The organism is Mammaliicoccus sp. RAM2, assembly GCF_045897195.1.
In the GTDB taxonomy this organism is placed as follows: domain Bacteria; phylum Bacillota; class Bacilli; order Staphylococcales; family Staphylococcaceae; genus Mammaliicoccus; species Mammaliicoccus sciuri.
Genome location: NZ_JBJNWI010000007.1, coordinates 1 through 57,671 on the forward strand (window position 1 = coordinate 1; position 57,671 = coordinate 57,671).

Sequence of the window (57,671 nt, forward strand, 5' to 3'; positions counted from 1 at the left end):
CCCTCTTTTGTTACTTCTTCTTGAACCTCTTCATCATTAGTTTCTACTGGTTTTTCTACTGATGCGTTGCCTGTTCCCTCTTTTGTTACTTCTTCTTGAACCTCTTCATCATTAGTTTCTACTGGTTTTTCTACTGATGTGTTATCTGTTCCATGAATATTACCAATTTCACTAGCTTTAACTTCTTGACTAGTTAGTGTAGTAAAAATTGTAATACCCAATAATATTGAACCAGTTCCCATTGTAAGTTTTCTTATTGAAAATGTCTGCTTTCTATCCCTTTTCATTCAATACCTCTTTCTATTTTCGTCATTTTATTGCACAAAATATTATATAATCTTTTTAAGTGTATGTATACACTTTTTTCGAATTATTAAAATAAAAATTTTATTTAATAATAGTTTATAAGAATCATTTCTGCACTGAATTTATCATGTAATTCACGATTTTTTTCGAAAATAATTTTATTACTTAATTGCTTCCTAAGCTTCTACTTAATCATTTTCTCTAATAACTTTATATTTTGAATAATCTTTTCTGGATTACTCAAGTGTATTTTATGGGTTGTATTAGGGATATATTTCACTGTGTTGATTCTACTTATTAATCTTTGATTCTCAATCAATTTATGCCATGTAGACTCAAATAAGTATGCTTCTTTATACTGTATATTTTCCTTTACTAACTCTTGGATACTATAATTTTTATCCCTTCCTAAAACTATTAGCGGTACATTCACCTGTTTAAATTCTTTTTTTATGAGTTTTGTATCTTTTCTCCAATTTGACACTTCATAGAACATTGCTCTATATAAGTTAGGAGACGTATAAAAATTAATTAATTCATCATTATATTGAGATATATCGATTTCTTTTTTTATAGCTTCTTTATCCAGTTCTTTCATTTTGTCACAAAACTTTATAAAGTCTTCTTCTGTCGTTCCCTTATTTAACTCAGGTGCATCTAATTCATCTAATATTTGTTCATCAACAGATGTTGAATCAATCAATAATATAGATTTAACACGTTATTGATACATTTGTATAAAACGCTGTACGCATAATCCACCGTGTGAGTGTCCTACTAAAATCACTTTATCTTTTATTAATTTTTCATCTAACATCTTAGATACTATTTTAGACGTATGCGTTACGTTTAAATCATTTGTATTTATAGTACTTTCACCCAAACCGGGTCTATTAAATAATATACATTGATAGTTATCTTTTAATCTCATAGCAATTTCTCTAAACTCACTTAAATGACTATATAATCCCGTAAAAAATATAATTGGTTGCCCTGTCCCATAAATTTCTATCTCTAATAACCCTTTATCTAATTCAACTAGTTGTTTCATAAGACATCCCCTTCAACATTTTTTATTTGACTACCGTTATGATAAATACAGATATAAATACAATGATACATACACTCAATATATTATTTGCCTCTCTAGAAGAGTTATAATCCACTTCCATTTATTCCAAGAACACTATTTGAGATATTTTCAATCGATCCATGTTCTTATAATATCATCTACTTGATACGTTTCATCTATCATATAGATTAAAAGCAATGCCCTTTTAAACCTTGCATAATATAAAGCTTTTAGTGGGTATATACCTAGTGAGTAGTAAACTAAAGTGTTTACATAAATTTAACTATTTATCTTCATTTCATTATACCAAGTTTAATAATTACATTTATAATCAAATTAATAAAACAGAAAAATAAATTCAATAAAAATTTCTAAAAAACACTTCTATACATTTAAAAAATAAAATTATTATTATAATTTTAAGAAACACTACCAATTCTTTACTTCTTAATATACACTTAAATTGAATAAAATAATATTTGGGAGTGTTTATATATAAAAAAGCAATTTATTTTAGCATCTGCTTTAACTTTAGGAATATCAAGTTTAGGCATTGTAGGCATAGCAAAAGCTGATGTTATAAGTGTTAATGGTGGCTCTGAGAACGTAGATAATTACAATGGTTTAATACAGTCGGAAACTCATGATAATAATTCTGATATTACAACAAGAGCAATAACAACAGGCAAGAAAAGTGGTGGTTTTTGGATTAGAGGTATACGAAATAAAACAGTAGTATCAGAATATAAACACTATAAAAAATCAGCTAGAGGAATAGCAATTAATGGAAAAGGGATTGTTGGAGATGGTGGTTGGAAAAAAGCAGGTACATATTCTAAAGGACATGTTAAAAAAACTGGTTCCGGTAACAAATCTTACTATGATCATAAATAGTTGAAATATTACCCATTAAGATAATAGTTCTTAGTGGGCTCTTTTTATAGAATCGAGGTAAACATGAAAAAAATCATATTAATACTAGCAATAGTTCTATCTCTTATCGTAAATTTTATTTTAATTGACTCTTATAAATCATTATCATTTTACAATACTATAGAAAAACAAAGCGAAAAAATTCAATTTGCTTTCGATACAAAAAAACAATACAGCAAAGATTCTACACATTATTTTAAAAAATTATCGAGAGAGTATAATGTACCAATTACTAAGGTGACCTATTTAAGTAATGATAAGATTACAATCAATACAACAGATATACAATTAAAACAAAAGGTAGATAAAAATAAAAATCTCAATTTATTCGATAGCAAACTGAAAGTTAAAGTATACGATTTAAGCAATACTAATCTATCTGAAGAAGGTACATATTTCCTTTCAGGTGATAAGCAAAACATAGAAAAAATAATTGGTTTAATAAATAAGAATGTTGGTTCAGCACAAAAAGTTGACAACACAGTAAATCAGCATATTCAAATTGATCAATTTACTATAATTCTCTCAAGTTTATTCTTATTTATACTTTTATCGGTATTTATACATTATTTACAAAGTAAAAAGAATGATAATAAATTATTATATGATTTAGGATACAGTAAATTCAATCACATTATTTTTTTGTTCAACGATTTAAAATACTATTTTTTAAGTTACACACTTATCAATGTAGTTTTAAGTATACTTATGTATCTATTTATTTTTAAAGACAATCATCTCATATATGTAATAGTTCTTACTTTATGTACGACATTCTTCTTAACTATTTTATGTGTTGGTATTATAATTATCACGTTTAATATTTTTATAAAGCAATATTCTAAAAATATTAAACAAAGTAATCCGTTTTTAATGATGTATACATATATGGCACTATCTATAATTGCAGTTATATTTTTATCCTTATCAACTGATAACTTGGTGAAAAATTATAAAGAATATAAAAATCAACAAAGTAGCATTAAGCACTGGAATGTTTCAAAAGATACTTATAAAACAGAAATTTTAGATTTAGGTCAAATAAAAAATGAAGAACTAGCTAAAAAATTTAATAGTAATTTGAAAAACTATTATAATAGTTCATATAATAAAGGATTTATTATTGATACAGGGAACTTTTATAATTCTGATGGAAGACCACTATATAAATTAAATGAAAAAGAAAATACAAATATAGAACCTGATGGTAAAACAATTACAGTAGACAAAAATTATTTAAAAGAACATCGAATCAAAACAAATAATAACAAAGATGTCTTAAATTGTATTGTCCATAGTGATAATACACAAAACATTATTGTTCCCATAAAATATAAAAAATATGGTGAAATAATTGAAGATAATTTTAAAGATAATTTTACATTTAGAAAAGATATAGAGCATTATAAAAATAAAACAAATAAAAACTTAAAAATTAATATTATATGGACAAATAACCAAGTTAGTTACCATACATATGATAATGAAATTGGTGGGAAAAAAAATATAATAGTTGCACCAATTGCTATAATCGAAAGTGGTAATACAGATCCTCTTAATTTTGGAACATATTTTTCTACAAGCTATTTCTTTAAGAGCCAGTTGGATAATCCTTATATGACTATAAGAAAAGGTTTAGAGAAATATAATATAGATGGCTATATACCAAGTGTCATGTCTGTTTACGATACAAAAGTAGACGAAGTTAATAATCTAAAAGTAAATACAGTTAAATATACGCTATTAGCTTTTATGACAGGAATAACATTTATAATGATGACATTCACTTTTATTAGATTATATTTCACATCTTATCAATACCTAATATTTATCAAACGTAATTTAGGGTATAGTTATTTTCAAATTCACAAGTCAATTTTAGCGTTCCTTTTATTTATTAATTTATTAATGGCAATCCTAATTTTAATCCAACAAAACATCATATCTTATTTTATCTTTATTAGCATCATTTTAATTGAAATAATTATATTTTATTATTCGTTTATAAAATTGAATAAAGAAAATACAAATGAAGTATTGAAAGGAAAAAAAGATGATTAAACTTAAAAATATTCATAAATCATATGACAATAAAAATATTATAAAAAATTTTAATTATAGTATAAACAAAGGTGATTTTGTTATTATAAAAGGGGCAAGTGGAACAGGAAAATCAAGCTTATTAAATATTTTTGGATTATTAGAATCTCCAGATATTGGTGAAGTAACATTCAATGAAACACCTATTCATAATGAAAAAAACAAAAGATTATTTAGACGAAAAGACATTGCCTATATTTATCAAAATTATGGACTATTAGAGAATGAAAGTATTCTTAAAAATTTAACCTTACCTTTAAATATTTCTAAAAAAGATATAAATAAAATTGAACGAGTTACTAATCAATTAGGAATATCTCATATACCTTTAAAGACCAAAGTATATACTTGTAGCGGCGGAGAACAGCAAAGAATCTCTATTGCAAGAGCAATTTTAAAAGAACCTTCTTTAATTATTGCTGACGAACCGACCGGCAATTTAGATAAAGCAAATGCTTTTAATATTATGGATATCTTCGAAGAATTAAATAAAAAAGGTATAACAATAATAATGGCAACACATGACCATAAGTTTTTTGATATTGGCAATAAGCAAATAGATTTAAACTTTAAAAGTACTGACTGAGTCATTCATTCCTTTCTTTCTTATCCAAAAAACACTCATTATTCTTAAGCTTTATGACATCGCCTTTTCTGTTGTAAAGTCATAAAAATAAATAGCACATCGTAGTTTGATCAGTTTCAAAGGAAGTGATCTTTTTGGTAACATTAGCAGAAATTATAATTTTCATAGCCTGTATTTTCATTGTATCTATTACTGTTAATAGACTTTAAAAGTAGTAATATGAGAAACATATCTGTAAATACAAAAATGTATTGATACCATTTCTTTTTAAAAAATCGATTTTCTAAAAATGTTCTGTAAGTCCAAATAGCAAAAAATACAAGGAATAACATAAATGTCTTTACTAAGCTTTCCAACGATACTAGATTAGAAGATATATGTTCAACAGTATGATTAATAGTAGATAGAACATATACAAAGACTAAATCAAAAAACAATTCGGACATACTAACTTCTTTCTTGATCATTTAACAATCACCCTCTTTTTCTAATAATTTGAACTTATCATCCAAAGTTTTTAAAGCTTGGTCGATAAGTTCCTTTTGTTTAATTAGATTTTCTTGGTGTTCGATAAATATTTTTTTCCTTTCTAAAACTGTAGAGCGTCCTTGATCATAAAGTTCAGCTATTTCTTTTAATTTGGAAACAGGCATGTGTGTTTGACGCATACATTTTATGAATTCTAACCAATACAAATCTTCAACCTTAAAATCACGGTAACCATTGTTATCTCTTTCAATAAATGGAAATAGGCCTGATTTATCATAATATCTAATGGTATGCTCACTTATACCGACACTTTCAGCTGCTTTTTTTACGTTCACTATTTTACCTCCTTAGTACAAGAAGAGGCAGCTCTGTATGGCTACCTCTCATTTATAAACTTTTTTTGATTAATTATTTAAAAATTTTAAGCAGTTAAATTTAGAATTAATGTCTCATAGTTTGATTCAATAATTGCTTTAAATCCAAAAGTAGATTCTAAATCATTTTTTAGTCTATTAATATCTTTATAGTATATTTCACCAATATTTGAAATTAATAAACCAATACCGTTTATATCATTATGAAATAAGCTATTTCGATGAGATAGCTCTATAATTGCTTTTGCTAAATATTCAACATAGTTATCTACATTTATATATGTTTCTTTTTCATCTATGACTTTTTCTTTGGTAATAATACTTATAGTTGTAGTATCCCCATTATAAGAGGCTAAAAAATAATACATAAAATTCTCCTCCTTATTTAGCGTGTTGTATAACCACCATTTGCAAATAAAGTTTGTCCATTAATCCACCAACCATCTGTTGTTAAAAACTTAATAATTGGTGCAATATCATTGATATCTGTTAATTGATTGTGTAATGCTTGTGATTTATGAAACTCTACGGCTTCGTCGCTTTCTTGAGGGTAGAAGAAAGGTGTGTCCATTGGACCAGGTGCAACTGCATTAACAGAAATACCTCTATCCATAAATTCTTTTGACGCAGCACGAGTATAGTGTTCAATAGGTGCTTTCTCACCAGCATAAGTAGAATAATAACCCGTATATGCAGCAAGTAAAGATGTTGCAAGTGTTATAATTTTCCCATTATCATTCATATGTTTTTCTGCATATTGTATAAAGAAATAAGCCGATTTAGCATTAATAGCTGACATAGTGTCAAACTCATCTTCAGTTATTTCAGAAATAGGTTTTTTGAGTACTTTACCAACAGTGTTAATTGCAATATCAACTTTTCCTAAAGTAGATTCAGCGTGCTTAAATAAATCTTCCACATTTTTTACTTCTGTGAGATCTCCGGAAAATAAAGTTCCTTCTGAACCCAATGATTTAATTTCATCTAATGTTGCCTCAGCTTGTTGCTTACTATTATCATTATGATGATGTACAACAATTTTTGCGCCTTCTTTTGCGTAAGACTTACTTAACAAAGCACCTAAATTTTTGGCACCACCAGCAATTACAACGACTTTACCATTTAATGATTCATATTTACTCATCTTATTACCTCCTTTAAGTATAATTAAACAATACACCTTAGAGTGCAATATCAAACAAGTGGAAATTTGAATTTTTAAACAAAAAAGAAGGAAATTATGTTATTAGGAATATCAAGACTAATACCTTTAATTAGAGTAATGATTGGTATTATAAAAAGAGTGAATAAAATACATTAAAAAATAATCAACTCGTGTTTTTAGCTTAGTATAAAATTGAAATGGTAGCACGTTTATGTTAATGCAAAAGAGTAAATAAGAGCAAGAAAAAAAGAGGCAACATGTTAGCGCATGTTACCCCTCAAGGGCCCGTTATATAGACGGTGGCTTTTAGTAAAATTGTAAAAATAACCATTCTACCTACTCGCGCAAAAGTTGGGAATGGTTATTTTTTTGATCTATATCTCTAATTAATACTAAGCCAATGATTGCAAAAACAACCATAAGCATTTCATAATCAGACATGTTGCTCCTTACCAGGAGTAAAAACTAAAATCATAGGCATCACCCCATTGTTAATAACTATACTAAAAACTACTTGTTTGACTATTGGGAAGCAATATATTAAAATTAAGTTAAGATAAAGTCAAAGGAATATATTGACTATAAATAAAAATTCCTCAGTTGAGAAAAGTCGTAAGAGAGGCGACTTCAAAAAGAAACTCTCTTTTTTTATATATAAAGTGGGATGAAAGAAATGTTTGCAAAAAATAGTTTATATTTCATGCTTATGAATGATTCTTATTATAAGGAAATGGGAAATTTAGATGAATTTCAGGAAGATTCTAATAGAGGTCATGGCGTTATGATAGTTGATATTAACGATCATTTAATTGCTGTTCCCTTACGTTCTAAATTAAAGCCACATTTTATTAAAGCTCCCCATATTTTTGCTTATAAAACATATTTATCAGAAGGAAATACATATTTAAAAGGTTTAGATTTTAGTAAAACTACTATTATCGAAAAAAAGCATGTTAATACAAAGGTTCAATACATATTTAATGATGAAGAAGAGAAGATTTTTTACTTAAATAATTTTAGTAGGCTACAATTACGTATCACTAATTATATTAAAGGATACATCACATTATGTAGTAAAATAAATAACAACGAGGACGTATCATCACAAATAAAAAAATACAGATTTACAACACTAAAAAATTTCCATAAAGAATTAAATATAGAAATTAGTAAAGAAGATTTTAATGAAATTTTGAGACAAATTTTCCCCTAAAGTTGAAGCCGTTTGTATAAATCATAGGAATGATCTCACATCAATGAGATTAGCCACCCTCTATCCAACTTGCCCTACTCAATATTATAACAATTATAGACCCTTATGTTTTACAAAATATTATTATCCGCTTCAAAACTTTAATGAAATCTAGTACTCTATAATTTTAGGTATAAGGTATACAACAGGAATTAGATAAATCGCGGACCATCTACACATAATTGGTATTATATAAAGTGTAAAAAATATTTGCCCCAAAATAAACACATTAAAAATAGAGTGAGTTCGTATCAAACGCGTAACCTTTCTTCTTTTTTGCTTAGTGTAAAATTGAATCTCAAAATCTTAAAAGCCAAAGGAGAATTCAAGTATGATTTGGTCCTATTTGTTAATCTTAACTCCTTTTATAATATCACCTGGAGCAAGTTTTAATTTCACAATAATTAATGTGAAAAATCAAGGATTTAAAGGTGTTTATAAAGTTATTATTGGCACCATTTTAGGTATAATAACACATATTCTTTTAGTAACATTCGGTATTTCAACAATACTAATTAAATTTCCTTTTTTAATAAACACAATACGTATTTTAGGTTCAGTTTTTCTTATTTTTATAGCAATATCTATGATAAAAAACCTCTTTAAGAAAACCCAAAATACAGTTTACATAAATAAGATAAAAACCATTTATATTGCTAATATTCTCAATATAAAACCTGTCTTATTATATCTAACAATCGCTCCAACTATTTTCACCACCTATGACAGTATTACAATTCAATATCTGAATTTAGGAATTACTCATATTGTTTATCAAATTCTTTGGCTAATATTCTTAGCTCTTATAATTCAAATTGCTAATATTTATAAACTTAATATTTTTATTAAAATGATTAGTTTATTAGGAAGTTTATTCCTAATCTATTTGGGAGCTAAAGAAATCGTAATTACTTTATTTTAATTGTATTATTTACGGCATTCTTTGAAACTTTAACAATCCCTATACAATTAAAAATTATAAAACATTCTCATCTTATAACACTTTTTTGAACTCAAAAATTGTCTACAACGTAGACAATGTGTTATTATATAAGTGTAATTAAGAGCAATAAAAAAGAGGTAACATGCGTGAACATGTTACCCCTTTAAGGCCCGTTATATAGACGGTGACTTTTTCAATAGTTATAAAAATAACCATTAACCGGTCAAAGTTGGATGGTTATTTTTGTGATCTATATTGCTAATCAATACTAAGCCAATGATTGTTAAAACAACCATAAGCATTTCATAATCAGTCATGCTTCTCCTTTCTTGAAAAGAAGTTGAAGCCATTTATATAAATCCTAGGCATCACCCCATTTCCATGAGATTAGCCACCATCTATCCAACTCGCCCTACTCAATATTATAACATCCATAAATACTTACGGTTTAACAAAATATTGTTATCCGCTTCAATTAATTAATGAAATTTAGTCGTCAGCGCCTTTATGCTGATGGCTTTTTTTGTTATTTACATCATGATGAAAAATCACTATCATTTAATATATATTGTTAACAAAATAAATATCTGTATTGTATAAACCGAATAAGGAGGGATTCAAGTGAATAATTACGAGTATATCAATGTAAAAGAGATGGAAGTTATTTTCGAGTATATTGCTAAAGAGTTACAATTTCAAAGAAAAAATATGGGGATTAAACAGAAAGATGTGTCCAAAGACTTGGGTATGAGTTCTGGTAATATTTCAAAAATTGAAGGCGGTAAAGCAAATAAAACTTCTTTTTACTTGTTTTTAAGATTAGCTAATTATTATGGTATAGGATTAAACAATTTAATTACTATTGCTCTTGAGAGATATAATAAAGATAAAAATAAATTAGAAAACTCATCTGGTCCTAACGATTAATCTACAACGCAGACTTATTTATTCTATTATTGTTTATTTTATCGCAAAAAACTTATAAGTATAATATGACAGATGATCAAATATTATACTTATGTGAATATATTGCAAAAGAGTTAAAAACCATTTAGGAGTTGATTCAACATGAAAAATTTAGGAACTTTATATTTTTTCACAGGTAAAATGGGTGCTGGAAAAACAACGATGTCAAAACAATTAATGAAAGAAAAAGATGCAGTTTTATTATCAGAAGACGAATGGCTTGAAAGTCTGTATCCAAATAATGTTAAGACATTGGAAGATTATCAAAATTTGTCAAAACAAATAAAACCTTTGCTAAAAAAACATATACAAAATATATTGTGTGTTGAAACAGATGTAGTTATGGATTTTCCAGGAAACACTAAGGAACAAAGAAAATGGTTATTAAATATAGCCAATGAAATAAATGCCTATCATAAACTTATATATATAAATGTTGATAATCAAAAGTGTTTAGAACACCTAAAGATAAGACAACTAGAGGAACCAGAAAGGAATAATTTTGATACTGAATCTACTTTCAATTACCTAACTACATTCTTCGAGGAACCAAAGGAATCGGAAGGATTAAATATTCTAGAAATAAGTAGTAATAATTAATAAACAAGTTATAACATATAAGAGGTGATTAAATGTTTAAACACAAAATGTATTATACATTAATGATTCCATTCTTAATTGTAGGTCTACTTTTAATATATGTACTTCCAGCAGAATATCTTGTACTTATACCAGTAATCGGTATAATATTCCAACTACTTTACCAATTTTTATTTAATAATGATAAAAAAAGTAAAAATAAAAAGACCACCCAGTAATATGGGTGGTTATATATTCTTAACCTCTTCCGTCTAACTTAAATATGGCGAAAAAAGAACCCTCCAATTAAGATGAATTTAACTTTTTAAATATGGATTGTATTCTAGAGATAGAGTGAAAATGGTGTACAATTTTTATACATTCTCTTTAATTAAGTATATAATCAATATGTATTTAATGTGATTGGAGTGTTTTATATTGAAATATAATATTTCTTTTCAAAAGCCTTTAGTAAAAGATTACATTCACCTAATAGTAGAATGTGATTTAATTATTAAGGATGAAAAAGCTGTAAGAATCGGCCTAGAAAATGCATTATTTAACATTACATTTTATGATGAAGAAAAACTTATTGCAATGGGAAGAGTGGTTGGAGATGGTGCTACGGTATTTCACATAGTGGATATTGCTGTTCATCCAAACTATCAAAAACAAGGACTTGGAAAATTAGTTATGGATCATATCATGTCATATATAGAAGAAAATAGTTTCAAGGGTAGCTATGTTAACTTAATTTCTGAAACACCTGCAAACTTTTTATACGAAAAGTATGGTTTTAAATATGTTGAAGAAGATACACCTGCAATGTATATCGAATACTAATATTTATAATATAATTAATAATCCAAATTAATCTAGTCAATTTAGTGTATAATGAATTATCACACTAAGGAGAATACATCATGAAAATTAGTAAACCACTTAAAGAAACAGGTTGGACTGAAGATGAGATTCATAAAAGATTAGGTTCAATTATTGAAGATGAAATTGTTGATGTTACAGAGATTGAAGATATAGACGAAATAATTGAGGAATAAAAAGAACCCATCAATTAAGGTGGGCTTATTTATTGTCTTCTAAAAAGCGAGCAAGGAATTAATCCTTCAACTCGCTTTCACTTATTATGACAAGAGCTCTAGTCTCTTAATCCTATATTACCTTTTAATAACAACTTTAAACATAGTATTAGCTTAATTTTTTTTATATTTGATCAAAACGTAAGATACTATTCCGCATATAGTCCAATAAATTTTTAAAAATTGTTTTATAAAAAACCTTAAAATTTTTAAGAATGTAATATAGATTTTCATGTATATACCCCCTTGAATATTCACTATGATTCAAAGATATTAAATCTTATCTAAATTCAATTTATTAACTTTATATTCTATTGACTTTAGATGTATATTGTATAAAGTCATAACGTATAAGTGTATTCTTGCTTGCGTTAGTTTATAAATAATCCATGGAAGTGTAGGTTCATATTCATGAATAGCTACTATACATTCATTTTTATTTAGTACTCTACGAAACTCCATTCTCGCTCTACCTTTATTTTTATTTTTTGAAAATCCTCCCCCAGTTATATAGAGAAGTTGCCTATTTACATCTGAACGGGAGTCCGACTTTTCTAATATTAATATAGGATTCTTTATAGGAAAAAGTGAAATCATGTATCTACCGTTAATGTATTTAGTAGAGATTATTTTATTATTAAGATTATTTAACCATTCCATATAATCATTTGCTATATCTTCTATAGTCATATGAGTAGGTATTCGAAACCTTTGAACAGATTTCACATTTTTTATCGTTTTACTTTTGTTTTTCTTTTTCTTACTCGATGATTCATTTTTTAATGCTAATTTAACACTTTCTTTAAATGTAGTTTTCCCATCGGATATTCCTTCTATATAATTTTTATTATCCATTCTCATATTATGAACTAAACTGTCCATAAGAGGATACACAATTTCTTTCTTTTCACCGCTAATAAGTCTTATCCAGTATTTAGAGAGAATCAAAGGTATAATCGGCAAATTAAACATTGGCATTTTTTTATTTAAAACACTAGCCGTTTGCTTAAATAAATCCTTATATGTCAACTCATCTGGACCACCAACATCAATTGATTCATTTAGTTTAGGCCTTCTTGATACGACTTTAGTAATTGAATTTATGACATCATCAATATAGATAGGATGTGTAATATTATTTGCCCATTTAGGTAACAACAATAATGGTAATCGTTGTGTCAATTTTTTTAAAATTGGATATGAAGAGCCGTTCGATCCAACTATTAAACCTGCTCTAAGTGTACTGACTGGCACTCCATATGAACCAAGTACTTTTTCACATTCTAATCGACTCTCTAAATGTCGAGAAAGATTATCCTCTTTTGGTATTAGACCACTCATATAAATAATGTGCTTAACACCTTCTTTTTTAGCAGCTCTTCCAAAATTATCAGCTAATAAAAAATCCATATCTTCAAATTTAGCTTGTGTAAGCTTAGAATTCGGCATCATTGAATGGACTAAGTAAATAGCAATATCAATATCTTTCATAACATTTTCAACATCAATTAATGAAAATATATCTGCTTTCTTCCAAGTTACATTTTTCTCATCTACTTTATTTTCTATATTTCTTGAAATAGCAATTATTTCATTTTCAACTTTTAATTTTTTCATCAAATTACTTCCAATGTATCCAGAAGCACCTGTTAATAATATACGCGCCATAACATTCCTTCCTTTCAACTTTTAAATGATAGTTCTTACTTTAAATAGTTTGGGTTATTCTTATTAAATCATTGATTTTCTACATATTTATTTTTTTTCTCTTTTTCATACTATAGAGTAAATACCCTTTTTAAATATTCGCTAACAAATATTTAGGTAATAGCATTTAAGCTTATAAATTAATTAAAACGATTCCATTTTTTAACTTAATGTCAGTTTCAGCCTTACTCAAACAAATAAAATTTATAATGATTCGTTAGAGCTAAAAGATTTTCACTATTACTGCACATAGTGATTGGAATAGTATCTAATTTAATCATTATTTTTTAAATTAACTTTATAATACCTGAGATATGTTATGCTTATCATTAAATAACTTTATGCGTTTTTTCTAATTTTAAATAATTATATTATTTTATTTTTTTATAATAAATTTATTGTGTATCTATTTGTGTTCAGCCATATCTTCGGATACAAGATTTTCTTGAATATATTATGGAACTCTTTTTATATTTCTTTAGTTATCTCATTTTTCTAATAGATATATACAATGGTTTTGTTAATCAAGTTGTGGTGCGGCATATTATCTGATTTTCAAACTCTATTTAGCCACTAGAATATATTACATAGACAAAAGTCAATATAGATGATAATCTATGTAATGTCTAGGAGGTATATTTATGTCTTATAAAGAACTATCATCAATATTCAAAATTTTCTCTGATCCAAGTAGATTGGAAATACTAGATTTATTATCTTGTGGTGAGTTATGTGCTTGTGAGTTGTTAGAACACTTTCATTTCTCACAACCTACCCTCAGTCATCACATGAAGTCATTAATAGATAACAATTTAGTTACTACTCGAAAAAATGGTAATAAACACTTGTATCAACTTAATCACGCTATTTTAGATGATATTACTCAAAATTTAAAAGTTATTAATACATCTAATCAACGTTGCCTGTGTAAAAGTATGAAATCAGGTGAATGTTAATGACAATTTTTGCTATTGCTATTTTTCTTTTAACTTTAACCTTTGTAATTTGGCAACCAAAAGGTTTAGATATTGGTATTACAGCTTTAATTGGAGCTGTCGTTGCGATTATTACAGGGGTCGTAAGTTTTTCAGATGTAATAGAAGTAACAGGCATTGTTTGGAATGCTACTTTAACCTTTGTAGCTGTTATTCTTATTTCATTAATATTAGATGAAATTGGATTTTTTGAATGGTCCGCGATACATATGGTCAAAGCGTCAAATGGTAACGGATTAAAAATGTTTGTTTTTATTATGTTATTAGGGTCAGTTGTAGCAGCATTTTTCGCAAATGATGGTGCAGCTTTAATCTTAACACCCATTGTATTGGCGATGGTGAGGACTTTAGGGTTTAATAAAAAAGTGATTTTCCCCTTTATTATTGCCAGTGGTTTTATTGCAGATACGACATCACTTCCCTTAATTGTTAGTAACTTAGTGAATATTGTTTCTGCAGATTACTTTGATATTGGATTTATTGAGTATTTTAGTCGAATGTTTATTCCTAATATATTCTCTCTGATTGCTAGTATCCTCGTTTTATGGTTATATTTCAGAAAATCTATACCTAAAAGGTTCGATACAGAAAATCTTTCAGATCCTAAAAATGTAATCAAAGATCCTAAATTATTTAAGATTTCATGGATTGTATTAGCCGTACTACTCGTTGGATATCTTGTTAGTGAGTTTATACCAATACCTGTATCAATCATTGCTGGTATCATTGCTCTTATTTTTGTAATATTAGCTCGTAAATCTAAAGCAGTTCATACAAAACAAGTAATTAAAGGAGCACCATGGAATATTGTTGTATTCTCTATTGGTATGTACCTTGTTGTATTTGGGCTAAAAAATGTAGGTATTACAACCATTCTTGGGGATGTCCTAACAAACATTTCAGGTTATGGGTTATTAAGCAGTATCATGGGTATGGGTTTTATAGCTGCATTTCTATCCTCTGTTATGAATAACATGCCAACTGTTTTAATAGACGCTATTGCTATTGGACAATCTAATGTAGTGGGTACTATTAAAGAGGGAATGGTATATGCGAATGTCATAGGTTCTGATTTAGGACCTAAAATTACACCAATTGGTTCTTTAGCAACATTATTGTGGCTACATGTCTTAACACAAAAAGGTGTGAAGATTTCGTGGGGAACATACTTTAAAACTGGAATTATCATTACTATTCCAGTCCTTTTTGTAACCCTATTAGGTTTATACCTTACACTAATTATATTTTAAGAAATGAGGTTTTAATTATGGATAAGAAAACAATTTATTTTATATGTACAGGAAACTCTTGTCGTAGCCAAATGGCTGAAGGTTGGGGAAAGGAAGTATTGGGCAAAGATTGGAATGTCTATTCTGCTGGTATTGAAACACATGGTGTTAATCCTAAAGCAATAGAAGCTATGAAAGAAGTAGATATTGATATATCAAACCATACGTCAGACTTGATTGATAATGATATTTTAAAACAATCAGATCTGGTCGTGACGTTATGTAGCGATGCAGACGATAATTGTCCTATTTTACCACCTAACGTTAAAAAAGAGCATTGGGGTTTTGATGATCCAGCAGGTAAAGAGTGGTCAGAATTTCAACGCGTTAGAGATGAAATTGGCAAAAAAATTAAAGAATTTGATAGTTAAGTAAAAAATTAATCAACGAAATACAAGGAGCTTTTTATGTATAAATATATAAATATATTTATAGTTGCATTAAAACTTGGATTACTATCATTTGGAGGACCAACTGCCCACTTAGGTTATTTTTATGATGAGTATGTTAAGAAAAGAAAATGGCTTGATGAAAAAGAATACTCAGATTTAGTAGCCCTATGCCAGTTTTTACCTGGACCTGCAAGCAGCCAAGTTGGTATTGGTATCGGAACTATTAGAGGAGGAATTCTGGGAGGAATTATTTCTTTTATTGGTTTCACACTTCCTTCTGTGATTATACTTATGGTTTTTTCAGCATTATTTATTAACAATGATTCTAGTTTAACTTGGATGCAAGGATTAAAACTAGTAGCTGTTGCCATTGTTGCCCAAGCCGTGATAGGTATGGGTAAAAAATTAACAAATACTAAAAGTACCATTACATTGGCATTATTTGTTCTTATATTATCTCTAACAATCAATAATCTTTACATTCAAGTAATCGCATTATCTATTACTGGTATATATGGTCTTATCTTTTTAAAAGAAACCTCTAAAGATATAAATAATTTAAGAGTGAAGACATTTAAATTACCTAAAATGTTAGGATTTATTTCAATTTCATTATTTTTTTTACTATTAATTGTATTACCTATAGTTAGTTCTATGACGAATAATTTATGGCTTAGAATGTTCGATAGTTTTTATAGATCTGGTTCTTTAGTGTTTGGCGGTGGTCATGTCGTATTACCTTTATTAGAAAATGAATTTGTACCACAAGGTTTAATATCACCTGATAGCTTCATAACGGGTTATGCTGCAGCTCAAGCTGTACCTGGACCATTATTTACGTTCGCTTCATATATTGGCATGTCTATAGAAGGTATTGGAGGAGGAGTTTTGGCTACTGTCGCTATATTCCTACCAGCATTTCTATTATTATTTGGAGTGTTACCATTTTGGGATGATATTAAATCTAACACTTATGCTGAAGGTTTTTTAAAAGGTATAAGCGCGGGTGTAGTCGGTATTCTTATCGCTGCATTTTATAATCCGATTTGGGCTTCAACTATTAAATCAGAATTAGATTTTGTTCTAGCTAGCTCATTATTCGTATTCCTGGTGTATTATAAATTACCTTCCTGGTCTATTGTACTAATAGGCATTATAATAGGTATAATGTTTTACTAATCTTTCTCGTTCATAATCAAAGAATAAATTTTATAAGTATAGTTATTAAAGTAACCATTATAAATTAAAATAATTTATTTCGTATAATTATAGTACTTTATCTCAATGTAAAAGATAGTAAAAACCATTAATTATGTAGTGAGCCCAAAAAGTAAAACTTTTTGGGCTCACTACATTTCCACATCTTTAAATTATTTTAATGATTCTGGTAAATCTTGATAGCCTTCTCTAATATTCACGACATTTTCAAAGCCTTTGTTTTCTAATATACCCACTGCTATTGAACTTCTAACACCTGACTGACAATGTACGTATATTTTATCCTCTTTATTAAATGGAATATTTTCATTTAATAATTTACCATGCGGAATATTGACTGCTTGATCTAAGTGCCCATTATTCCACTCTTCTTCATTACGTACGTCAAGTATATATTCTTCTTTACCAGTCATATCAACGCTATGGATGGATTGGGTTAAAATTTCTGATTTTGGTAAACGATAACCTGCTACATTATCAAAGCCAATTAATTGTAAAGTATGTGTTGCTTGCTCAACGGTAGATTTATCACCAATTAAATCTATACTGTTTTCATAGTCTAAATACCAACCGATTTGGTTAATGAAGTTTTTGTTGTAAGGAATATTGATTGTACCTTCAGTATGACCGCCATGAAAGGCTTCTTTACTACGAAGATCAAAGGCTATTCTTACATTATCTAAACTAGGAAAAACGTTGTATGGTTGATACATGTTCATACCAAACTGATTAATTTTTTTCATCTGTGCAAAGTGATGGGGTGGCGCTGGTTGATTTGATGTTAATGTTTCAACAAATTTAGATTCATCTGTCACATTAAATGCCCAGTTATTTATTTTTTCGTAACCTAGCGTAGACATTGGTATGGCACCTAATGCTTTACCACATGGGCTTCCAGCACCGTGTCCAGGCCATATTTGAATATAATCTGGTAAATCTTTAACACCTTCTATAGATTGATACATCTGTTTTGCGCCAATCTCTGTAGTACCTTCCATTTGTACTGATTTTTCTAGTAAATCAGGTCTACCGATATCACCAACAAAAATAAAGTCACCACTAAATAAACCCATTGGAACACTTGAGCCGCCACCTTCATCCGTGAGTAAAAAACTAATACTCTCGGGGGTATGACCAGGTGTATGCAAGACTTCTAATTTAATATTACCTACTTGAATAATATCTTGATTTTTAACAAAATTTGTATGTTCCGGCATATTTTTATAACTTAATTGATCATCACCTTCGCCAGATACATATATATTGGCGTTTAAACGTGCTGCCACGTCTCGAATTCCAGAAGCAAAATCAGCGTGAATATGTGTTTCTGCAGCTTGTGTAATTTTAAAACCTGAGCTATCTGCAACTTCCATATATTTTGTTAAATCACGAACAGGATCAATTATTATTGCCTCTCCTGTACGTTGACAGCCAACTAAATAAGATGCTTGAGATAAATGATTATCGTAAAATTGTTTGAAAAACATGGTTAAAACTCCTTTTTTAATATATTTAATTAGATGAATAAATTATGATTCGCATTTTCCGTATCACTAATATAAGTCCCTACACCACCGTACTCAACTTCGTCTCTGAGCTCTTCTTTCTGAATTCCCATAACATCCATGCTCATCGTGCAAGCGATTAATTTGATATCTTGTTCGATAGCTTGATTGATAAGCGATGGTAATGAATCAACATTTTTCTTCTTCATTACGTATCGCATCATTATATTACCTAAACCAAACATATTCATTTTAGAAAGTGGCATGCGTACAGATGTTTTGGGCAACATCAAATCAAACATTTTTGCAATGCCTTTCTTTTTAACGTTAACTGTTTGCTCTTTTTTCAACGCGTTAAGTCCCCAAAAAGTAAAGAAGATAGTTACATCTCTGCCTGCAGCCTTAGCGCCATTCGCAATAATCATTGCTGCCACTGCTTTATCTAACTCACCACTAAATAGTACAATTGTCGTACCTTTGGCAGTATGGTTCACTTCCAAGTCTTTTGGTTTTTCTTTTTGAATAATGGCATTAATTCCATTATTACTTTCATCCAGTTTAACTAACGTATGTCCTGTTTGTTTCACCCAGCCTTTAATGTCACTAAAGAACCCAGGATCTGTAACTGTAACCTCGATTTGGTCACCTACTCCAATATTTTTCACTTCTTTACTGATATTAACAATTGGACCTGGACATTGAAGACCACTATAGTTAAGTTGTTTACGATCTGTTTTGATTTCTACATTTATATTTTCTTCTTGTGTATCGTGATTATTATTTTGTTCTTCATAAGCATTATAGCCACCGTCTAAATTTACAACATCATAGCCTTGTTTAGCTAAATATTCACATGCTTTGGCGCTTCTATTACCACTTTTACAGTGAATATAATAGGTTTTGTTTTTATCTTTATTGAACGATTCAATCTTATCTACAGGATGTAATGTCGCACCTTTTATATGTGCCAGCTCATATTCCACTTCTGTTCTGACATCAATTAATTGTCCTTGCCCTGCTAGTTTTTCTAATTCTTTTTTACTTAATTCATTGATATGCTTTTCACTATATTTTTTCATAATGACCTCCTTATAAATACCTATAGGGGTATGATAAATAAAAAACCAACCTTTGTCAAATACCTATAGGGGTATTTGACAAAGTTGTTTTAATCATTTATTATGATTTTATTCAATTAACAGTGGAGGAATTAACCATGAATTATGATAAAACAATGATTAATCGTATTAATAGAGTACAAGGACAATTAAATGGTGTTGTAAAAATGATGGAAGAAGGAAAAGATTGTAAAGATGTAATCACTCAAATTAGTGCATCCAAAAGTTCCCTACAGCGTTTAATGGGCATTATTATTAGTGAAAATTTAATAGAATGTGTAAAAGCAGCGGAGCAAAATGGAGAAAACTCTCAAGAATTAATTAATGAAGCAGTTAACTTATTGGTGAAAAGTAAATAATGGAGATTGTTACAGTTGTTATTATGTTACTCATCGGAGTGTTCGGAGGATTTATATCTGGTTTAGTCGGTATAGGTGGTGCTATTATTATTTATCCAGCTATTTTATTATTACCACCACTATTTGGGGCTCCTGCATATAGCCCATATATAGCATCAGGACTTACTTCTAGCCAAGTCTTTTTCAGTACTTTAAGTGGTTCATTGAAAGCTCGAAAAAAAGCAGAATTCTCGTCGCAATTAATTATTTACATGGGTGGAGGCATGGTTATAGGAAGCATGCTAGGAGCATTTCTAGCAAATTTATTTGATACTACTTTTGTAAATATGACTTATATTATCATTGCCTCACTTGCATTAATATTAATGTTCATTAAAGTCGAATCTCGTTCAGGTGAACCTACTCTTAATAAACCTTTACTAGTTATTATAGGTCTTTTCGTTGGTATTATTTCGGGTATAGTAGGCGCAGGTGGTGCCTTTATTATCATTCCTATATTATTAGTTTTGTTCAAATTACCAATGAATACGGTGGTTGCTAATAGTATAGTAATTGCTTTTATATCTTCAATTGGTGCCTTTATCATTAAACTTATACAGGGATTTGTTCCTTTTGAAGACGCATTATTTCTAATAATAGGGAGTATTCTCTTTGCTCCCTTAGGTTTGAAATTAAGTAAAAAGATCCCTAACTTCATACAAAAATGGATTATAAGTATTTTAATCATTGTTGCAATTATTCAACTTATCTTTTAATCAATGAAATTTGTCAGGCAACTCCTGATATTTATAATTATACACACCAAAAATTAGGTATTAGTATCACAAAATAGCATTCAATAACTATGGATATCGTAAAGGGATTAGTAAAGAGAAACATAAAATCAATAATAAAGAATTCGATTATTCAAAAGACCTTTGTGACATTGTATCAAAAAAACAAAAAGCCTATCATTATCTATTTAAATCTTAGTGATAAAGTACAAGAATTAAATAGTTTTACAATTGTCGTGTTTATTATCATTATATTATTTAACCTAAATTGAAAATCCAGCCAATTAATACTTTAAATTGGGTGGATTTTCAGGATTATTTATTATATGGCTCTACTTATCAGTTGATGATGGGTTTTATAAATATATCCAATACAATTGTTTGTTTATCATCAAATATCTAATCCTTTTTATATGAAGATAAAAGAAACTCAGTTATCGTACGCGCTGCGTTGATTGCTAGAGAAGCATGTCTAGTTTCCGGCTTATAATTTTTCTTTGATTTACCATGTGCGTCACCATATTCATTCCTTACTTCGTCCAGACCATTAATTACGTTTATCATTCCACTCAAAATTGTTTTAAAAGTATTTTCATTATGTCCACCAGGAGAAAGGTTCATAATATTACTTACTTTTTTATATAAAGCTCTCAAAGTTTCATTATTATTAAATTGTTCTCCTTCAGAAACTAAAATATGTTTCAAAGTACTTTCAACCATTGCTTTTGCAGATGTAATTGCGTCTTCTGGATCCGTTTGTGCCTCTTTTTCAATTCTATTACATTCTTTTAATACATACTCAACATCAAATTTTTCTGCTAAAGATTTAACAGTACTTAAGTTAACTTCACTTCCATTTTTAGTTATTCTTCCTGTATCTTTATTATATACATAGCCCAATGCATTAATAATTTTTATTAATCTACCAATTTCTTCGTCTTCATCTAATTCATGAGTATACATATTCCATTGAAACAAATACGTTTCTATAACATTAAGTAATTTAGAAAATTCAGATTCATCTTCTAAATTCAAAGTACTAATATATTCCCACGCTAACGATTTACGTTGTCCACTATATTTTTGATTTATAGAACTATCTCTCATAATATCCGCATCAATAAAATTATTATTAATTTCTCTGAGTGCACTTCTTGAAGAGAGTAAGTCTAAAAATTTATCAATGAGTGTTGATTTTTTCATAATATTCTCCTATTAACCAATAATTTTTCTAATTCATATGTTACATCACGAAATACATTAAAAATACCTATATATAATTTCCTATCTAAGATGCCCTTATTAATACATCTCATTATTTTGTCCTTTAACTTTATACCTTAATAATTCAAAAGATCACTTTTTAGATACTCTTTAGAGTATACATTGTAAAATGGTACATTTTGGTTAATAATAATTTTAAGCACTTATTAATAGTAATATATGAGAAAAAGTTACTATTAGAGTGCTGTATTCGATGAGATCTATCAATTTCAAAGTAAATTTTAACAGAAAGAAGGCATATTTATATGGTTAAAGTTAAATATGAAGGTTCACTAGAAACTCTATCCTTAATAACTGAAGCATTAAATAATGTATTAACACAATTAAAAGTTCAAGATGAAATTACTTTTACAGACAGCTACCCTATTGAAAATCCCGATGAAATTTACATAGATTTAACCGATTTTTATTTAATTATGTCTCAAACTAACTTTAGAACCGCATATAATTACTTAGTCAATGTAATGACAAACTCCTTATTTAAATATATTATAACAAACTATAAATTGGTAAGTAAAAAAGAGGATAATGCAGACACATCGGAATACATTTTAAAAGATGGACAAGACTTGTATACATATTTAGTTAATAAAATAAAAAAAGAACTTAGCTCATCTAGTAAGTCTATAAATCCAGATTTAATCTTTAATGCAGCTATGAAGGATGGTATTTTAGTAGAAGGCAAACATTCTAAGGAAAGTTTTAAAAAAAGAAGTTATTACCCTAATAAAGACTTCAAAAATTTCAAAAAAAATGATATAGAACAACCTACTCATGACATCTCTAATTATCTTGATATACCTACTGAAAAACTTGATGACAATCTAAAAAGATTAAGTTATCCCGAGTCAACCAAGATGAAAGATTTTAAAGCTTACTTTAATAATTTAGATGAATTATCTCATACTCCGGCTTTCAAAAATTTCGATGCTAACAAACGTTTTTCGTTCGATGATATACTTGATAGCTATATTAAAACTTGCAATAAAAAGAACCCTATACCTTCAACTGTTGCTTTAGCCCAAAAAGATTTAAGCAAAAGTCTATTAACTGAATTTCTTAGAAAAAAACAAAAAAGTAAAAAAGAGGGACAAAAATCATACTCACTAGAAGATACTATATCAATAGTCACTCATTTCTATTTAACTCGAAATGAACATGGATTTTTGGCTAACAATTCATATTATCATTTAGTTTGTAATAACCACTCCCTCAACCTAAGTGAAATCGTACTTAATCAAGGGAATTATCAATCTATTTCCAAATATTTCAACCTTATGGATAATCATAATGACAAGAAAAAATTAAATAAAGACAGAATTAATCTAAATGAAAAAGTGATAGAAATAGTAAATACTACTCTTGTTATATGTCATTCAGGTAGGACTATACCCTATTATGATTCTATATACGCCTATAAAATTCTGAATTATTATTTTAACTTTAGTTTTACATACCTATTAGAATTTTACAGCCTTAAATTACAAAAATTAACTTTTTCATTGATAAAAACAAATTTAAATAATAAATATTCAACGGCTAATTTTAAATCATTACTCAGTAAGCTAGACTGCATTATTAAATCTATTAATGAACAGAACAACTTATATCCAAATGATAGTCATTTAAAAACAACACAAGCAGGATTAAATATAAACAGCCTACAACATTTTAATGACTTAAAAAATAATGATTCATCAAATCATTCATTACTTATGAATTACCAATTTTCGATTTATCCAAATTTAGCTTCTCTTTTTACACGTCTTAAATAATAAAAGGTAATACTTTAATAAGTATTATCTTTTTTTTTTGAAAAAACCTGTCTAATTTAACCCATTATCACAGTAATTCCAAAATTATATGTGGTTTTTAAAAATACCTTATATGTATACACAAGCCCCTATTTTGTAAGGTTATAAAATAAATCACTTTAAATTCAAAGCCCACATATATTGTCTATAAATACGAGTTACACTATTCCTATCAAATATGAAAGGAAGATGTAAAATGCAAAAGAGTAAAGCACAAAACCATTTATACAAAGCAGCTATTGGTGTTGCGTTCCGATTACAAATAGGAACAGTTTTTCAGTTCAATGATTTAAGTAAACGTGTCAATCATCAATGTAATACAGCTGACCAGCAGGAAGCTGCAAGACGTTTTTCACATTTAGTTAAACATGGAGATGTCCCATTTATCATTGTTGATTTCTCTTATCCACTTACTTATCTGAGAGTGAAAGGTGGTAACAACTAATGACTAACATCATCTTTAGTGAATATCCGTACTGGCTTACTGAGGATTCTTGGTATGAAGTTATACCACCGAAAGGTAAAAATGATGAGCAAAAGACTTTACGTTTATCTAGTCTAATCATTATTAAAAATAAATTTCTTGACCCCAAATCTGGGGTTGAGAAATTAGTAATTTCTAACGGACAAAATATTGAGCGTATTGAAACATCAGATATTTTAACATCGCAAAAGTTACCTTCATTAATCATGTATGGCTTTAGCATCAATGAGAAGTACATTAAATCGCTAAGTAATGCATTGCAATTAATGCGTCAATCACTACCTCTTTCTTCATTGTATACAGGTGTAGGTGTCATAAATACTAAAGAAGGTACAGTCATTTCATTAGATGAACCATATCTTTCAAAAGAAATCAGGCAGTCTCAGGCTAGCGAAATCATTTGTGAAACACAGTACGATCTAAAACCTAAAGGCACTTTTGAAAGATGGTGGCGAATGTATCTTGATGAAGTAAAAGGAAACTTGTTACTCGAACTTGCTGTAATATTTGGTGTTTCTTCATTAGTGACTGCATTCTTAAAAACAAAACATGAAGTTGAATTTGCAGGCACAATTTACTCTTTTATGGGTAACAGTAGTAGCGGTAAATCTACAAGTGCCGCACTTTTAGCTAGTTTGGCGGGTAATTCAAACAAGGGCCAAAATTCATTAATGAAATCACTCAACGGAACACGCAATGGGATTGAGAGTTATTTAAATGAAAATCATGGCGTCCCTATTGTACTGGATGAATTATCCTCTGCCACATTTCGAGATTCTACTGGACTTCTATACAGTATTGCAGAAGGATTAGGCCGTCAAAGGTCAGATATATTCGGTAAGGCTAAAAGTGTTCGCCATTGGGGAACGAGCGTTATAGTAACCGGAGAACACAGTATTTTTAAAGATTCAGCCAAAAATGATGGTCTACGTGTTAGAACTATAGAAATTACTGAACAATTCACTAAAAGCGCTGAAAACGCTGATACGATTAAAAAGGTAACCTCATCTAACTATGGGCATGTGATGCCCTTAGTCGCCCAGTACCTGCTCAATCGTGAACAAGAAGTCATACAATGGTTCAGAACTGAGCATCAATGGTTTAAAAAACAACTTGAAAATGAAACGAGTAATACGGGGATACGCATGTTCAAGCGTTATGCAAGCATTACGACATCAGCCCGTATATTGGAACGCGTGATTGCTACCCCTATCGATTTGGATGCAGTTAGAAAGTACCTAGTTCATTATCATGCAGATTCTGTAAGCGAGAGATCCCTTGCTGATAAAGCACTCGAAACAATTATTCAATTTGTAGCACAAAATAGAGGGAAATTTTCTGAAGATAATAGGTTATCAACCATGGTAGAAAATTATGGGCTTATTGAATTAAAGGATAATTGTATTCAAGTCAAAATGCTTAAAGATGTCTTTAAACGTATGTTGGAAGAAAATCAATATCAAGACGTGAATAATGTTATCGATGCACTGCGTGATAAAGATTATATCCAGTCAGATACGAATCGTAAAACGACCAAACGTAGTGTCAAAGATAAAGAAGGCAAATCAAAAACAATTGTGTTTTATCACATTAAGCTTGATAAATCTTACGCCCATATTTTTGGTCTATCTGATAAAAGCGGATCCAATATGCCCTTACCATTTAATGCTAAACATCAACATCCTTTACTTGGAGAAATGATTGCACAAGCAAATGAATGGGATAAAAATAATGATATTGATTTATAAGCCAAGAATGGTCATAAAAAACAAACTGCTACAACACCTATCTAAAGGTGTTGTAGCACATATATTAAATAATTTGGAGGAAATCAAATATGAATACAATTGCTTTTGCTCATGAAATTACAGACGAAAGATATGAAGTTTTAGAAAGTTTGCCAATTGATGACGTTAAAAGTTTCTGCAAGGAAAAGGATTATAAAATTACTAAGGTCTATGATGATGATAGTCAATTAATAAATGACATTAAACTTAAGAAAATCAGACCTAAACGTATCGTCTTTTGGGGTACCTATGAAGATTACCCTGAATTAGACAGACTCTGCAATAAGCTAGGTATTAATCTTATTACAATATTTCCAATGTTGGTGTAGAAAGCATCTTAATTTAATAATTTAGGAGGAAAAATATGGACGAATTAATCACATTGTTGGCCGATTTAGTTATTGAAGAAATTAATCGTGCTGATGACTAATTATAACGCCCAACACCTTATTGGTGTTGGGCTCATCTATAAATTCGTTCATAAATATATATTATCACTATGAAAGGAGGACACGCGATGAAACAAGCAATTGGTTATTTACGCCAAAGTACACACAAACAACAATCACTCGCGGCACAAAAATTAACGATTAAAGCATTAGCTGAAAGGTATCATATTCAGCATATTACCTTCTATAGTGACAAACAGTCTGGGCGTACAGACAAGCGTGATGGGTACAAACAGATTACCGAACTTATCCAACAGGGTAACTGTGACATATTGTGTTGTTATCGACTAAACAGACTACATCGTAATTTGAAAAACGCATTAACACTTATCAAGTTATGTCAGAAACACCATGTTCATATATTGAGTGTACATGATGGCTATTTTGATATGGATAAATCTTTTGACCGTCTAAAACTCAATATTTTCATGAGTCTGGCTGAACTTGAATCCGATAATATTGGAGAACAAGTCAAAAATGGGCTTAGAGAAAAGGCAAAACAAGGTAAACTCATAACGACACATGCGCCCTTTGGTTATCACTATCAAAATGGTACTTTCATCATTAATAATGATGAAGCAACTACTGTCAAAGCTGTATTCTATTATTATCTTCAAGGATATGGCTACAAGAAGATTGCACAATATTTAGAAGACGATAATAAACTTATTACCCGCAAGCCTTATCAAGTACGAAATATTCTCATGAACCCTAATTATTGTGGTCGTGTCATCAATCAATATGGTCAATATAACAATATGGTTCCACCTATTGTTTCGACAACAATATATGAACATGCTCAAACAATCCGTAATAAGAAGCAATTGCATTGTATACCTTCAGAGAATCAACTGAAACAAAAGATTAATTGTCCTTATTGTGATTCAACCCTTACAAATATGACCATTAGAAAAACAAATCATTCATTACGTTATTATGTCTGTCCTAGAAACATGAATGCATCACGTTTCACATGTGATTTTAAAGGCATAAACGCTGAAAACCTGGAAAAACAGGTCTTAGAATCTTGCCAAAAATTCTTTCGAGACCAACAGCTCTATTCAAAAATCAAACATGCTATTGGGCAACAGCTCAAAAAACAAAGAATGCATGATACTAGTAACACATTAACTCATGAAAAGCTCATTGAAAAATTAGCTCAAGGAACAATTGATGTAGAAACTTTCAGAGAACAATCTCAATCAATAAACGTACAGCATAAGCCTATACAAGCAGTAAGTGATAGTCGTATAAAAGCATCGCTACAAAAGGTTATACAGAAAAGTTTCACGTTAAACATGTTATATCCCTATATTGATGTCATTCATATTACTAAAAATAAAGAACTAAGCGGAATCTATTTAAAAAATGAGCCACTAAACATCGTTAATCAAAGGATACAATCATCAACCGCCTAAACAAGAAAGGATGAATCAGATATGAAACAACTCAAACAAAAACGTGTCGGTATTTATGTACGTGTATCAACAGAAATGCAAAGTACAGAAGGTTATAGTATTGATGGCCAAATCAACCAGATTAGAGAATACTGTCAATTTCATCATTTTGAAATAACAGATATTTACGCTGATCGTGGTATCTCAGGAAAATCTATGAATCGCCCTGAGCTCCAACGTATGTTGAAGGATGCGAATGAAGGTCATATCGATTGTGTCATGGTGTACAAAACAAACCGATTGGCACGTAATACATCAGACTTACTCAAAATTGTCGAAGACTTGCATAAACAAAATGTTGAATTTTTCAGTCTATCTGAACGCATGGAAGTTAATACGAGTAGCGGTAAGCTTATGTTACAAATACTCGCAAGCTTCTCTGAATTCGAACGCAATAACATTGTCGAGAACGTATTCATGGGTCAAACCAGACGTGCACAAGAAGGCTATTACCAAGGCAATATTCCACTTGGCTATGAGAAAATTCCAGACAATAAACACGAACTCATGATAAACCAACATGAAGCGAATATCGTCAAATATATATTTGAGTCATATGCTAAAGGTCATGGATATCGAAAAATGGCTAACGCACTTAATCATAAAGGCTATGTCACTAAGAAAGGTAATCCATTCAGTACATCAGCTATAGCTTATATTCTTTCCAATCCCTTCTACATTGGTAAAATACAATTTGCGAAGTATAAAGATTGGAATGAAAAGCGACGTAAAGGTCTCAATGATTCTCCTGTGGTAGCTGACGGGAAGCATTCACCTATCATTAGTCAAGAACTATGGGATAAAGTACATTCACGTATGAAGCAAGTTAGTCAAAAACCTCAAGTTCATGGAAAAGGAACCAATCTATTAACAGGTATTATTCACTGCCCACAATGTGGTGCACCAATGGCAGCTAGTAACACAACGAACACATTGAAAGATGGTACCAAGAAGCGAATACGCTATTATTCTTGTAGTAACTTTCGCAACAAGGGGTCAAAAGTATGTTCTGCGAATAGCGTTAGAGCTGATGTGATTGAGAAATATGTCATGGATCAAATACTCGAAATTGTCAAAAGTGATAAAGTCATTAACCAAGTCTTAGAACGTGTCAATCAAGAGAATAAAGTCGATATTGGTGCATTGAACCACGATATCGCTTATAAACAACAACAATATGATGAAATCCATGCGAAACTAGACAATATAATTAAAACAATCGAAGATAATCCAGACTTAACAACAATACTCAAAGAAACAATCCATAAATATAAAACACAACTGAATGACATTACGAATCAAATAAATCAACTCAAACAACAACAGAATCAAGAGAAGCCATCATGTGATATGAAACAGATCACTACCCTATTACAACGAATATTTCAAAACATAGAATCCATGGATAAATCCCAACTCAAAGCGTTATATCTTACAGTAATTGACCGAATTGATATTCAGAAAGATGGTAATCATAAAAAGCAATTCTATGTCACACTGAAGCTCAACAATGAAATTATCAAACAACTTTTCAATAATATCCCTATCGACGAAGTGCTCCTAAGCACTTCGTCTTTACTTTTACTTCAAACACTCTATATTCATTTATAAGTATAAGTGACTTTTTAGCTTCTTGATTGAGTTAGATATACAATAAAATTATGAACAATATTAATTTAGAGGAAGGATGTTTTACAATGGGAAAATTACAAGATAAAGTCGTCGTTATTACAGGTGGTGCACAAGGTATGGGAGAACTTCATGCCAAAAAAGCGATATCTGAAGGCGCAAAAATCGTGATAACTGATATTAATGATGAATTAGGTCAAAAAACAGCTAATTCTCTTGGAGACGATGTTTTATTTATCAAACATGATGTATCTAAAGAAACGGATTGGAATCATGTCATTCAGGAAGTATTGAACAAATGGAATCGAATTGATGTATTGGTTAATAATGCAGGAATCACATACAATAAAACAATTGACCAAATATCATTAGAAGATTATATGAAAATTGTAAATATTAATCAAGTATCTGTATTTTTAGGCATCAAAACTGTATCAAAAATTATGAAAAGTCAAAAACAAGGGTCAATCATTAATATTTCTTCAATGAATGGTCTTGTTGGTGGTGCAATTGGCTATACAGATACAAAATTTGCGGTCAGAGGCATGACAAAAGCTGCGGCTAAAGAATTGTCTCCATACAATATTCGAGTTAATTCCGTACACCCAGGTGTTATAAAAACACAAATGTTAGAACAAGACGATGTTAAAGAAGCCGTTAAAGAATTCGAAAAAACAATTCCAATGCGAAGAGTTGCGCAACCCGAAGAAGTATCTAACCTTGTATGTTTCTTAGGGTCTGACGATGCTTCTTATTCTACAGGATCATAATTTGTTATAGATGGTGGTATTACTGCACTATAAATTATAAATCAATTAAAATATAAATAGTTCTCTTGAATAAATTTTAGGCGAAGTGCTGAGGAGCGCTTCGCCTTTATTTTTTCCTTAAACAAGCTAGATTTATACTTGCTGTCCTTTTGTCATACAATAACACTTTTCTAACTTATAAATTCAGTTTACATATAAGTACAACTCAATGTGAAGCTTTTATTGATATGACAAAAGAACATCCCTAAATAATAAACCAACGGGATGACAATGGGATTTGATAAATACAAGTACGAGAAGGATTACGCATGCGTAATCCCGAAATCCCATTATTATTTATAAATAAATAATATAAAAAGGGAAAGTAAGTCACAATTACACCTACAAATCTAAATTATATAAATATATGGCTATATTTCCTGAGAAATAAGCGGGATAACGGGATTTCCTTGTCATATCAACCTTTCTCACAAATATTGCTTGGGATATTTTCTGAATAACAATGGGATTCACAAACGAAACAAACTTTTTTTGAAGTATATATTATCTATATGGTGTATTACATGTATACATCAAAAACATTATAGGAGGTCATAACCATGACACTAGAAAAACAACTCAAGCACTATATCACACATTTATTTAGCCTACCCAAAAATGAAGTGTGGAAATGTGAAGCAATCGATGAAGTCTCCGACAACATACTACCTGATCAATATGTAAGACTTGGCCCACTCACCAACAAAATACTTCATACGTATACTTACTACTCTGATACCCTTCATGCAAGTCATATATACCCCTTTATCCTCTACTATCAGAAACAACTCATTGCTATTGGTTATATTGATGAAACAAACGATATGGACTTCTTATATCTTCATAATACAGTTATGCCACTACTAGACCAAAGACACCTACTTGAAAAGGAGCAGCACAATAATGAATAAATGGATTTATATCGCAGAAATCAGTATCACCGTCATTACCGAAGTGATATCAATGATGAAAGATATAGAAAAGGAGCAATCATGATGGAACGTTATATTACTAGAGGTATTGCCTCTAACTTACCAGAAGCATTACAACAACAATTATGGAAAATTGTTTCACATAGAGAGCACGAACAATCTAAAGATGAAGTCGCAGATTATTTTCATATCTTCCAATTTAATATGTATAATGACCAACTCTATATTAAGCACAAACAAGAACGTCCTGATTATGTCAAAATTCATAAAACAAATTATAAACAACCTCTCCATATCAATAAAGTCTACGTTATCCGTGAAGATGATGTAGGCTTTTCCTATTATGTCATGTTATTACCTGAAGAATATTAAATAAAGGAGTTAAATAAAAATGAAATCAATCAAAAGTGTATTAGAAACAGAAGCGATATTTAGTGAAGATAAAATGCATCGTTATCTTCTCAAGAAAACTTGGGATATTCATAAAGAAGTACTCACAATTATAACGATGTATCCTCATTATGATGGTGTTATCAACGTTGACCTTACAACACAACTTATTATCAATAAAGTAGCTGAAAAAGATGAATATGGTGGCGTTAATTTTATAAACCTATTTTCAAATATTGATACACCCATTAATTTAAAACATATCGAAAATAGCCATGACAAGCATACGGATATTCATATTATGAAAGCTGTCAAAGAAGCCGACAGTGTTTTGTTGGCTTGGGGTTCCTACGGAAAGAAACCCCTTGTGGAAAATAGAGTCAATGATGTATTAGACATGTTAAAATCTCACAAAAAGAAAATCAATATATTAACAAACCCTCAAACAAATGAAATCATGCATCCTTTAAATCCTTATGCACGAAAAGCTTGGACAATAAAACCATTTGGTTAAACAATGAAGACAATTTTCTCTGATATAGACAAATAATGTCACTCTCACAATACCTATTGTGAAAAATTATTGAAACGATACCTTTTATACGTATTTTTAACTCTCAATTTACAAAATAAATTATTTAGCAAGTGACTTATAATGACTAACTCATTTTGTATGATATGGGTAAGGAAAGGTGGTGAAATTAATACGTGGATCGATCACATAGATTACTTACAATATACACCCGATTATTACAAAATAAGTTTGTTAATAAATTTGAACTAACCAAAGAATTTAATACGAGTCCTCGAACCATTCAAAGAGACATTGATCAAATTCGAAATTACTTATATGAAACAGATGATTGGTATGGTCATAAGAAAAACGTTATTTATAATCATAAAAATGAAAGTTATGCTTTAGAAAAATCACAAGTTATAAATAGCGATGCGTTCTTTTATATTTTAATAATTTTATTAACACTTAATAATAAAATTGATGATGCTTTATACCAATATTTGAAAAATATCATTACGACGTTTCATTCAGATAATAAAACACAATTACTAAGTATCATCGACAAACAGCAACAAGAACTTGATGGATTACAATATAATAATTTAAGCGAAATTGGAAAAGCTTTATTTTTTAAGAAAAGAATCCACTTGAAAAAATTAGACATCGTTGTGTCCCCTATCACTTTGAAATATGAAATGGACAATTTTCATCTGCTTTATCAATATGAAGAAAAACGCTGTAAAATAAATATTAATCAAGAATTATTTGAAATAAACAATAAAGCAGTTGAGTCTACTAATCAATTAGAACATTTAGAAAGCATTACAGTAGAAATTGACAAGTCTGTTTGGACATATATACGCAAAAATTACCAAATAGCTTTAATAGAAAAATATGCGAAAGACAAGCTTATCGTACAAATGGACATTTCATTTGATGAAGCATTGAATTTAAGTTTTATATATCGTTCCAAAATACGTATTATTTCACCAGACAATCTAAAAAATTCAATTATTACAGAGTTGTTGAAGTTAAATGAAACATATTTGAGGCAAACAATTGATCATTACTAAATTTAACTTCTCAAATTGTAATCATTAAAAATCGATATGTATATAAGGAGATATAAGATGAAAATTCAAAGTAAAGAAGAATTATTTCAAGCTAAAAAGGTTGCCATGAAGATTGTAAAACAACGATCAACAGCGAGTGGCGCGGTGGCAGCTGTTCCAGTACCTGGTGTAGATGTAGCAGCTGATATTGGGATTATGCTTGAAGTGATTGGGAAAATCAATAAAAAATTTGGCCTTTCTTCGGAAGAGGTGGAAGAACTTGATGGTGATGAAAAACAAAAAATCGCAGTGTTAATTACATCAGTCGGCAGTGACTTTGCGGGAAAAGTCATAACCAAAGAACTTATAACAAAAGCACTTAAGAAAGTAGGCATCAAAGTAACCACAAAACAAGTCGCTAAATATATTCCTTTTGCGGGTGCAGTCATAGCAGGCACAATTAGTTATGGCACGATGTATACACTTGGAAAACGTCATGTAGAAGACTGTTTTGAAATATGTGAACGTATCTTAAAAGAACAAAGCAAATGGTAATCATTCTAAAATATTAAAAATAAGGTGGAAAATATATGAACTTACAAAATAACTCAGCTAATCCGTTAGCATTTCAAAATGTATCACAAGAAGATAAAAATATGGCTATGATTATGTGGGTACTTAGTTTCTTCACAAGTTTTATTGGGCCATTATTAATTTGGTTAATAAAAAAAGATGAATCCACATATCTTAATCAGCAAGGAAAAAATTGTCTAAATTTCATTATATCTTATGGGATATATGTTGTTATATCTACAATTCTAACAGCAATCGTGATTGGTGCTTTATTCCTTTTTGTGATAGGCATTGCGACAGTCATATACATTATCTTAGGTGTAATCGCATCAAATAAAGGCGAAGATTTTAAAGTACCGTTTACTTTTGAATTCATAAAATAATGATAAGCAATAATAAAATCACAAAGAAAATACAGTATTAAAAAATATGAAAAATGGGGAAAGACTATGAAAAAAATATTATACAGTTTATGTGTAGCGGTTTTAGTTACTACTTTAGTCATAGCAGTAACATACGCATATCATAGCTACAAAGATTTAGAACTTAAAAAAGAAGAAGCTAAAGTCGTTAAGCATAAATCGAAAAATGGAAGTAGCAAGAAAAACAAAAGTACTGACAAAGCAAATCACAAAAATCATCATGTAGATAAATCGGGCCAACCTGATGTTAATAACACTGACAAAGCGTCTAATGAAGAAATTAATCAAGTAAAGAAAACTGAAAATGGGATAGATTATGTTGATGATTTTGCCTCTCCCCAAGATGAAACGCAATATGAAAAAGAAGTTATGTCACAATCTGGCGGTGGTCCTACAGAGGATGAAGTATCTTCAAATCAAGAAAGCATGTCAGATAAACAATTTATTAATGCTTATAAGGAAGGTATGACTCAAGATGAAGCAAACGCAGTTAATGAACTTGCCGAAGATCCAGCTTATATTGATTATTTACGTGGTCAAGTTGAAGCTAGAGAGAATGGCCAGGGTGGTAATTACTAAATTTAGAAGGACGTATCATATATGAAGAAAATTATAAGTATCATAACAATTCTAACAATCGTAATAGTTTTATTATCCAGTGGTCTGATTGTCTACAATAAATATAAAACATTAGAGTTGGAAAAAAACAATTTGGAAGTAAAGTTAAAAAACAGTGAAGAGAAACAGCATGAGATTGAAAAGAAGCTAGATAAAAGTATTACAGGTAATACTGAGACAAATTACCAGTCAGACATAGCGGAGAATAATCAAGAGCACCAATCTATAAACGATAATTCAAGTAAAGCACAAGATGAAGTACCTGATTTCGATAATATGTCACCCGAAGAAATATTTAGTTATCATATCAAAGGTATGGATGATGATAATATTGAAATTGAAAAAGGGAAATTTGAATTACAAAAAGGAACAGAATATACCGATATGTGGAGAAATGAATTAAAAGCTCAATATCAATCTCAATAAATCAGGCAATAAACAATTTTAATAACTCTCTCGACGAAGTGCTTAAGAAGCACTTCGTCTCTATTTTTTCTACAAACAATCTGCTTTGAAATTTAATGTGTTCAAATAGATATGACAACATTTATAATTAACAATGATTATTCTTGTGATTCTTAAGATAAGTTTTCTTTCATTTTTTTTATTAATTTTCTTCGCATGTTTGAAATAAACACTTTAAAAGTAGGTTATTGTACCTAATTTATAGAATAGAAATGCAACAACTGCAATGACGATGAAATCATGTGGGTAGTGGATCCAATTAAGTCCATTAAATTCTTTACTTGCGATAAATGACAAGAAAGAATGCATTAAATGAGAATATAATACCATATGGCATAAATTCATAGAGTAATGTATCATATTTTGCAGCATCAAATCCAAAAACAAATAACATGATGATTTATATAAGTGGCCAATCTGATTTGAAGTGAGATACATCCAAAATCTTATTACAAAGCTACTAAAGAAACCCCATTACTTGTGATACGCTTTTCTCTTTATTAGCGACTTTGCTACAAAAGTTCAATCGTATTAGATGAAAAATCAAAAACAATTCTACTTTTAATTAGGTTTGAATCTAATATTCTCGTAAAAATGACAAATTCAAATATACAATCTCTATCCTTCTTCATCTCTTCTGAAATGATACTACGCGTTCCAAACCTAGACATGATTTTAGTGAATTCATTAAAAAATTTTTTACATACTTTATATATATTGTTAACCTTATATACCCTATATATCAAATGCCAATTTATTATCTTTCGTTAGAACAAAAAAATCCCCTGACTACTTAATCTTGGACATGGTGAGGGCGATTTGTGACTATTACATTTATAATACTTATGAAAGGTCATCTATTTAGAAAAGATATAGAGTGTTATTGGGATATTGAATTTTTTATAAACTAAACTTAAAGATAATGATTCCACTTATGGTTCGGATTATATAATTTCAAGCTTTTACTTAGCCATTCTCTTTCTTTATCATCAATTCGTTTTATAACAAACTCAAAATCTTGATTATCTTTTTCTCTTGTATGACTCGTTTTAAACAAGAGAACTATTTCTGGATTTAAATAGGGTATGCCAAGTTCAGTATAACTGTAAGTAGTATTTAAAGATTTAGAAATTCTTAAATCTCTTCTATATATCCACTCATTATTTTTTAATTCATTTAATAGTATTTCGATATGTTCATCAGTCTCATCGTTAACTATATATATTTCATGAATCGGTAACTCTAAAAACTCATCTCCCCATTCATAAAATTGACCATTTACTACTTTTTTAAATTTCCATCCATCAAAATAATTTTTTAGGTATAATTGATCTTTTCTGAAGATTCCTATTTCTATATCTTCGTGATGTCGCGTTTTTCTGCCTATATATAAATCTAACGCCCAACCACCAGCAATAAACCAATGTTTGTTAAAATTCCCCATTAATAAATTAAGTTTTTCGCATTCTTTAAATGTCATATTCACACCTTCAAATTATCATATATTTATTTGTATTTTACTAATTTATACTAATTTAAATCTAATAATGTTTCAGTATTTCAACATAATCTTGATTAATTAATGCTTTTTAACACATTTATATCTAATAACTCCAGGATATTTCTCACCTAAAGACAAAACTTCAAAACCTAACCTTGAATAAAAAAATACAGCGTCTCTATCCGTTTCTGCTACTATTACTTTATTAGGATACAAGTGATGAATTTTATTTATAATTTCTTTTCCTATGCCTTGCTTTTGAAGATGTTTTTGAACGGCTATATGCTTAATGACAATTTCTTTATCACTGTTAGATACACCTACTAAACCAATTATATAGTTATTATTAATGACAGAAAATAATATATTATTACTTACTTTATATTCATTTTCGATAGCTAGCATATCTTCAACTTTCAATATGTTTTTTAAGATATCTATCAGAACAGGGTAATTTTTAACATTGTCTATTTGATTAAATATCATCATTATCACTACCTTTAATTAAATCGGAATTAATTATAAATATATCTTGAATATTATATATAGTCAGAAACCAAATAGAATACACTAAAGCCTAATTTAAAGGCATTTGGCGTTTTATTTGAGTTGACATAATTAAACCTTATAAATAGTTGAAATTTTCAATATCTACTTTTGAGTTAAACTGTTTAAACCGTTAATTATTAGAGTTATTGGAAAAGAACTCAGAAATCAATTTGAAAAATGGTTTTGGAGATTCAAGATTAGCTAAATGAGTTGTATTGGGTATTGTAACCTTTTTAACACAAGAAATTTCTTTGCTCATTAAATCAGAAATATCATGAAAATCTTGAACATCATATTCACCATTAATAAGTAATACGGGCACTTTGATATTTTTAATTTGAAAAATATTATCCTCTGTTTCTATTTCTTCATAAGAATAATCGGGTTCGGCTTTAGTTAAAATTTGCATCTGCATATCAAGAACTAATTTTTTTACATCTGGATTGATGTCTTCTGATTTCCTATAGGCTAATATCCAAGTTTTATAGTTTAATTGTGCTGTTTCTTCTATTTTGTCTTCTTGTAATAATTTTTCTTCTTTTTCCCCATAATTTTGTAAGAAAGATGAATCCTGCCATCCACTGATATCTGGAGACAAAAGGGCTAAACTCAGACACTTTTCTGAGTTCTCTAAATAAAAATCAATAGCTAGTTTCCCACCAAATGAGGCTGCTAAAACGTGCGTACGTTTGATATCTAAATGTGTAAGTATTTCATTAATAATATTGCTATAAGAGTAGTTTCCTCCGGTAAAATCACTTAAGCCGAAACCAGGAAGGTCAAGCCTAACTACTCGATAATTTTCTGATAATAAGTGGAATTCTTTGTCCCACATACGTGAATCAGAAATTCCAGCATGAAGTAATAATAAATTTTCACCATTACCTTTTGATTCGAAATAAATATTTGCTCCAGTAGCCTCATAAATACCTTTAAATTCATTTGTATACATATATACTAACCTACTAATTATAATCTTGATTAATTATTCAAAATGAATATAAAGTACTCATCATTAACATAATAGGTTTTATCGGTCTACGTTACTTATAATATAGAATACCTTTCTCATAGTTCTGAATTTTATTGAATTCAATTTTTCAATAGCAATAAAAATTTATAATTTTTAGCTGGATAATTTTTTGAAGTTTTATGCTTGCTCTAATACTTGTTCAAAAATTTCATTATTCCATTTAGAAGGAAATCCATTACTGTGTAATAATATTACAAGATCACGACGTAACTGATTTTTTATATCATTGCGACTAGACCAGTCAGCATACTTCGCTTTATCATCTGTCTTGCCTGATGAACGTAAAATATTACGTATATTAAATAATATTCTTTTTAAAGTTTGTTCCTTTTCTTTACTAGTTTTTTGGCATACGCTTATTCTCTCTTAACAATTTTTCATTTTCTAGACATTTTAAAATTTACATTATTATGTTATTATTTCATAAAACTAATCAAAACATTTCAACTTTATAATTAGCCATTAATCAATATTATATGATTAGTTTGTTTATAATAAAATTTAAACCTACACATTTATTATAATATAGGCGAATGCACAATAAAATAAATTAATCGAAAAATAATTTTATTTTATTATTATTTTGTATGCACTCTAATTTAACGCACCCTTCTACATATTATTTAAATGTAATGTGGCTATTTAAGAACTTTTCATAAAAAGCTATATATTTAATACCTACTCATTCATAACTGGATTGGAACCATATTTTTTCAAGTCATACGCACACAGTAATTTCTTGTATGAAGTATTGTTTTTATTTTCGAATTCAAGAAGATACTTTTTTAAATCTTTTAAAGGAATATTTCCATTCATTACATTATATACAAGAACATTCTCTTCTTTACTTGTCGCAATGGAAGAATTGTTGCTTATTTCCTCAACTGTAGAACACTCTAATTTAAATCGATCTTCTAAAGTTTTTAGTATGTTTTCAATTTTTTTATTTTGTTGTTTTTTAAATTTTTCTATATTATTAATTTTAGAATTAATTTTACTAAAGCAAAATATTGGGAAAAATTGATTTTTTTGAATTGTTTGCTTATTAATTACTTCAAGAATTTGTTTGTTTTCTTCTTCTTCTATCTGAAAATATTTTTGCATAAGTTCTGGCACAGTTTGAAACTCATATTTTATCGTTTTTGGAGAACCAATAGCTAGTATTTTTTCATTATTATTTAAATCATCAATATCTTCTGTTATTTCAACCCTAGTTTTACCACCTATATAAATATCTTTTACAACATTCTGAACTTTACGTATATCCATAGCAGAAACTGATAGTTCTAGGTTACCTAAAGCTTTATATATACTACTGTAATCTTCAGTTTTTATTTTATTAATTCTAATAACTTTATTATTTTCTAACTGAATATCGTGTTCCATAACCTCTTTATTTTTAGAACCTTTGTCGAACTCTACAAGTAAAAAATTCCTCCTAATTCTTTCAGATAAGTCACTATTAACATCTACATATTTATAAATAGTTTCTAAAATATCTCTTATATTTTCATCGTTTATGCTATAACCTAGAAAAATAATTGGATTATGAATAAATAGAGATAATAATTGTGCTCTAATTAATTCATAACTAGTATTGAATTTATTGTAATCTTCACTCGTTAATACAATTTTATCAGGTTGGCTTATGCATCCGTGTATTTTATAAACAGATCCATAGGGATTACTTAATAATATTTGATTACCTATTAAAGGATTAAATTCGAATAAGTTTTCTACCAATTTGTCATAATTAGTAGTAACAATTGACCCAATATTCTTTCTAGCCTTTTTCATATGAATAAATTCATCTTCAAACTCAGTTTTAAAGTTTAGCTGCTTAAATAATTTTGATATATAGATTTTAAATCTACTAATATTTATTCCATTTTCCATTAAATTATAGTATTCATCATTGATTTCTTTAAAATTCCCATCTCTTTCGTTTTTTAAAGTTTCATTGAATAAGTTTTCTATCTTTTCTCCTAATGCTGGGAAGTCGTAAGAGGAGTCTTCTTTTTGACATTCATCTTTATAATCATAAAATATTTCTTTATTTCCTGTTAACTGATAACAGATATGTTGAAGTAGATTTTCCCAACTATAGCTATTATTTAAGTACCTTAAGCTTAAACCAGTACCGATAAATAATACTGGATGATTTGAATACTTATTTATGAACTCTTCTATTTTCAAAATTATACCTCTTTTCTTTTTTATTATACACAATCTATTTTTAGTTTTATTCTTGATCTACTTCAAGTAAATATAAGTACTCTTTTTTAAAACCTCATATGTTCTGATACGGTCAAAATCCCTTTACAAAGGGGGTAAAAAAACCGCATCATTTATGATAAGCTTCCCCACGCATGATCTTAAATGCGCGATACACTTGTTCCATCAGGATGACTTTCATCATTTGGTGTGGGAATGTCATTTTGCTGAATGATAGGGCATAGTTGCTGCGTTGTAATACTTTTTGATGTAGTCCGTTTGATCCGCCGATGATAAATGTGATGTGTGAATTGCCTCTTGTCATGAGGTTATCGATTTCTTTACTGAGTCCTTCGCTTGTTAACATTTTTCCTTGTATTTCCAGGGTAATAACGTAACTGTCTTGTTTGATTTTAGACATGATTCTATCCGCTTCTTTTTCTTTCACAATCTCTATATCTTTATCGCTCATATTATCAGGTGCTTTTTCATCTGCTACTTCGATGAGTTCTGTCTTTGTATATGCACCTAAGCGTTTGTTATATTCATCTACGGCTTGTTTCCAGTATTTCTCTTTTAGTTTTCCTACCGTTATGATTGTTATCTTCATTTTTATCCACCTTTATTCATCTTGTTAAAAGTTATCCACATGTTATTAACTTATACACAGTTTTCTTTATTATTATATCAACAATTTTAATTTTTTGTACGATTTCTAAATATTAAGTCGTTTATTTTTATACATTTTATTATGATTTATCCACGGATTTATATACATTGTGGATAAAACAGTGGATAACTACATATATTATTCACAGTTTGTGGACATTTGTGTATAACTGTGGGTATATATGTGCACAAACTAAAAAGATATCCCCAAATCAATAATTGGGGATATCTTTTTTTTAAATATAGTATATTGGTGTTGCTTTTTCTTTATCTGTATCACATAAAATGACTTCTTTATTTGTATCAATATCATGTTCGTTTAATACTTGACCGACACTCATTCTTGCTAAATCTTTCATGTTGTTGTCTTGGCTTAAGTGTGACAGATAGATACGTTTCGTGCTACCTGTTATAACATCACACATTGCATGTGCTGCATCTTCGTTAGATACGTGACCCATGTCGCTTAATATACGTTGTTTCGTCTTCCATGGATATTTGCCCATTCTTAACATATCCACATCGTGATTACTTTCGAATACAAAGGCATCACTTCCGTGTATCATGCCTTTCATGCGATCTGACACATAACCTGTATCTGTAATCATCGTTAACTTTTTATAGTCGTTATTAAAGATATAGAACTGTGGGTCTATTGCGTCATGTGACACGCTAAATGATTCGATATCCATACCTGCTAAAGTCTTTGTTTCATAAGGTTCAAAGTGAAATTTTTGATCTAGTGGTATGTTTTTATCTTTAACTTCTATCATTTGCCATGTCTTTTTGTTCGCATAGATAGGTAGTTTATACTTTCTTGCGAGTACACCTAACCCTTTTATGTGATCGATATGTTCGTGGGTTACTAAAATACCTTCTAAGTCGCTGATGTTACGGTCAATTTGTTGAAAGAGACCTTCTATTTTCTTTCCTGTTAAGCCAGCATCGACAAGTAGGCTTCCTTTATCTGATTCTATATAAGTGGCATTTCCTGTACTGCCACTTGCGAGTACGCTCATTGCGATCACAAGTGTTCATCTCCTTTAATTACTGCTTCTCTTACGATTCTTCTAATATGGTAGATTCTGGTTTAATAGCATCGATATACAATGTCTTCGTATCTGTTTTACCGTCTTTTTCGGATTTAATTTTAACTTCCCATGACGGTACAAGTACTTGTCCGCCTATTTCTTTAACGACACTGTAGTAACCTAACCTTACAGACTCTACTTTATCACCTTTTTTAAGGTATGTGTTGTAATACAATGTCTCTAAAGCTGTCTTCGCATCTGCTATTTTGCGTTTATTATTGTTGTCGCCATTTCCTGGTTTAAGTTTGTCTAAATACGTTTGTGTATATGACTTAGCTTTATCATTATCCATATCTATGACGATTTGTCCTTTGTTGTTGTTGAGTATTGGTAAATCTTCATAGTTTTGTTCATAGACGACTTTGTTTTTATCTGTGTTGTTCTTTTTATATTCGTAATCTTTACCTTTAAAAGCATCTTTGTTAATAAAGCTCTTAAATGATGTTTGTTTACTATCTTTATCTAAATCTGCACTGACGTCTTTGTTGATTTTCGTGTCTTTTTCACTTAATGAATAAACACCTTCAAGTTCATCTGAATCGAATGATTTACTACTACCTGTTATGGCTTGCATCTTCTTATCTCGATATTCTGGTAACTGCGGAATGTCTATGCCTTCTTTAGCAAAATTAACATCTGATTGTGCGTTTGATTCTTGAACAATAGAATTATTTACTTTATTAAAGTATACAACGACTAATCCTATATTAATGAGAATAAACACAATGATGAAGAGTGACTTAGCATGTTTCCAATCCATTAAGAAAGCCCTCCATTCTCGTACCGTTTCCATTCACCGTCATATTTTACATACCATTTCGGTGTAAATTCAATCGTGTCTTGTAAGTTATTAATTTCGTCTTTTGGTAATGATAAATCATAACCAATTGCTAAATTCGTAACTTTGTTAAAATCAATCGAACCATTTGAAGCTAGGTTAAATCTAACTTCTTCTGATGAAGGTAATCCATCCGCTTCTTTTTTAGACGGTACGGCTACTCCTGTTGTAATAAGACCGCGATTATATTCATTAATCGTATCTCTACCCCACACCGCTTCTATTGAAGATAACTTATCATCATTAAACACTGGATAATTATTTAAGAACATTTGATAGTCTATTTTACCAGACTTTTGATCCGTACTAAATAGACGGAATTCATCTGTATATCCTGCATGTTCATTAATAAATTTAAATGAATTTGTAATCGATTTTGACATATCTTTTTGACGATTTTCATCTTCTGATAAATTCGTATAACGATATGTTTGTTTCGCTTCATTCACGGTAGAAATCCCCGTATTGTTATTATAAGTCGAGACGTTATGTTCATTACTACGCGCAATCACCGAATCACCGAGAATAACGTCATTTAATTCAGATACGGATATTTTGTTAGAAACGTAACGGTAAATATTCATATTATCCGCATTCTCTGGTGCATAAATTTGATTGATTTCATTCGTAGTCGTCTCATTTGTAATCATGCCTGTATAAGGTTTCAAATCAGGTGCTGCTTCTTTATTCACCTTATCAAATTGCGTGCTTTTAATATTTGTCTGTAGTTTAACAGCCTTTTGTTTATTCTCACTTAAAAGATACACAACAGCTTCTTTCGTTGATTTCGTATCTACAAGTATTCGGTCAAAATTAATATTAGGATAATAGTTCATATTCATGCCTAATACTTGGTTCAAATACATTTCACTCGGAATGCTATCGGGGAAGTCTAAAATCGTATATCGTTCAGATAAATCTTCAAGTTGAACGACTGACTCACTGCTTAAAATATCAACTTTCTTCACTTCTTTACTCAACAATTGATCAGTAATCTTCTTGATATCTTTCACGTTAGACGTCCCTTTCACGTCCGTGCCATTTCGATTAATCATTCTAAATGGCATAATCACACTATCAATAGGCTTACTAATTTTAGGTCCAATAGAAGGTGTTTCTGTATTCACATCTGTTTCTAAATCTGTCAGTTCAGGTGTAAATGTCCATACACGGTATGTCATAAACACACTGATAAGCACAAGGATTATGAGGATAGTAGATTTAATCAGTTCTCTATTACGCATCCCAATCACCAAACTCATCTTCCATGACTTCACATGGTAATGTTATATAGATGGATGTACCTTGACCTTCTTTACTGCTCGCCCATATTCTACCTTTATGTGCTTCTACGATTTCTTTAGTGATGGCTAAACCTAAACCTGTACCACCCATTTTACGTGCTCTCGCTTTATCTACTCTGTAGAAACGATCAAAGATTTTATCTACTTTATTCACCGGGATACCAATACCATTATCTTTAATTTGTATTGTCATTCGGTTATATAAAGTATTTTGTTTCACATGAAACTCTACACGTTTATGAGATTCTTGTGAGTATTTAATCGCATTTGTAATAACGTTATCAAACACTTGTGTCATCTTATCTGGATCAATTTCAACGAATAAACCTTTAACAGGTATGTCTCTAATAAATGTCACGTTCTTACCTTGTGTCATTTCATGTCTATTAATGATTTTGTTAATAAACATATTAAAATCAATCAATTCAGAGTTCATTTGATCACTTGAACTGTCCATTTTAGAAAGTTGTAATAAGTCATTAACAAGACGAATCATACGGTCTGTTTCTTCACGTGTAACATTTAAGAATGTTGGTGCAACTTCGGGATCTCGCCATGCTCCTTCTTCTAATGCTTCTATATAACTTCTCATAGATGTTAGTGGCGTACGCAATTCATGTGAAACATTCGCAACGAATTCACGTCGTTCATTTTCTAAAATGTGCTGCTCCGTAACGTCATGTAATACGGCAATATAACCATTGATAAATCCTGTATCTTGAATAATTGTACTGAAGTTAACACGCGCGATAATACCTTCTTCACTATTAATATCAATAATGAAACTATCATTATTCTCTTGTAAGTCATCTAATGAATAATCATCATCAATATTTAGAATATCTAATATATGTTTCGCTTCTACATCGGCACGTTCTAGACCTAACATTTTAAGCGCCATTTCATTAATAATACGTACGCGACCGCGTCTATCAGTAGCAAGGACACCATCGCTCATATGTGTGATAACCGAGTCTAGACGACGCTTTTCACTTTCAGTATTAGCTTGTGCTTCTTGTACACGTTTAGATAAGTTGTTAAATGACAGCGCAAGTTCACCGATTTCGTCATTTCCGTATATCTTAACGCGCTGCGTATAGTTACCTTTAGACATCTCTAACGTTTGGTTACGCATGTCTGATATAGGTTTCGTAATGGTTCTCGCAATGAAGAAACCGAGCACGATTGTGATCAATAATGAGATTGCTGTACCGATGATGAAGATTTGGTTAATGTTGTTTAACTGTTCGTAAACAGAATCAATATCTGATTCAACATATATATCTCCGACGACTTCACCTTCGTATTCAACAGGTTTATTTTTGATCCATACTCTATTACTATCGGATGAATCATTTTTTAATACGATTTTATCATTAGCTTTTCCTAAAGATAACGCCTTTTGTACAGAGCTATCGTTTACTTTTTGATTGACGGTATTTTGATTAGTAGCTTTAGATGTCGCCACAATAATTTGATCTTGATCAATAAACTTAATCTCATCAATTTCAGTTCTATTGGCATAATCATCTAATATACTTTGTATTTCTTTTTGGAAGTTCCGATTTGGATCTTCTGAGTTGTACGTTTTCTTTATGTTGTAATTAATCTGTTTCACGTGCTGTTCAATATTTGTCTTGAAGTTACGTGTCAGTTCTTTCTCAAGACTATTTGTAAAATATAATCCAATAATTTGCATACCAATAATGATTAATAAAACATAAATAACGACAAGTTTAATGTGTAAGGACTGAAACTTCTTTAGCCAATTCATAATATCAGCCTACTCTTGTGTTTGTAGGAAATAACCCACACCTCTACGCGTCACAATATATTCTGGGTGTGATGCATCGTCTTCGATTTTTTCACGTAGACGACGTATCGTAACATCAACTGTACGTACATCTCCAAAATAATCATAACCCCATACAGTTTGGAGTAAGTGTTCACGCGTCATAACTTGTCCAATATGTTTTGCTAAATAATGAAACAATTCAAATTCACGGTGTGTCAATTCGATATCGACACCACGTTTTTTAATTGAATATGCATCAGGATATACGGTAATATCTTTAATGACGATTTCATTTGTTTCTTCGTCTTCTGTTTGCGTTGGTTGAGAATAATGTCTACGTAAGTTTGCTTTCACACGCGCGATTAATTCACGTGTTGAAAAAGGCTTCGTCACATAATCATCTGCACCTAACTCTAACCCTAGAACTTTATCAATTTCTGAGTCTTTTGCTGTTAACATAATGATTGGCATTTCAAATTTCTTACGAACCTCTCTACAAACTTCCATACCATCTCTACCAGGTAGCATAATATCTAGTAATACGATGTCTGGTTCTTCTGCATATATCAAATCTACTGCGTCATTACCGTCATATGCGCAATAAACATCATAACCTTCTTTTTTTAAATTAAATTCAAGTATATCTGCAATTGGTTTTTCATCATCAACGACTACTATTTTTCTAGCCATACATTTACCTCATTTCTTTTTGAAAATAAGTATCTCTAAGCACACAATTGTGCATGATATCCTATACTATAATTTAACACTATTTGTCTATTAATTCTATTGTTTGACGTTAATCTATGATTGAACAACAAAAAAATGCTTATCGTTATTACGATAAGCATTAAAAGCGGTCCCGACGGGAATCGAACCCGCGATCTCCTGCGTGACAGGCAGGCATGTTAACCGCTACACTACGGGACCTTATGTATAAAATTGAGATGGTGACCCCTACGGGATTCGAACCCGTGTTACCGCCGTGAAAGGGCGGTGTCTTAACCGCTTGACCAAGGGGCCTCTATTTAACACAAGATTGATTATAGCATGACTAATATACAGAAGACAAGATTTTATTTTAAATTTTTTATATAATAAATATAGAAGTATTAAAAAGGGATGATAATATGGAACAAGCACAAGCTATTAGAAAAGGACATCGTAAATTACGTAAAGGAGAAATCCTCAAACGATTCATATTTATCACCATCGGCAGTATATTAATGGGGGTAGGGTTAGAATTATTTTTAGTTCCTAACAATCTACTAGATGGTGGCATTGTCGGTATCGCAATTATTTTGAGTCATCTCACCAATTTAAAGCTTGGAATATTTATCTTTCTACTAAATATTCCGTTTTTCTTTTTAGGATACAAGCAGATTGGTAAGACATTCACGATTTCTACAATTTACGCAATTACAATATTATCTATTACAACAGCCTACTTACATCATTTTGATCCTTTTATTAAAGAAGCGTTTTTAGTAACGATCTTTGGAGGCGCAATTATTGGTTTAGGCGTAGGTCTCGTAATACGATATGGAGGATCTTTAGACGGATCTGAAATCAGTGCTATCTTAATCAGTAGTAAAGCACCATTTTCAGTAGGCGAAATTGTCATGTTGATTAACTTCTTCATATTTACAGCTGCAGGATTTGTATTCACTTGGGAATCAGCGATGTTTTCCGTTATTGCTTATTTTATAGCTGCTAAGATGATTGATGTAACCGTTCAAGGATTTGATGAATCAAAAGCCGTATGGATCATCAGCGATACATATAGAGATATCGGAGAAGCCATCAATGACCGACTTGGTAGAGGTGTGACATATCTGAATGGAGAAGGCGCATATACAGGCGAAGATAAAAAAGTCGTATTCTGTGTCATCACACGATTAGAAGAATCCAAACTAAAAGATATCGTAACAGAAATAGATAACACCGCATTCCTATCAATTGGTGATGTGAGCGAAGTAAAAGGTGGACGCTTTAAGAAAAGAGAAATACATTAAATCACAGTAAAATGCATAAGAATTTATGATTTCAAAGTATAGATAGACGTCTATGATTGCGGACAGTCTTAATTAGGAAGCCTGATTAAGTTAGTGTCTAGAGCGCAGTTGGTAGACAACCTTGAAATGATAAGTTTTTATGCTTTTTTTGTTGGGGGTGGATGTATGGTGAGAGTCGGGCGATGTATGAGGGACGACGGGTTAGGATTGAGTTGGGTCAAGGTGAGGTTGATTTAGGGTTCGCGGAGAATCTCTTGGCTTTATTCAGAAGTTAAGCTATGACTTGAGTAATCTCTTGGCTTTATTCAGGACTTAAGCTAAGACTTTGGCGATCTCTTGGCTTTATTGGGAAGTTAAGCTAAGACTTGGATGATCTCTTGGCTTTATTCAGAAGTTAAGCTATGACTTGAGCGATCTCTTGGCTTTACTCGGGAGTTAAGCTATGACTTGGGCAATCTCTTGGCTTTACTCAGGACTTAAGCTATGACTTGGATGATCTCTTGGCTTTACTCAGGACTTAAGCTAAGACTTGGATAATCTCTTGGCTTTACTCAGGACTTAAGCTAAGACTTGGACGATCTCTTGGCTTTATTGGGAAGTTAAGCTATGACTTTGAACAGAACTCAAAAATATAAAACTTAATGAGTCTATTATATGTTTCATGTAGTCCCTTAATGACCTTTATTTTTTCTGATTGTTGCTTCCATATATATATCGGTCAAGGCCTGTAACTTTTTTGATAGGCTATACCTGCCTTTAACGTCTCATTTTCATTTCTAAGTCTTTCAAGTTCTTCGCGTTCATTTTCATTTAAAGGTAAATTTTTATTATTTGATTTAGTTCGTTTTTTAGCCATACTTTAAGATCCTCCTTTTGTTTATTATCTTGTCTAAATTTTAAAACAGATAATTTAAATTTGCTAGTATAAACAGTATGTCTACTTTTTACACTCCCAAACAATCAATTATGTACATTTTTACATTGACATTTAACTCACATGTTCATCAATCTCGTGAGTTTATTTCACCTTTAACTCACATCTGCCCCCAATCTCGTCCGTTTCCCTAAACACCCCCAACAACTCAACTCACACCAACTCAACTCACTCCAAACCTTACAACACCTTTTCCCAATATGAAAAAACCAGCAGATACGCTACATATCTGCTGGTTTCTCTTTATTTATTAGTCCCATAAGTTTTCTAGTAGGTTTGTTTGGTTTCTATCTGGTCCTACTGAGAAGATAGAAATTTTAACGTTACATAATTCAGAGATGCGTTCTAAATAACGACGTGCGTTATCTGGTAATTCTTCTAGTGAACGGCATCCTGTGATGTCTTCTTCCCAACCTGGTAGTTCTTCAAAGATTGGTTTACAACGTTCTAATTCGTTTAAGTTTGCTGGATATTCAGTGATTTCAACACCATCAATTTCGTATGCTGTACAGATTTTAACTGTTTTTAATCCTGTTAATACGTCAATTGAGTTGATTGATAAATCTGTAATACCACTTACACGGCGTGAGTGACGTAGAACTACTGAGTCAAACCAACCTACACGACGTGGTCTTCCAGTTGTTGTACCGTATTCACGACCTACTTCACGGATATGGTGACCATCTTCATCAAATAATTCTGTTGGGAATGGACCGTCTCCTACACGAGATGTATAAGCTTTACATACACCAATTACTTTAGATACGTATGTTGGACCAACACCGCCACCTACTGTAACGTTACCTGCAATTGGATTACTTGAAGTAACGAATGGATATGTACCGTGGTCGATATCTAACATAACACCTTGAGCACCTTCGAATAATACTTTTTCATTGTTTACGAAAGCATCATCTAATAATTTAGCTGTGTCTGTTACATAATCTTTCAAACGTTGTCCTGCTACATAGTAAGTTTCAAAAATTTCTTCAAAAGTGAAACCTTCAGCGTTGAACATTTTTTCGAATAATTCATTTTTATATTCAAGATTTTCTTTTAAGCGTTTTTCAAATGTTTCTTTATCTAATAAATCAGCCATACGGATACCGATACGTTGTGCTTTATCTACATAAGCTGGACCGATACCTTTTTTAGTTGTACCAATTTTGTTATCACCGCGTTTTTCTTCTTCTAATTCATCTTGTTTAAGATGATATGGTAAGATGACTTGCGCACGGTTTGAAATTCTTAAATTGTCTGTTGCAACTCCGCGTTCATTTAAAGCATCTAATTCTTTCAATAAAGCTACTGGATCAACAACTACACCGTTACCGATAACACTTGATTTCTCTTGATAAAAAATACCTGATGGTACTAAATGTAATTTATAAGTTTCTCCATCAAATTTAATTGTGTGACCTGCATTGTTACCACCTGAAAAACGTGCAATAACGTTTGCATCCTCTGCTAAGAAATCTGTGATTTTACCTTTACCTTCGTCTCCCCATTGCGTCCCAACGACTACGATTGATGACATGTGAGCACCTCCGCTTTTTCTCATTAACCATTAAGTATTCTATCAGTACTATCCTTAAATTGCAAACTAAAAACGAACATTGATTGCGAGTGTTAAATTACAATTCTTATTCATACCGGAATTGCTAAAAAACACCTTAACCACAGTATTTAAAAGGATTATAATCGTTTTATTCATTTTCAAAAACACAAACTTAAGCACATAAGTGTTACTTTACACAAAACAAAAGACGTACATTTTTGCTTAATATGCAATAAATGTACGTCTTTTAGCTCAAAAACTTTTTTTATCCAAATTCCATTCCAGCATGTTGATAGTCAATATCGGTGAATTTGTTATATTGTTTCATGAAGTGTAGTTTAACGGTTCCTGTTGGGCCGTTACGTTGTTTAGCGATAATGATTTCAATTTCACCATTCTCGTCTTGTGCACCCGCATCGACCGCTTCTCCGTCTTCATCTTCGCCACCTCTTGAATAATAATCATCTCTATATAAGAAAGCAACAATATCCGCATCTTGCTCAATCGAACCAGATTCACGAATATCACTCATCATTGGTCTCTTATCTTGTCGTTGTTCAACACCACGAGATAACTGACTTAACGCAATAACAGGACATTCTAATTCTCTTGCGATTGCTTTAAGCATACGAGAAATTTCTGATACTTCTTGTTGTCTATTATCTGAGCTACGAGAACCACTACCTTGAATTAATTGTAAGTAGTCAATCATGATCATATCTAATCCATGTTCTTGTTTGAGCCTACGACATTTAGCACGAATATCCGTAATTCGGATACCTGGTGTATCATCGATAAATATTTTCGTTCTTGATAGTTTACCTACTGCAACTGTAAACCTGCTCCAGTCTTCCTCGGTCATTGAACCTGTACGTAATCTATTTGAATCTACATTTCCCGTACTACATATCATACGTGTAGCAAGTTGATCAGCACCCATCTCTAAAGAGAAAATACCAACTGAATACAAATCTTGGTGTGTTGCAACTTGTTGTGCGATATTTAATGCGAAGGCAGTCTTACCTACTGATGGACGTGCCGCAATAATGATTAAATCATTTCGGTTAAACCCTGCTGTCATTTGGTCTAAATCTCGATAACCAGTTGGTATACCTGGTGTTTGTCCATTATTTTGATCGAGCTGTTCGGCATTATCAAACACAATACTTAATACATCTTTAATATCTTTGAAACCTTCCGTACCTCTTGAAGCAGAAATCTCTAAAATTCTCTTTTCTGCATCTCCTAACAATGATTCTAAATCAAGCTCAGGATTATACCCATCTTCAGCAATACTATCCGCCACACGAATGAGTTGGCGTTTCACTGCATGTTTAAACACAATATCTATGTAGAAATGTATGTTTCTTGTTGTTGGGACATTATTTGCTAATTCTGCTAAATAGGCTGGACCGCCCGCTTCTTCTAATAATGATTCTGCTGCTAACTGATCCATCAATGTAACAGAGTCAATTTCTTTATTCTGTTCATTTAGCATTAACATCGCTCTAAATATGTGTTGATGATTTGCACGATAGAAAGCTTCAGGTATTAATGTTTCACCTGTTGAGTTAATCAGTTCAGGATCAATCAAGATTGCACCGATAACAGATTGTTCAGCCTCTATACTATGGGGCATTTGTTTTGGGTTCATCATATTATCCATACCATCCATACTGATTACTCCTTTCCATTTTTTAATAATTTTTATTATAACGCATTAAAATAGGTCGGTAAATCAAATACCGACCATTTTATTGATGCCTTTATTCTTCAACAACATGTACTTTTAATGTGCCAGAAACTTTGTTGTGTAGTTTAATTGGTACATTTGTATAACCTAAACTGTGAATACCATTTGGTAAGTCCATTTTACGTTTATCAACTTTGATTTGGTGTTGTTTATCTAATGCTTGCGTAATTTGTTTCGTACTTACTGACCCAAATAATTTACCGCCTTCACCTGTTTTAGCCGGAATTTTAACTTCTAATTCTTTAAGTTTTTCCGCAAGTGCTTTAGCATCTTCTATTTCTTGTTGTTTGATTTCTTCTTGACGTTTGTTTTGTTGTTCTAATTGTTTTAGGTTTCCAGGTGTCGCTTCTACAGCATAATTATTTTTGATTAAATAGTTTTGGCCATATCCTACTGGTACGTCTTTCACTTCACCTTTTTTACCTTTACCTTTAACATCTTGTGTGAAAATAACTTTCATTATTCTTCCACTCCTTTTTCATCTGATTCAACAACCTGAATTAATGACTCGATTGCTTTTTCTACTGTTGTATTTTTAATTTGTGTTGCAGCATTGGATAAGTGGCCGCCTCCACCAAGCGCTTCCATCGTTAATTGTACGTTAACTTCTCCTAATGAACGGGCAGAAATACCAATTGTATCTTCTGACCTTCTTGCTACTACATAAGATGCTTCTACACCTTCTAAGCCAAGCAACTCATCTGCTGCTTGTGCAACTGTAACGGGGTGATACGTTTCATGATCTTCACCATGCGCAATTGCGACACCACCGTGGAATAATTTAACCGTCTTAATTAAGTCTGAACGTTTAATATACGTATCGATATCGTCTTTTAAGAAGTGCTGGCAAAGAATGGTATCTGCACCATGACTTCTTAAAAAGCTCGCAGCATCAAATGTTCTTGATCCTGTTCTTAATGTGAAATTACGTGTATCCACAATAATACCGGCTAACATAATCGTTGATTCGATTCTCGTTAAACGATGTTCTGTTGGTTGATATTCTAACAACTCAGTAACAAGCTCAGCTGTTGAACTTGCATAAGGTTCCATATAAACAAGTAATGGACTTGAGATGATACTTTCGCCTCGACGATGGTGGTCAATAACGACTTTTCTATTTGCTTTATTAAGCAAGTTCTCATCAATTACAAGTTCAGGTTTATGTGTATCCACGACAACGAGTGTTGTACGAGGTGTCATTTCATGCCAAGCTTCTTCTGATGTAATAAATCTTTCTTTCAAATCAGGCTTCTCGTCTATTTCAGCCATCACACGTTCTAATGTACTATCAATATCCGAATCGTTTAATACAATATATGACTCAAGATTATTCATCTTCGCAATACGTGATACACCGATTGCTGCACCGATTGCGTCCATATCTGGTGATTTATGACCCATAATGATCACTTTGTCGCCTTCAATTAAGATATCTCGTAACGCATGGGATATCACACGCGCACGTACTCTCGTTCTTTTTTCCATCGGGTCAGTCTTACCGCCGTAGAATCTCACGTTACCATTACTATTTTTAATGGCTACTTGGTCACCACCACGGCCGAGTGCTAAGTCTAAACTTGATTGTGAAAGTTCACCTAGCTCAATTAAGTTCTCACTACCTTCACCAATACCGATACTCAGTGTTAATTGGTGACCGATGTCTCTTGTCTTATCTCTTAAATCATCTAATAAGTTGAATTTCAACGTTTCGATATCTTCTAATATACTCTTGTTTAATAACGCTATAAATTGATCAGCACTATAACGTTTAATAAACAATTGATAACGTGATGACCAGTCATCTATAACACTTGTAATCAGACTATTGATTTCTGAACGTTGAGAGTCATTCATGTTCTGTGTAATTTCATCAAAGTTATCTAAGAAAATAGTTGCTATGATTGGTTTTTCATTTTCATATAATTCATATACACGGGAAGATTCAGTAATATCAAACAGATAAATAGACTGTTCATCTTCAGTATAAGTGACTTTATATTTGTATGATCCTTCTTCAATCTCTACTTCTGAAGTATTTTCTAATCTTTTTAAGATATTCGGAAATACTTCGTTAATTGGTTCGTCTAAAACGTCTCGTTCTAATCGTTTATTAACAAAATTATTAATCCATTCGATATGGTCATTTTTGTCTAATAATATGACGCCTATTGGTAAGTCACTGACTGCACTTGTTTTACTTTTCGTAATTCTACCGGCTAAACTCCCAATATATAAATCTAATTTCAAAAAGCTCTGTCTAACAAAAAATATGCTTACTGCAATTAGAATTATCGTAGCAACCGTCGAAATAATCGCCCAAAATATTGAATTAAAAAAACTGAATACAACTAGCACCAAAGCTAATATCATCATAATTATGTACGGAAATATTAGGGCTTTTTTAACAGATTGACGGTTCATAAACTCACCTCAATTTACTTTTTTATACGTTGTTTCAAGTTAAACCAAATATCCATTAATCCGAATAAGTACGCAAATGGTTTAAATATAAATGCCAATGCAAAGATGATGACACCTACTATAATTGGTAATTTTTTAACTTTTACAAATAAATGGAACAACGATAATGCTTGTATAAATATAACCCATTCTAACACAAATTGTAAGTTAGTGACTATGCCATACGCCACTACATTATCTTTCGTGACAAACAAGCTCACAAGTACTGTAATCACAAAAACGAATGCAACGCTTCTGTTGATTTGCCACATAAATAATGGTCTGAACACAGGTGTTGCGACTTTGAATTTTCTTAAAATCGGAAACGTCACAACTAAATTCACAAGCACAAATAAGAATACCCATAATACTATATACCCAGGAATGCTCGCTTGTAATATTTCTAATGAAACTTGTAAAGATTCTTCAATTTCAGTTGTTATATTACCACCCATTTGAAAATACGACACTAATACATCATGGTACTGATTAAAGAACTTGCTCGTTAAAGGTAAGTTTCCCGTAATTTGTAAAATTAACACACTACCTATCGTTAAAATACTCATAAATGTTGTCACTAAGTACAAAATACGTTCTTTAGATGTACGCTCAATAAGTAACTGTCCAATAAATACACTCATAAAAATAACAAGTGTCATGGCAGTTAATAAGAATACATGATTAAATAACACAGTTGCACATAACGTTATGACAACCGTCACAAAAAAGGACGGTTTAGAGCGATACCAAAGAATCGTTCCTGGTATCGTAATAAATGGTATGATCAATATTGCTAATAATGGTACAAAGTTTATAATAGCGGCACTTAGAACTAGTATAAGTGTTGCTATGATTGTCGCTTTTATATCGACTTTAAAAGACAAATTTTTCACTTCCCAATCTAAATTAAACATCTTTCTCTATTTTACAGATTTTTATCCTTTAAAACAATGTAGGTGACTTTTAAGTTGATATCAGCGTGCTTTAAATTTATATAATTTTAAGAAATGATAAACGTTAGGTGCCCAATCTCCAAAATTCAATAAAAACCCATCATGGCCCACGTTGTCTGGCACATAGAAATGTCTATGATACTTAAAGAATCGACCTAAAGCTCTCACTTGGTCATCTGGATATAATAAATCATCCGCAAATCCTAATGTTAATACTTTCGTTTCTAGTTGAAGTAGACGTTCCTCAACATCATCTCGTCCTCTAAATATGTCGTGACTGTCTAAAACATCTAACAATGTTAAATAGCAGTCTTTGTTAAATACTTCTTTAAATTTATTGCCTTGATATTTTTGGTAGCTTACAACATCATCTGCAGAAAATCTTGATTCGTAATCTTTACTTGAACGATACGTTAAAAAGCCAAGTTGTCTTGCGATGCTTAAACCATCTTGTCCGTTCATATGAATGACTTGTCTTGCAATCTCATTAAACGCTCTACTATATGATGAAGTCTTCTCTGTAGCAGCTAATATGACTGCTTTTTTCACTTCAATCGAACCGTCATAAAGCATTTCTAACGTTTGCATACCACCTAAAGAGCCACCAATTAATACATCAATTTTTTCATAGCCAAATTGTTTCAATCCTAATATGTTTGCTTTCGCAACATCTCTCATCGTCAAATGTTCCGGGAAATTTGGAGTATTCAATCTTGAACTTGATCCATAAGGACTGCCAATTACATTAAATGTTATAAATTGATAATCATTAATTGAAAGGTAACCGCCATCTATAATTTCACGCCACCAACCTGCATGCTCATCATCACCATATGTTAAATGGTTGCCTGTTAGCGCATGACAAACTACAACGAGTGGCTGGCCTTTATAACCCACATACTCATATTGAAGTTTCAAGTTATCAATCACTTCACCAGATTCTGTTTCAAAATGTCCAAGATCTACTATGCCTGTTTCTCGAGAAATAATCACATTAAAACCCCCCTCTTATTTAAATTGAAAGACTTCTTACTCGTCAAAGAAGTAAGAAGTCCTCATCATCCTTATTATGCGAGTATACTCGTTGGTAGTAGCACCGTA

General features: G+C 30.7%; 62 protein-coding genes, 2 tRNA genes and 1 riboswitch (1 of these 65 running past the window's edge). Of the genes, 31 read left to right on the plus strand and 33 right to left on the minus strand.

Going from position 1 to position 57,671, the window contains the following annotated elements:
• The 3 genes from ACJTHF_RS10845 to ACJTHF_RS10855 form a co-directional block, all read right to left on the minus strand.
• On the minus strand, positions 1 to 287 hold a 287-nt coding region (locus ACJTHF_RS10845; RefSeq protein ID WP_407812619.1), incomplete at its 3' end, for a YSIRK-type signal peptide-containing protein.
• Positions 288 to 490: 203 nt separating this feature from the next.
• Entirely contained in the window at positions 491 to 1,009 is a 519-nt protein-coding gene (locus ACJTHF_RS10850) for a hypothetical protein (protein ID WP_107617371.1), read from the minus strand.
• Positions 1,010 to 1,027: 18 nt separating this feature from the next.
• Positions 1,028 to 1,357, minus strand: coding sequence for an alpha/beta fold hydrolase (locus ACJTHF_RS10855; RefSeq protein ID WP_107617370.1), 330 nt, complete (start codon positions 1,355 to 1,357; stop codon positions 1,028 to 1,030).
• A 978-nt stretch (positions 1,358 to 2,335) separates the two neighbouring features.
• Here ACJTHF_RS10855 and ACJTHF_RS10860 point away from each other — a divergent pair.
• Both ACJTHF_RS10860 and ACJTHF_RS10865 read left to right on the plus strand, forming a co-directional pair.
• Positions 2,336 to 4,372: a DUF1430 domain-containing protein gene (locus ACJTHF_RS10860; protein ID WP_048542815.1), complete on the plus strand. Its 2,037-nt coding sequence runs from the start codon at positions 2,336 to 2,338 to the stop codon at positions 4,370 to 4,372.
• Positions 4,365 to 4,997, plus strand: coding sequence for an ABC transporter ATP-binding protein (locus ACJTHF_RS10865; protein ID WP_048542817.1), 633 nt, complete (start codon positions 4,365 to 4,367; stop codon positions 4,995 to 4,997). Before ACJTHF_RS10860 ends, ACJTHF_RS10865 begins: the two co-directional genes overlap by 8 nt.
• Positions 4,998 to 5,140: 143 nt before the next feature.
• Here ACJTHF_RS10865 and ACJTHF_RS10870 read toward each other — a convergent pair whose 3' ends face one another.
• The 4 genes from ACJTHF_RS10870 to ACJTHF_RS10885 form a co-directional block, all read right to left on the minus strand.
• Positions 5,141 to 5,464, minus strand: a complete 324-nt coding sequence (locus ACJTHF_RS10870) for a low temperature requirement protein A (protein ID WP_048542819.1) — start codon at positions 5,462 to 5,464, stop codon at positions 5,141 to 5,143.
• On the minus strand, positions 5,465 to 5,821 hold the full coding sequence (locus ACJTHF_RS10875; RefSeq protein WP_058590996.1) for a MerR family transcriptional regulator: 357 nt from the start codon (positions 5,819 to 5,821) through the stop codon (positions 5,465 to 5,467).
• Positions 5,822 to 5,907: 86 nt separating this feature from the next.
• Positions 5,908 to 6,228, minus strand: coding sequence for a hypothetical protein (locus ACJTHF_RS10880; protein WP_232157010.1), 321 nt, complete (start codon positions 6,226 to 6,228; stop codon positions 5,908 to 5,910).
• A gap of 17 nt (positions 6,229 to 6,245) precedes the next feature.
• Complete coding sequence (locus ACJTHF_RS10885) at positions 6,246 to 7,004, minus strand: SDR family oxidoreductase (protein ID WP_106417469.1); 759 nt, start codon at positions 7,002 to 7,004, stop codon at positions 6,246 to 6,248.
• A gap of 685 nt (positions 7,005 to 7,689) precedes the next feature.
• On the opposite strand from ACJTHF_RS10885, the gene ACJTHF_RS10890 reads away from it, so the two are divergent.
• Positions 7,690 to 8,238, plus strand: a complete 549-nt coding sequence (locus tag ACJTHF_RS10890; RefSeq protein ID WP_252572259.1) for a hypothetical protein — start codon at positions 7,690 to 7,692, stop codon at positions 8,236 to 8,238.
• A gap of 370 nt (positions 8,239 to 8,608) precedes the next feature.
• Positions 8,609 to 9,199 (plus strand): LysE family translocator, encoded by a 591-nt coding sequence (locus tag ACJTHF_RS10895; RefSeq protein WP_208183007.1) that lies wholly within the window; start codon positions 8,609 to 8,611, stop codon positions 9,197 to 9,199.
• Between the two features lie 236 nt (positions 9,200 to 9,435).
• Here the strand turns inward: ACJTHF_RS10895 and ACJTHF_RS10900 are convergent, their stop codons facing one another.
• Positions 9,436 to 9,570: a hypothetical protein gene (locus ACJTHF_RS10900; RefSeq protein WP_232157014.1), complete on the minus strand. Its 135-nt coding sequence runs from the start codon at positions 9,568 to 9,570 to the stop codon at positions 9,436 to 9,438.
• A 271-nt stretch (positions 9,571 to 9,841) separates the two neighbouring features.
• On the opposite strand from ACJTHF_RS10900, the gene ACJTHF_RS10905 reads away from it, so the two are divergent.
• The 5 genes from ACJTHF_RS10905 (at position 9,842) to ACJTHF_RS10925 (ending at position 11,823) form a co-directional block, all read left to right on the plus strand.
• Positions 9,842 to 10,147 (plus strand): helix-turn-helix domain-containing protein, encoded by a 306-nt coding sequence (locus ACJTHF_RS10905; protein WP_208183008.1) that lies wholly within the window; start codon positions 9,842 to 9,844, stop codon positions 10,145 to 10,147.
• A 141-nt stretch (positions 10,148 to 10,288) separates the two neighbouring features.
• Positions 10,289 to 10,786: an AAA family ATPase gene (locus tag ACJTHF_RS10910; protein WP_208183009.1), complete on the plus strand. Its 498-nt coding sequence runs from the start codon at positions 10,289 to 10,291 to the stop codon at positions 10,784 to 10,786.
• Positions 10,787 to 10,818: 32 nt separating this feature from the next.
• Positions 10,819 to 11,004 (plus strand): hypothetical protein, encoded by a 186-nt coding sequence (locus tag ACJTHF_RS10915; protein ID WP_208183010.1) that lies wholly within the window; start codon positions 10,819 to 10,821, stop codon positions 11,002 to 11,004.
• Between the two features lie 199 nt (positions 11,005 to 11,203).
• Positions 11,204 to 11,608, plus strand: coding sequence for a GNAT family N-acetyltransferase (locus ACJTHF_RS10920; protein ID WP_232157016.1), 405 nt, complete (start codon positions 11,204 to 11,206; stop codon positions 11,606 to 11,608).
• An 80-nt stretch (positions 11,609 to 11,688) separates the two neighbouring features.
• Positions 11,689 to 11,823: a hypothetical protein gene (locus ACJTHF_RS10925; RefSeq protein WP_269668966.1), complete on the plus strand. Its 135-nt coding sequence runs from the start codon at positions 11,689 to 11,691 to the stop codon at positions 11,821 to 11,823.
• A 312-nt stretch (positions 11,824 to 12,135) separates the two neighbouring features.
• On the opposite strand, the gene ACJTHF_RS10930 is transcribed toward ACJTHF_RS10925, so the two are convergent.
• A complete protein-coding gene (locus tag ACJTHF_RS10930) occupies positions 12,136 to 13,530 on the minus strand; it encodes an NAD(P)H-binding protein (RefSeq protein ID WP_058611747.1) in 1,395 nt (464 codons plus the stop codon).
• 680 nt (positions 13,531 to 14,210) lie between these two features.
• Here ACJTHF_RS10930 and ACJTHF_RS10935 point away from each other — a divergent pair.
• The 4 genes from ACJTHF_RS10935 to chrA are packed head-to-tail and all read left to right on the plus strand — an operon-like array spanning position 14,211 to position 17,424.
• Positions 14,211 to 14,525: an ArsR/SmtB family transcription factor gene (locus ACJTHF_RS10935; RefSeq protein ID WP_232157018.1), complete on the plus strand. Its 315-nt coding sequence runs from the start codon at positions 14,211 to 14,213 to the stop codon at positions 14,523 to 14,525.
• Positions 14,525 to 15,814: an arsenite efflux transporter membrane subunit ArsB gene (arsB, locus tag ACJTHF_RS10940; RefSeq protein WP_078354838.1), complete on the plus strand. Its 1,290-nt coding sequence runs from the start codon at positions 14,525 to 14,527 to the stop codon at positions 15,812 to 15,814. Before ACJTHF_RS10935 ends, arsB begins: the two co-directional genes overlap by 1 nt.
• A gap of 17 nt (positions 15,815 to 15,831) precedes the next feature.
• The gene (gene arsC / locus ACJTHF_RS10945) at positions 15,832 to 16,224 is read left to right on the plus strand and encodes an arsenate reductase (thioredoxin) (protein WP_031920609.1); all 393 of its coding nucleotides are present in this window, start codon (positions 15,832 to 15,834) and stop codon (positions 16,222 to 16,224) included.
• Positions 16,225 to 16,260: 36 nt separating this feature from the next.
• On the plus strand, positions 16,261 to 17,424 hold the full coding sequence (gene chrA / locus ACJTHF_RS10950; protein ID WP_078354839.1) for a chromate efflux transporter: 1,164 nt from the start codon (positions 16,261 to 16,263) through the stop codon (positions 17,422 to 17,424).
• 191 nt (positions 17,425 to 17,615) lie between these two features.
• Here the strand turns inward: chrA and cstB are convergent, their stop codons facing one another.
• Both cstB and cstA read right to left on the minus strand, forming a co-directional pair.
• Positions 17,616 to 18,950 carry a persulfide dioxygenase-sulfurtransferase CstB gene (cstB, locus tag ACJTHF_RS10955; RefSeq protein ID WP_232157020.1) on the minus strand — a complete coding sequence of 445 codons (1,335 nt, stop codon included), beginning with the start codon at positions 18,948 to 18,950 and terminating at the stop codon, positions 17,616 to 17,618.
• A 29-nt stretch (positions 18,951 to 18,979) separates the two neighbouring features.
• The gene (cstA, locus tag ACJTHF_RS10960) at positions 18,980 to 20,047 is read right to left on the minus strand and encodes a persulfide response sulfurtransferase CstA (protein ID WP_078354841.1); all 1,068 of its coding nucleotides are present in this window, start codon (positions 20,045 to 20,047) and stop codon (positions 18,980 to 18,982) included.
• A 137-nt stretch (positions 20,048 to 20,184) separates the two neighbouring features.
• On the opposite strand from cstA, the gene cstR reads away from it, so the two are divergent.
• Both cstR and ACJTHF_RS10970 read left to right on the plus strand, forming a co-directional pair.
• The gene (gene cstR / locus ACJTHF_RS10965) at positions 20,185 to 20,445 is read left to right on the plus strand and encodes a persulfide-sensing transcriptional repressor CstR (RefSeq protein ID WP_070373493.1); all 261 of its coding nucleotides are present in this window, start codon (positions 20,185 to 20,187) and stop codon (positions 20,443 to 20,445) included.
• Positions 20,445 to 21,200: a sulfite exporter TauE/SafE family protein gene (locus ACJTHF_RS10970; RefSeq protein ID WP_232157022.1), complete on the plus strand. Its 756-nt coding sequence runs from the start codon at positions 20,445 to 20,447 to the stop codon at positions 21,198 to 21,200. The genes cstR and ACJTHF_RS10970 overlap by 1 nt, the downstream gene beginning before the upstream one ends.
• 417 nt (positions 21,201 to 21,617) lie before the next feature.
• Here ACJTHF_RS10970 and ACJTHF_RS10975 read toward each other — a convergent pair whose 3' ends face one another.
• Complete coding sequence (locus tag ACJTHF_RS10975; RefSeq protein ID WP_084756354.1) at positions 21,618 to 22,421, minus strand: abortive infection family protein; 804 nt, start codon at positions 22,419 to 22,421, stop codon at positions 21,618 to 21,620.
• Between the two features lie 326 nt (positions 22,422 to 22,747).
• Between ACJTHF_RS10975 and ACJTHF_RS10980 the strand changes: the two genes are divergently transcribed.
• The 15 genes from ACJTHF_RS10980 (at position 22,748) to ACJTHF_RS11050 (ending at position 35,861) form a co-directional block, all read left to right on the plus strand.
• Entirely contained in the window at positions 22,748 to 24,277 is a 1,530-nt protein-coding gene (locus ACJTHF_RS10980) for a hypothetical protein (protein WP_226046952.1), read from the plus strand.
• 235 nt (positions 24,278 to 24,512) lie between these two features.
• On the plus strand, positions 24,513 to 24,761 hold the full coding sequence (gene ssb / locus ACJTHF_RS10985; RefSeq protein ID WP_084756358.1) for a cassette chromosome ssDNA-binding protein: 249 nt from the start codon (positions 24,513 to 24,515) through the stop codon (positions 24,759 to 24,761).
• Positions 24,761 to 26,548, plus strand: coding sequence for a cassette chromosome replicative helicase (gene cch1, locus ACJTHF_RS10990; protein ID WP_226046951.1), 1,788 nt, complete (start codon positions 24,761 to 24,763; stop codon positions 26,546 to 26,548). Before ssb ends, cch1 begins: the two co-directional genes overlap by 1 nt.
• A gap of 89 nt (positions 26,549 to 26,637) precedes the next feature.
• A complete protein-coding gene (locus ACJTHF_RS10995; protein ID WP_084756363.1) occupies positions 26,638 to 26,916 on the plus strand; it encodes a recombinase family protein in 279 nt (92 codons plus the stop codon).
• 188 nt (positions 26,917 to 27,104) lie between these two features.
• The gene (gene ccrA / locus ACJTHF_RS11000; RefSeq protein ID WP_232157024.1) at positions 27,105 to 28,454 is read left to right on the plus strand and encodes a cassette chromosome recombinase CcrA; all 1,350 of its coding nucleotides are present in this window, start codon (positions 27,105 to 27,107) and stop codon (positions 28,452 to 28,454) included.
• A gap of 21 nt (positions 28,455 to 28,475) precedes the next feature.
• Positions 28,476 to 30,104, plus strand: a complete 1,629-nt coding sequence (gene ccrB / locus ACJTHF_RS11005; RefSeq protein WP_232157026.1) for a cassette chromosome recombinase CcrB — start codon at positions 28,476 to 28,478, stop codon at positions 30,102 to 30,104.
• A gap of 86 nt (positions 30,105 to 30,190) precedes the next feature.
• Entirely contained in the window at positions 30,191 to 30,892 is a 702-nt protein-coding gene (locus ACJTHF_RS11010; protein ID WP_232157027.1) for an SDR family NAD(P)-dependent oxidoreductase, read from the plus strand.
• A gap of 599 nt (positions 30,893 to 31,491) precedes the next feature.
• Positions 31,492 to 31,842, plus strand: coding sequence for an SAUGI family uracil-DNA glycosylase inhibitor (locus ACJTHF_RS11015; RefSeq protein WP_226046949.1), 351 nt, complete (start codon positions 31,492 to 31,494; stop codon positions 31,840 to 31,842).
• A gap of 84 nt (positions 31,843 to 31,926) precedes the next feature.
• A complete protein-coding gene (locus tag ACJTHF_RS11020) occupies positions 31,927 to 32,235 on the plus strand; it encodes a DUF960 family protein (protein WP_226046966.1) in 309 nt (102 codons plus the stop codon).
• 19 nt (positions 32,236 to 32,254) lie between these two features.
• Positions 32,255 to 32,767, plus strand: a complete 513-nt coding sequence (locus tag ACJTHF_RS11025) for a DUF1643 domain-containing protein (protein WP_226046948.1) — start codon at positions 32,255 to 32,257, stop codon at positions 32,765 to 32,767.
• Positions 32,768 to 32,961: 194 nt separating this feature from the next.
• Positions 32,962 to 33,843 (plus strand): helix-turn-helix transcriptional regulator, encoded by an 882-nt coding sequence (locus ACJTHF_RS11030; RefSeq protein ID WP_226046947.1) that lies wholly within the window; start codon positions 32,962 to 32,964, stop codon positions 33,841 to 33,843.
• A 57-nt stretch (positions 33,844 to 33,900) separates the two neighbouring features.
• Positions 33,901 to 34,377, plus strand: coding sequence for a hypothetical protein (locus ACJTHF_RS11035; protein ID WP_232157029.1), 477 nt, complete (start codon positions 33,901 to 33,903; stop codon positions 34,375 to 34,377).
• A 35-nt stretch (positions 34,378 to 34,412) separates the two neighbouring features.
• Positions 34,413 to 34,778 (plus strand): DUF4870 domain-containing protein, encoded by a 366-nt coding sequence (locus ACJTHF_RS11040; protein WP_232157031.1) that lies wholly within the window; start codon positions 34,413 to 34,415, stop codon positions 34,776 to 34,778.
• Positions 34,779 to 34,844: 66 nt separating this feature from the next.
• The gene (locus tag ACJTHF_RS11045) at positions 34,845 to 35,396 is read left to right on the plus strand and encodes a hypothetical protein (protein WP_232157033.1); all 552 of its coding nucleotides are present in this window, start codon (positions 34,845 to 34,847) and stop codon (positions 35,394 to 35,396) included.
• A 21-nt stretch (positions 35,397 to 35,417) separates the two neighbouring features.
• Entirely contained in the window at positions 35,418 to 35,861 is a 444-nt protein-coding gene (locus ACJTHF_RS11050) for a hypothetical protein (RefSeq protein ID WP_232157035.1), read from the plus strand.
• 213 nt (positions 35,862 to 36,074) lie between these two features.
• Here the strand turns inward: ACJTHF_RS11050 and ACJTHF_RS11055 are convergent, their stop codons facing one another.
• From ACJTHF_RS11055 to ACJTHF_RS11120, 14 genes are all read right to left on the minus strand, one after another.
• The gene (locus tag ACJTHF_RS11055; protein ID WP_407812621.1) at positions 36,075 to 36,260 is read right to left on the minus strand and encodes a hypothetical protein; all 186 of its coding nucleotides are present in this window, start codon (positions 36,258 to 36,260) and stop codon (positions 36,075 to 36,077) included.
• A 553-nt stretch (positions 36,261 to 36,813) separates the two neighbouring features.
• A complete protein-coding gene (locus tag ACJTHF_RS11060; protein WP_232157037.1) occupies positions 36,814 to 37,380 on the minus strand; it encodes a nucleotidyltransferase domain-containing protein in 567 nt (188 codons plus the stop codon).
• 99 nt (positions 37,381 to 37,479) lie between these two features.
• Positions 37,480 to 37,887 carry a GNAT family N-acetyltransferase gene (locus ACJTHF_RS11065; protein WP_232157039.1) on the minus strand — a complete coding sequence of 136 codons (408 nt, stop codon included), beginning with the start codon at positions 37,885 to 37,887 and terminating at the stop codon, positions 37,480 to 37,482.
• Between the two features lie 193 nt (positions 37,888 to 38,080).
• Entirely contained in the window at positions 38,081 to 38,902 is an 822-nt protein-coding gene (locus ACJTHF_RS11070; RefSeq protein WP_232157041.1) for an alpha/beta fold hydrolase, read from the minus strand.
• A 198-nt stretch (positions 38,903 to 39,100) separates the two neighbouring features.
• Positions 39,101 to 39,343, minus strand: a complete 243-nt coding sequence (locus ACJTHF_RS11075) for a type I restriction enzyme endonuclease domain-containing protein (protein WP_407812620.1) — start codon at positions 39,341 to 39,343, stop codon at positions 39,101 to 39,103.
• Between the two features lie 318 nt (positions 39,344 to 39,661).
• Positions 39,662 to 41,179: an SIR2 family protein gene (locus tag ACJTHF_RS11080; protein WP_232157043.1), complete on the minus strand. Its 1,518-nt coding sequence runs from the start codon at positions 41,177 to 41,179 to the stop codon at positions 39,662 to 39,664.
• Between the two features lie 148 nt (positions 41,180 to 41,327).
• Positions 41,328 to 41,807 carry a 23S rRNA (pseudouridine(1915)-N(3))-methyltransferase RlmH gene (gene rlmH, locus ACJTHF_RS11085; RefSeq protein WP_025906271.1) on the minus strand — a complete coding sequence of 160 codons (480 nt, stop codon included), beginning with the start codon at positions 41,805 to 41,807 and terminating at the stop codon, positions 41,328 to 41,330.
• A gap of 295 nt (positions 41,808 to 42,102) precedes the next feature.
• Positions 42,103 to 42,885: an MBL fold metallo-hydrolase gene (locus ACJTHF_RS11090; RefSeq protein WP_078354894.1), complete on the minus strand. Its 783-nt coding sequence runs from the start codon at positions 42,883 to 42,885 to the stop codon at positions 42,103 to 42,105.
• 40 nt (positions 42,886 to 42,925) lie between these two features.
• Positions 42,926 to 43,717, minus strand: coding sequence for a two-component system regulatory protein YycI (locus ACJTHF_RS11095; protein WP_048542836.1), 792 nt, complete (start codon positions 43,715 to 43,717; stop codon positions 42,926 to 42,928).
• On the minus strand, positions 43,717 to 45,039 hold the full coding sequence (locus ACJTHF_RS11100) for a YycH family regulatory protein (protein WP_048542837.1): 1,323 nt from the start codon (positions 45,037 to 45,039) through the stop codon (positions 43,717 to 43,719). The genes ACJTHF_RS11095 and ACJTHF_RS11100 overlap by 1 nt, the downstream gene beginning before the upstream one ends.
• A complete protein-coding gene (gene walK, locus ACJTHF_RS11105) occupies positions 45,032 to 46,873 on the minus strand; it encodes a cell wall metabolism sensor histidine kinase WalK (RefSeq protein ID WP_048542839.1) in 1,842 nt (613 codons plus the stop codon). The genes ACJTHF_RS11100 and walK overlap by 8 nt, the downstream gene beginning before the upstream one ends.
• A gap of 9 nt (positions 46,874 to 46,882) precedes the next feature.
• A complete protein-coding gene (yycF, locus tag ACJTHF_RS11110) occupies positions 46,883 to 47,584 on the minus strand; it encodes a response regulator YycF (protein WP_025906262.1) in 702 nt (233 codons plus the stop codon).
• A gap of 167 nt (positions 47,585 to 47,751) precedes the next feature.
• Positions 47,752 to 47,824: transfer RNA gene (locus ACJTHF_RS11115), tRNA-Asp, on the minus strand.
• Positions 47,825 to 47,842: 18 nt separating this feature from the next.
• Positions 47,843 to 47,917: transfer RNA gene (locus tag ACJTHF_RS11120), tRNA-Glu, on the minus strand.
• A 107-nt stretch (positions 47,918 to 48,024) separates the two neighbouring features.
• On the opposite strand from ACJTHF_RS11120, the gene ACJTHF_RS11125 reads away from it, so the two are divergent.
• A complete protein-coding gene (locus tag ACJTHF_RS11125; RefSeq protein WP_048542842.1) occupies positions 48,025 to 48,909 on the plus strand; it encodes a YitT family protein in 885 nt (294 codons plus the stop codon).
• A 718-nt stretch (positions 48,910 to 49,627) separates the two neighbouring features.
• Here the strand turns inward: ACJTHF_RS11125 and ACJTHF_RS11130 are convergent.
• From ACJTHF_RS11130 to metX, 7 genes are all read right to left on the minus strand, one after another.
• Positions 49,628 to 49,765, minus strand: a complete 138-nt coding sequence (locus tag ACJTHF_RS11130; RefSeq protein ID WP_153654248.1) for a hypothetical protein — start codon at positions 49,763 to 49,765, stop codon at positions 49,628 to 49,630.
• A gap of 328 nt (positions 49,766 to 50,093) precedes the next feature.
• Entirely contained in the window at positions 50,094 to 51,380 is a 1,287-nt protein-coding gene (locus tag ACJTHF_RS11135; protein WP_058590706.1) for an adenylosuccinate synthase, read from the minus strand.
• Between the two features lie 286 nt (positions 51,381 to 51,666).
• Entirely contained in the window at positions 51,667 to 53,067 is a 1,401-nt protein-coding gene (gene dnaB, locus ACJTHF_RS11140) for a replicative DNA helicase (RefSeq protein ID WP_025906258.1), read from the minus strand.
• A gap of 100 nt (positions 53,068 to 53,167) precedes the next feature.
• Positions 53,168 to 53,614, minus strand: coding sequence for a 50S ribosomal protein L9 (gene rplI, locus ACJTHF_RS11145; RefSeq protein WP_048542849.1), 447 nt, complete (start codon positions 53,612 to 53,614; stop codon positions 53,168 to 53,170).
• Positions 53,614 to 55,578 carry a DHH family phosphoesterase gene (locus ACJTHF_RS11150; RefSeq protein WP_048542851.1) on the minus strand — a complete coding sequence of 655 codons (1,965 nt, stop codon included), beginning with the start codon at positions 55,576 to 55,578 and terminating at the stop codon, positions 53,614 to 53,616. Before ACJTHF_RS11150 ends, rplI begins: the two co-directional genes overlap by 1 nt.
• Positions 55,579 to 55,592: 14 nt before the next feature.
• Positions 55,593 to 56,510 (minus strand): DUF2232 domain-containing protein, encoded by a 918-nt coding sequence (locus ACJTHF_RS11155; protein WP_232157076.1) that lies wholly within the window; start codon positions 56,508 to 56,510, stop codon positions 55,593 to 55,595.
• A gap of 81 nt (positions 56,511 to 56,591) precedes the next feature.
• On the minus strand, positions 56,592 to 57,560 hold the full coding sequence (gene metX / locus ACJTHF_RS11160; protein ID WP_058590792.1) for a homoserine O-acetyltransferase MetX: 969 nt from the start codon (positions 57,558 to 57,560) through the stop codon (positions 56,592 to 56,594).
• Positions 57,561 to 57,631: 71 nt separating this feature from the next.
• Positions 57,632 to 57,671, minus strand: a riboswitch (SAM riboswitch); it runs 62 nt beyond the window's last position.

Excerpts from the sequence above, each read along its gene's own strand:
- ACJTHF_RS10855 (WP_107617370.1), bottom strand. The coding sequence starts at position 1,357 with ATGAAACAACTAGTTGAATTAGATAAAGGGTTATTAGAGATAGAAATT.
- ACJTHF_RS10860 (WP_048542815.1), top strand. The coding sequence starts at position 2,336 with ATGAAAAAAATCATATTAATACTAGCAATAGTTCTATCTCTTATCGTA.
- ACJTHF_RS10865 (WP_048542817.1), top strand. The coding sequence starts at position 4,365 with ATGATTAAACTTAAAAATATTCATAAATCATATGACAATAAAAATATT.
- ACJTHF_RS10870 (WP_048542819.1), bottom strand. The coding sequence starts at position 5,464 with ATGATCAAGAAAGAAGTTAGTATGTCCGAATTGTTTTTTGATTTAGTC.
- ACJTHF_RS10880 (WP_232157010.1), bottom strand. The coding sequence starts at position 6,228 with ATGTATTATTTTTTAGCCTCTTATAATGGGGATACTACAACTATAAGT.
- ACJTHF_RS10885 (WP_106417469.1), bottom strand. The coding sequence starts at position 7,004 with ATGAGTAAATATGAATCATTAAATGGTAAAGTCGTTGTAATTGCTGGT.
- ACJTHF_RS10890 (WP_252572259.1), top strand. The coding sequence starts at position 7,690 with ATGAAAGAAATGTTTGCAAAAAATAGTTTATATTTCATGCTTATGAAT.
- ACJTHF_RS10895 (WP_208183007.1), top strand. The coding sequence starts at position 8,609 with ATGATTTGGTCCTATTTGTTAATCTTAACTCCTTTTATAATATCACCT.
- ACJTHF_RS10900 (WP_232157014.1), bottom strand. The coding sequence starts at position 9,570 with ATGGCTTCAACTTCTTTTCAAGAAAGGAGAAGCATGACTGATTATGAA.
- ACJTHF_RS10910 (WP_208183009.1), top strand. The coding sequence starts at position 10,289 with ATGAAAAATTTAGGAACTTTATATTTTTTCACAGGTAAAATGGGTGCT.
- ACJTHF_RS10915 (WP_208183010.1), top strand. The coding sequence starts at position 10,819 with ATGTTTAAACACAAAATGTATTATACATTAATGATTCCATTCTTAATT.
- ACJTHF_RS10925 (WP_269668966.1), top strand. The coding sequence starts at position 11,689 with ATGAAAATTAGTAAACCACTTAAAGAAACAGGTTGGACTGAAGATGAG.
- ACJTHF_RS10930 (WP_058611747.1), bottom strand. The coding sequence starts at position 13,530 with ATGGCGCGTATATTATTAACAGGTGCTTCTGGATACATTGGAAGTAAT.
- ACJTHF_RS10935 (WP_232157018.1), top strand. The coding sequence starts at position 14,211 with ATGTCTTATAAAGAACTATCATCAATATTCAAAATTTTCTCTGATCCA.
- arsB (WP_078354838.1), top strand. The coding sequence starts at position 14,525 with ATGACAATTTTTGCTATTGCTATTTTTCTTTTAACTTTAACCTTTGTA.
- arsC (WP_031920609.1), top strand. The coding sequence starts at position 15,832 with ATGGATAAGAAAACAATTTATTTTATATGTACAGGAAACTCTTGTCGT.
- chrA (WP_078354839.1), top strand. The coding sequence starts at position 16,261 with ATGTATAAATATATAAATATATTTATAGTTGCATTAAAACTTGGATTA.
- cstB (WP_232157020.1), bottom strand. The coding sequence starts at position 18,950 with ATGTTTTTCAAACAATTTTACGATAATCATTTATCTCAAGCATCTTAT.
- cstA (WP_078354841.1), bottom strand. The coding sequence starts at position 20,047 with ATGAAAAAATATAGTGAAAAGCATATCAATGAATTAAGTAAAAAAGAA.
- cstR (WP_070373493.1), top strand. The coding sequence starts at position 20,185 with ATGAATTATGATAAAACAATGATTAATCGTATTAATAGAGTACAAGGA.
- ACJTHF_RS10970 (WP_232157022.1), top strand. The coding sequence starts at position 20,445 with ATGGAGATTGTTACAGTTGTTATTATGTTACTCATCGGAGTGTTCGGA.
- ACJTHF_RS10975 (WP_084756354.1), bottom strand. The coding sequence starts at position 22,421 with ATGAAAAAATCAACACTCATTGATAAATTTTTAGACTTACTCTCTTCA.
- ACJTHF_RS10980 (WP_226046952.1), top strand. The coding sequence starts at position 22,748 with ATGGTTAAAGTTAAATATGAAGGTTCACTAGAAACTCTATCCTTAATA.
- ssb (WP_084756358.1), top strand. The coding sequence starts at position 24,513 with ATGCAAAAGAGTAAAGCACAAAACCATTTATACAAAGCAGCTATTGGT.
- cch1 (WP_226046951.1), top strand. The coding sequence starts at position 24,761 with ATGACTAACATCATCTTTAGTGAATATCCGTACTGGCTTACTGAGGAT.
- ACJTHF_RS10995 (WP_084756363.1), top strand. The coding sequence starts at position 26,638 with ATGAATACAATTGCTTTTGCTCATGAAATTACAGACGAAAGATATGAA.
- ccrA (WP_232157024.1), top strand. The coding sequence starts at position 27,105 with ATGAAACAAGCAATTGGTTATTTACGCCAAAGTACACACAAACAACAA.
- ccrB (WP_232157026.1), top strand. The coding sequence starts at position 28,476 with ATGAAACAACTCAAACAAAAACGTGTCGGTATTTATGTACGTGTATCA.
- ACJTHF_RS11010 (WP_232157027.1), top strand. The coding sequence starts at position 30,191 with ATGGGAAAATTACAAGATAAAGTCGTCGTTATTACAGGTGGTGCACAA.
- ACJTHF_RS11015 (WP_226046949.1), top strand. The coding sequence starts at position 31,492 with ATGACACTAGAAAAACAACTCAAGCACTATATCACACATTTATTTAGC.
- ACJTHF_RS11020 (WP_226046966.1), top strand. The coding sequence starts at position 31,927 with ATGGAACGTTATATTACTAGAGGTATTGCCTCTAACTTACCAGAAGCA.
- ACJTHF_RS11025 (WP_226046948.1), top strand. The coding sequence starts at position 32,255 with ATGAAATCAATCAAAAGTGTATTAGAAACAGAAGCGATATTTAGTGAA.
- ACJTHF_RS11035 (WP_232157029.1), top strand. The coding sequence starts at position 33,901 with ATGAAAATTCAAAGTAAAGAAGAATTATTTCAAGCTAAAAAGGTTGCC.
- ACJTHF_RS11040 (WP_232157031.1), top strand. The coding sequence starts at position 34,413 with ATGAACTTACAAAATAACTCAGCTAATCCGTTAGCATTTCAAAATGTA.
- ACJTHF_RS11045 (WP_232157033.1), top strand. The coding sequence starts at position 34,845 with ATGAAAAAAATATTATACAGTTTATGTGTAGCGGTTTTAGTTACTACT.
- ACJTHF_RS11050 (WP_232157035.1), top strand. The coding sequence starts at position 35,418 with ATGAAGAAAATTATAAGTATCATAACAATTCTAACAATCGTAATAGTT.
- ACJTHF_RS11055 (WP_407812621.1), bottom strand. The coding sequence starts at position 36,260 with ATGATACATTACTCTATGAATTTATGCCATATGGTATTATATTCTCAT.
- ACJTHF_RS11060 (WP_232157037.1), bottom strand. The coding sequence starts at position 37,380 with ATGACATTTAAAGAATGCGAAAAACTTAATTTATTAATGGGGAATTTT.
- ACJTHF_RS11065 (WP_232157039.1), bottom strand. The coding sequence starts at position 37,887 with ATGATATTTAATCAAATAGACAATGTTAAAAATTACCCTGTTCTGATA.
- ACJTHF_RS11070 (WP_232157041.1), bottom strand. The coding sequence starts at position 38,902 with ATGTATACAAATGAATTTAAAGGTATTTATGAGGCTACTGGAGCAAAT.
- rlmH (WP_025906271.1), bottom strand. The coding sequence starts at position 41,807 with ATGAAGATAACAATCATAACGGTAGGAAAACTAAAAGAGAAATACTGG.
- ACJTHF_RS11090 (WP_078354894.1), bottom strand. The coding sequence starts at position 42,885 with ATGAGCGTACTCGCAAGTGGCAGTACAGGAAATGCCACTTATATAGAA.
- ACJTHF_RS11095 (WP_048542836.1), bottom strand. The coding sequence starts at position 43,717 with ATGGATTGGAAACATGCTAAGTCACTCTTCATCATTGTGTTTATTCTC.
- ACJTHF_RS11100 (WP_048542837.1), bottom strand. The coding sequence starts at position 45,039 with ATGCGTAATAGAGAACTGATTAAATCTACTATCCTCATAATCCTTGTG.
- walK (WP_048542839.1), bottom strand. The coding sequence starts at position 46,873 with ATGAATTGGCTAAAGAAGTTTCAGTCCTTACACATTAAACTTGTCGTT.
- yycF (WP_025906262.1), bottom strand. The coding sequence starts at position 47,584 with ATGGCTAGAAAAATAGTAGTCGTTGATGATGAAAAACCAATTGCAGAT.
- ACJTHF_RS11125 (WP_048542842.1), top strand. The coding sequence starts at position 48,025 with ATGGAACAAGCACAAGCTATTAGAAAAGGACATCGTAAATTACGTAAA.
- ACJTHF_RS11130 (WP_153654248.1), bottom strand. The coding sequence starts at position 49,765 with ATGGCTAAAAAACGAACTAAATCAAATAATAAAAATTTACCTTTAAAT.
- ACJTHF_RS11135 (WP_058590706.1), bottom strand. The coding sequence starts at position 51,380 with ATGTCATCAATCGTAGTCGTTGGGACGCAATGGGGAGACGAAGGTAAA.
- dnaB (WP_025906258.1), bottom strand. The coding sequence starts at position 53,067 with ATGGATAATATGATGAACCCAAAACAAATGCCCCATAGTATAGAGGCT.
- rplI (WP_048542849.1), bottom strand. The coding sequence starts at position 53,614 with ATGAAAGTTATTTTCACACAAGATGTTAAAGGTAAAGGTAAAAAAGGT.
- ACJTHF_RS11150 (WP_048542851.1), bottom strand. The coding sequence starts at position 55,578 with ATGAACCGTCAATCTGTTAAAAAAGCCCTAATATTTCCGTACATAATT.